54 protein-coding genes and 1 CRISPR repeat array (1 of these 55 cut by a window edge) are annotated in these 57,671 nt (G+C 46.9%); of the genes, 31 read left to right on the top strand and 23 right to left on the bottom strand.

Annotation, left to right across the window (positions count from 1 at the left end; all coding sequences use genetic code 11):
- The first annotated feature begins 11 nt into the window (after positions 1 to 11).
- On the top strand, positions 12 to 218 hold the full coding sequence (locus NO352_RS25150) for a helix-turn-helix domain-containing protein (RefSeq protein WP_081505722.1): 207 nt from the start codon (positions 12 to 14) through the stop codon (positions 216 to 218).
- 100 nt (positions 219 to 318) lie between these two features.
- Here NO352_RS25150 and NO352_RS14280 read toward each other — a convergent pair whose 3' ends face one another.
- Positions 319 to 588 carry a hypothetical protein gene (locus tag NO352_RS14280; RefSeq protein ID WP_005546286.1) on the bottom strand — a complete coding sequence of 90 codons (270 nt, stop codon included), beginning with the start codon at positions 586 to 588 and terminating at the stop codon, positions 319 to 321.
- Between the two features lie 180 nt (positions 589 to 768).
- Between NO352_RS14280 and NO352_RS14275 the strand changes: the two genes are divergently transcribed.
- Positions 769 to 894 carry a hypothetical protein gene (locus tag NO352_RS14275; RefSeq protein ID WP_005546288.1) on the top strand — a complete coding sequence of 42 codons (126 nt, stop codon included), beginning with the start codon at positions 769 to 771 and terminating at the stop codon, positions 892 to 894.
- 752 nt (positions 895 to 1,646) lie between these two features.
- Here NO352_RS14275 and NO352_RS14270 read toward each other — a convergent pair.
- The 5 genes from NO352_RS14270 to NO352_RS14250 form a co-directional block, all read right to left on the bottom strand.
- Positions 1,647 to 1,799 (bottom strand): aspartyl-phosphate phosphatase Spo0E family protein, encoded by a 153-nt coding sequence (locus tag NO352_RS14270; protein ID WP_262866629.1) that lies wholly within the window; start codon positions 1,797 to 1,799, stop codon positions 1,647 to 1,649.
- Between the two features lie 166 nt (positions 1,800 to 1,965).
- Positions 1,966 to 2,241, bottom strand: a complete 276-nt coding sequence (locus NO352_RS14265) for a hypothetical protein (protein ID WP_005546291.1) — start codon at positions 2,239 to 2,241, stop codon at positions 1,966 to 1,968.
- Between the two features lie 26 nt (positions 2,242 to 2,267).
- Positions 2,268 to 2,912: a hypothetical protein gene (locus tag NO352_RS14260; protein WP_289355953.1), complete on the bottom strand. Its 645-nt coding sequence runs from the start codon at positions 2,910 to 2,912 to the stop codon at positions 2,268 to 2,270.
- Positions 2,913 to 3,145: 233 nt separating this feature from the next.
- Entirely contained in the window at positions 3,146 to 4,357 is a 1,212-nt protein-coding gene (locus NO352_RS14255; RefSeq protein WP_268600097.1) for a helix-turn-helix domain-containing protein, read from the bottom strand.
- Positions 4,358 to 5,535: 1,178 nt separating this feature from the next.
- Entirely contained in the window at positions 5,536 to 7,473 is a 1,938-nt protein-coding gene (locus tag NO352_RS14250; RefSeq protein ID WP_289355952.1) for an Ig-like domain-containing protein, read from the bottom strand.
- A gap of 545 nt (positions 7,474 to 8,018) precedes the next feature.
- On the opposite strand from NO352_RS14250, the gene NO352_RS25145 reads away from it, so the two are divergent.
- From NO352_RS25145 to NO352_RS14235, 3 genes are all read left to right on the top strand, one after another.
- On the top strand, positions 8,019 to 8,255 hold the full coding sequence (locus tag NO352_RS25145) for a VOC family protein (RefSeq protein WP_338134877.1): 237 nt from the start codon (positions 8,019 to 8,021) through the stop codon (positions 8,253 to 8,255).
- A gap of 29 nt (positions 8,256 to 8,284) precedes the next feature.
- Positions 8,285 to 8,830 carry a nucleotidyltransferase family protein gene (locus NO352_RS14240; RefSeq protein WP_289355951.1) on the top strand — a complete coding sequence of 182 codons (546 nt, stop codon included), beginning with the start codon at positions 8,285 to 8,287 and terminating at the stop codon, positions 8,828 to 8,830.
- A 120-nt stretch (positions 8,831 to 8,950) separates the two neighbouring features.
- Complete coding sequence (locus NO352_RS14235; RefSeq protein ID WP_289355950.1) at positions 8,951 to 10,276, top strand: family 8 glycosyl hydrolase; 1,326 nt, start codon at positions 8,951 to 8,953, stop codon at positions 10,274 to 10,276.
- Between the two features lie 171 nt (positions 10,277 to 10,447).
- On the opposite strand, the gene NO352_RS14230 is transcribed toward NO352_RS14235, so the two are convergent.
- The gene (locus tag NO352_RS14230; RefSeq protein WP_289355949.1) at positions 10,448 to 11,014 is read right to left on the bottom strand and encodes a GNAT family N-acetyltransferase; all 567 of its coding nucleotides are present in this window, start codon (positions 11,012 to 11,014) and stop codon (positions 10,448 to 10,450) included.
- A gap of 270 nt (positions 11,015 to 11,284) precedes the next feature.
- On the opposite strand from NO352_RS14230, the gene NO352_RS14225 reads away from it, so the two are divergent.
- The 4 genes from NO352_RS14225 (at position 11,285) to NO352_RS14210 (ending at position 15,611) form a co-directional block, all read left to right on the top strand.
- Positions 11,285 to 12,682, top strand: coding sequence for a TraB/GumN family protein (locus tag NO352_RS14225; RefSeq protein WP_289355948.1), 1,398 nt, complete (start codon positions 11,285 to 11,287; stop codon positions 12,680 to 12,682).
- Positions 12,683 to 13,148: 466 nt separating this feature from the next.
- Positions 13,149 to 13,586: a nuclear transport factor 2 family protein gene (locus NO352_RS14220; RefSeq protein WP_005546315.1), complete on the top strand. Its 438-nt coding sequence runs from the start codon at positions 13,149 to 13,151 to the stop codon at positions 13,584 to 13,586.
- Positions 13,587 to 13,615: 29 nt separating this feature from the next.
- Positions 13,616 to 14,833 carry an epoxide hydrolase family protein gene (locus tag NO352_RS14215; RefSeq protein ID WP_268619905.1) on the top strand — a complete coding sequence of 406 codons (1,218 nt, stop codon included), beginning with the start codon at positions 13,616 to 13,618 and terminating at the stop codon, positions 14,831 to 14,833.
- 181 nt (positions 14,834 to 15,014) lie between these two features.
- A complete protein-coding gene (locus NO352_RS14210) occupies positions 15,015 to 15,611 on the top strand; it encodes a TetR/AcrR family transcriptional regulator (protein ID WP_005546318.1) in 597 nt (198 codons plus the stop codon).
- Positions 15,612 to 15,698: 87 nt separating this feature from the next.
- Here NO352_RS14210 and NO352_RS14205 read toward each other — a convergent pair whose 3' ends face one another.
- The gene (locus NO352_RS14205; RefSeq protein ID WP_289355983.1) at positions 15,699 to 15,794 is read right to left on the bottom strand and encodes a hypothetical protein; all 96 of its coding nucleotides are present in this window, start codon (positions 15,792 to 15,794) and stop codon (positions 15,699 to 15,701) included.
- A 77-nt stretch (positions 15,795 to 15,871) separates the two neighbouring features.
- Here NO352_RS14205 and NO352_RS14200 point away from each other — a divergent pair, with 77 nt between their 5' ends.
- Positions 15,872 to 16,276: a PH domain-containing protein gene (locus NO352_RS14200; protein ID WP_289355947.1), complete on the top strand. Its 405-nt coding sequence runs from the start codon at positions 15,872 to 15,874 to the stop codon at positions 16,274 to 16,276.
- A 145-nt stretch (positions 16,277 to 16,421) separates the two neighbouring features.
- On the opposite strand, the gene NO352_RS14195 is transcribed toward NO352_RS14200, so the two are convergent.
- The 5 genes from NO352_RS14195 to NO352_RS14175 all read right to left on the bottom strand — a co-directional run bounded on the left by NO352_RS14195 (position 16,422) and on the right by NO352_RS14175 (position 20,798).
- Positions 16,422 to 17,636 (bottom strand): M24 family metallopeptidase, encoded by a 1,215-nt coding sequence (locus tag NO352_RS14195; RefSeq protein ID WP_289355946.1) that lies wholly within the window; start codon positions 17,634 to 17,636, stop codon positions 16,422 to 16,424.
- 167 nt (positions 17,637 to 17,803) lie between these two features.
- Positions 17,804 to 18,598 (bottom strand): amino acid ABC transporter ATP-binding protein, encoded by a 795-nt coding sequence (locus NO352_RS14190; RefSeq protein ID WP_289355945.1) that lies wholly within the window; start codon positions 18,596 to 18,598, stop codon positions 17,804 to 17,806.
- A 15-nt stretch (positions 18,599 to 18,613) separates the two neighbouring features.
- Positions 18,614 to 19,258, bottom strand: coding sequence for an amino acid ABC transporter permease (locus NO352_RS14185; protein ID WP_163979681.1), 645 nt, complete (start codon positions 19,256 to 19,258; stop codon positions 18,614 to 18,616).
- A gap of 23 nt (positions 19,259 to 19,281) precedes the next feature.
- Positions 19,282 to 20,106: a transporter substrate-binding domain-containing protein gene (locus tag NO352_RS14180; RefSeq protein ID WP_289355944.1), complete on the bottom strand. Its 825-nt coding sequence runs from the start codon at positions 20,104 to 20,106 to the stop codon at positions 19,282 to 19,284.
- A gap of 110 nt (positions 20,107 to 20,216) precedes the next feature.
- Positions 20,217 to 20,798, bottom strand: a complete 582-nt coding sequence (locus NO352_RS14175) for a TetR/AcrR family transcriptional regulator (protein WP_005546334.1) — start codon at positions 20,796 to 20,798, stop codon at positions 20,217 to 20,219.
- Positions 20,799 to 21,098: 300 nt separating this feature from the next.
- Between NO352_RS14175 and NO352_RS14170 the strand changes: the two genes are divergently transcribed.
- Positions 21,099 to 21,506, top strand: a complete 408-nt coding sequence (locus NO352_RS14170; protein WP_268600095.1) for an NUDIX hydrolase — start codon at positions 21,099 to 21,101, stop codon at positions 21,504 to 21,506.
- Between the two features lie 419 nt (positions 21,507 to 21,925).
- Here the strand turns inward: NO352_RS14170 and NO352_RS14165 are convergent, their stop codons facing one another.
- Positions 21,926 to 23,008 (bottom strand): M14 family metallopeptidase, encoded by a 1,083-nt coding sequence (locus NO352_RS14165; protein WP_289355942.1) that lies wholly within the window; start codon positions 23,006 to 23,008, stop codon positions 21,926 to 21,928.
- 31 nt (positions 23,009 to 23,039) lie between these two features.
- Positions 23,040 to 23,336 (bottom strand): hypothetical protein, encoded by a 297-nt coding sequence (locus tag NO352_RS14160; protein WP_163979677.1) that lies wholly within the window; start codon positions 23,334 to 23,336, stop codon positions 23,040 to 23,042.
- 531 nt (positions 23,337 to 23,867) lie between these two features.
- Between NO352_RS14160 and NO352_RS14155 the strand changes: the two genes are divergently transcribed.
- The 4 genes from NO352_RS14155 (at position 23,868) to NO352_RS14140 (ending at position 25,963) form a co-directional block, all read left to right on the top strand.
- Positions 23,868 to 24,092 (top strand): hypothetical protein, encoded by a 225-nt coding sequence (locus NO352_RS14155; RefSeq protein WP_289355941.1) that lies wholly within the window; start codon positions 23,868 to 23,870, stop codon positions 24,090 to 24,092.
- A gap of 194 nt (positions 24,093 to 24,286) precedes the next feature.
- Positions 24,287 to 24,850 carry an AAA family ATPase gene (locus tag NO352_RS14150; RefSeq protein WP_289355940.1) on the top strand — a complete coding sequence of 188 codons (564 nt, stop codon included), beginning with the start codon at positions 24,287 to 24,289 and terminating at the stop codon, positions 24,848 to 24,850.
- A 26-nt stretch (positions 24,851 to 24,876) separates the two neighbouring features.
- Positions 24,877 to 25,524 (top strand): NUDIX hydrolase, encoded by a 648-nt coding sequence (locus NO352_RS14145; protein WP_289355939.1) that lies wholly within the window; start codon positions 24,877 to 24,879, stop codon positions 25,522 to 25,524.
- Between the two features lie 115 nt (positions 25,525 to 25,639).
- The gene (locus NO352_RS14140) at positions 25,640 to 25,963 is read left to right on the top strand and encodes an antibiotic biosynthesis monooxygenase family protein (protein WP_005546350.1); all 324 of its coding nucleotides are present in this window, start codon (positions 25,640 to 25,642) and stop codon (positions 25,961 to 25,963) included.
- 233 nt (positions 25,964 to 26,196) lie between these two features.
- On the opposite strand, the gene NO352_RS14135 is transcribed toward NO352_RS14140, so the two are convergent.
- A complete protein-coding gene (locus NO352_RS14135; RefSeq protein WP_005546354.1) occupies positions 26,197 to 26,619 on the bottom strand; it encodes a hypothetical protein in 423 nt (140 codons plus the stop codon).
- A 220-nt stretch (positions 26,620 to 26,839) separates the two neighbouring features.
- Here NO352_RS14135 and NO352_RS14130 point away from each other — a divergent pair, with 220 nt between their 5' ends.
- From NO352_RS14130 to NO352_RS14110, 5 genes are all read left to right on the top strand, one after another.
- The gene (locus NO352_RS14130; protein ID WP_268600880.1) at positions 26,840 to 28,639 is read left to right on the top strand and encodes a cache domain-containing sensor histidine kinase; all 1,800 of its coding nucleotides are present in this window, start codon (positions 26,840 to 26,842) and stop codon (positions 28,637 to 28,639) included.
- On the top strand, positions 28,617 to 30,134 hold the full coding sequence (locus tag NO352_RS14125; protein ID WP_005546360.1) for a response regulator: 1,518 nt from the start codon (positions 28,617 to 28,619) through the stop codon (positions 30,132 to 30,134). Before NO352_RS14130 ends, NO352_RS14125 begins: the two co-directional genes overlap by 23 nt.
- Before the next feature lie 167 nt (positions 30,135 to 30,301).
- Entirely contained in the window at positions 30,302 to 31,645 is a 1,344-nt protein-coding gene (locus NO352_RS14120) for an extracellular solute-binding protein (RefSeq protein ID WP_289355938.1), read from the top strand.
- Between the two features lie 104 nt (positions 31,646 to 31,749).
- Positions 31,750 to 32,631, top strand: a complete 882-nt coding sequence (locus NO352_RS14115) for a carbohydrate ABC transporter permease (protein ID WP_289355937.1) — start codon at positions 31,750 to 31,752, stop codon at positions 32,629 to 32,631.
- A gap of 122 nt (positions 32,632 to 32,753) precedes the next feature.
- On the top strand, positions 32,754 to 33,647 hold the full coding sequence (locus NO352_RS14110; protein ID WP_289355936.1) for a carbohydrate ABC transporter permease: 894 nt from the start codon (positions 32,754 to 32,756) through the stop codon (positions 33,645 to 33,647).
- Between the two features lie 709 nt (positions 33,648 to 34,356).
- On the opposite strand, the gene NO352_RS14105 is transcribed toward NO352_RS14110, so the two are convergent.
- On the bottom strand, positions 34,357 to 34,575 hold the full coding sequence (locus NO352_RS14105; protein WP_268600877.1) for a DUF3006 domain-containing protein: 219 nt from the start codon (positions 34,573 to 34,575) through the stop codon (positions 34,357 to 34,359).
- Positions 34,576 to 34,580: 5 nt separating this feature from the next.
- Positions 34,581 to 35,462 (bottom strand): ComEC/Rec2 family competence protein, encoded by an 882-nt coding sequence (locus NO352_RS14100; protein ID WP_289355935.1) that lies wholly within the window; start codon positions 35,460 to 35,462, stop codon positions 34,581 to 34,583.
- Between the two features lie 439 nt (positions 35,463 to 35,901).
- Here NO352_RS14100 and NO352_RS14095 point away from each other — a divergent pair, with 439 nt between their 5' ends.
- Entirely contained in the window at positions 35,902 to 36,687 is a 786-nt protein-coding gene (locus NO352_RS14095) for a hypothetical protein (RefSeq protein ID WP_005546368.1), read from the top strand.
- A 32-nt stretch (positions 36,688 to 36,719) separates the two neighbouring features.
- Here the strand turns inward: NO352_RS14095 and NO352_RS25295 are convergent, their stop codons facing one another.
- The 5 genes from NO352_RS25295 to NO352_RS14080 form a co-directional block, all read right to left on the bottom strand.
- Positions 36,720 to 36,896, bottom strand: a complete 177-nt coding sequence (locus tag NO352_RS25295; RefSeq protein ID WP_483311841.1) for an IS3 family transposase — start codon at positions 36,894 to 36,896, stop codon at positions 36,720 to 36,722.
- Positions 36,893 to 37,180 (bottom strand): transposase, encoded by a 288-nt coding sequence (locus NO352_RS25290; protein WP_483311840.1) that lies wholly within the window; start codon positions 37,178 to 37,180, stop codon positions 36,893 to 36,895. The genes NO352_RS25295 and NO352_RS25290 overlap by 4 nt, the downstream gene beginning before the upstream one ends.
- 16 nt (positions 37,181 to 37,196) lie before the next feature.
- Positions 37,197 to 37,529, bottom strand: a complete 333-nt coding sequence (locus tag NO352_RS25285; protein ID WP_483311839.1) for a transposase — start codon at positions 37,527 to 37,529, stop codon at positions 37,197 to 37,199.
- Between the two features lie 150 nt (positions 37,530 to 37,679).
- Positions 37,680 to 37,997 carry a PAS sensor protein gene (locus tag NO352_RS14085; RefSeq protein WP_268600897.1) on the bottom strand — a complete coding sequence of 106 codons (318 nt, stop codon included), beginning with the start codon at positions 37,995 to 37,997 and terminating at the stop codon, positions 37,680 to 37,682.
- Between the two features lie 229 nt (positions 37,998 to 38,226).
- On the bottom strand, positions 38,227 to 38,928 hold the full coding sequence (locus tag NO352_RS14080) for an aspartate/glutamate racemase family protein (RefSeq protein ID WP_005546373.1): 702 nt from the start codon (positions 38,926 to 38,928) through the stop codon (positions 38,227 to 38,229).
- An 826-nt stretch (positions 38,929 to 39,754) separates the two neighbouring features.
- On the opposite strand from NO352_RS14080, the gene NO352_RS14075 reads away from it, so the two are divergent.
- The 10 genes from NO352_RS14075 (at position 39,755) to NO352_RS14030 (ending at position 57,136) form a co-directional block, all read left to right on the top strand.
- The gene (locus NO352_RS14075; protein ID WP_289355934.1) at positions 39,755 to 40,972 is read left to right on the top strand and encodes an AraC family transcriptional regulator; all 1,218 of its coding nucleotides are present in this window, start codon (positions 39,755 to 39,757) and stop codon (positions 40,970 to 40,972) included.
- A gap of 48 nt (positions 40,973 to 41,020) precedes the next feature.
- Positions 41,021 to 42,061 (top strand): ABC transporter substrate-binding protein, encoded by a 1,041-nt coding sequence (locus NO352_RS14070; RefSeq protein ID WP_483311838.1) that lies wholly within the window; start codon positions 41,021 to 41,023, stop codon positions 42,059 to 42,061.
- A gap of 21 nt (positions 42,062 to 42,082) precedes the next feature.
- Positions 42,083 to 42,934, top strand: a complete 852-nt coding sequence (locus NO352_RS14065; RefSeq protein ID WP_289355982.1) for an alpha/beta hydrolase — start codon at positions 42,083 to 42,085, stop codon at positions 42,932 to 42,934.
- Between the two features lie 15 nt (positions 42,935 to 42,949).
- Positions 42,950 to 43,735: a 2,3-dihydro-2,3-dihydroxybenzoate dehydrogenase gene (locus tag NO352_RS14060; RefSeq protein ID WP_289355932.1), complete on the top strand. Its 786-nt coding sequence runs from the start codon at positions 42,950 to 42,952 to the stop codon at positions 43,733 to 43,735.
- 44 nt (positions 43,736 to 43,779) lie between these two features.
- Positions 43,780 to 45,036, top strand: a complete 1,257-nt coding sequence (dhbC, locus tag NO352_RS14055) for an isochorismate synthase DhbC (protein ID WP_005546383.1) — start codon at positions 43,780 to 43,782, stop codon at positions 45,034 to 45,036.
- 3 nt (positions 45,037 to 45,039) lie between these two features.
- Positions 45,040 to 46,668, top strand: a complete 1,629-nt coding sequence (locus NO352_RS14050) for a (2,3-dihydroxybenzoyl)adenylate synthase (RefSeq protein ID WP_289355931.1) — start codon at positions 45,040 to 45,042, stop codon at positions 46,666 to 46,668.
- A 237-nt stretch (positions 46,669 to 46,905) separates the two neighbouring features.
- Entirely contained in the window at positions 46,906 to 47,859 is a 954-nt protein-coding gene (locus NO352_RS14045) for an isochorismatase family protein (protein ID WP_005546386.1), read from the top strand.
- Positions 47,860 to 47,874: 15 nt separating this feature from the next.
- Positions 47,875 to 55,089, top strand: a complete 7,215-nt coding sequence (locus tag NO352_RS14040; protein WP_289355929.1) for an amino acid adenylation domain-containing protein — start codon at positions 47,875 to 47,877, stop codon at positions 55,087 to 55,089.
- Between the two features lie 353 nt (positions 55,090 to 55,442).
- Positions 55,443 to 55,670 (top strand): MbtH family protein, encoded by a 228-nt coding sequence (locus NO352_RS14035; protein WP_197266971.1) that lies wholly within the window; start codon positions 55,443 to 55,445, stop codon positions 55,668 to 55,670.
- On the top strand, positions 55,667 to 57,136 hold the full coding sequence (locus NO352_RS14030) for an MDR family MFS transporter (protein ID WP_289355928.1): 1,470 nt from the start codon (positions 55,667 to 55,669) through the stop codon (positions 57,134 to 57,136). Before NO352_RS14035 ends, NO352_RS14030 begins: the two co-directional genes overlap by 4 nt.
- 258 nt (positions 57,137 to 57,394) lie before the next feature.
- Positions 57,395 to 57,671: direct repeats of the CRISPR family, unit length 30 nt; unit sequence GTTGAACAGTAACATTAGATGTATTGAAAT (it continues 2,994 nt past the right edge of the window).

Below are 57,671 nucleotides of genomic sequence, written 5' to 3'. Positions count from 1 at the left end.
GGGGATTTGGAATCAAGCTATATAGAAGAAGGCGTAGACTATATAACGACGCTAAATATGGATATGCACAAAACCAGTTGTTCCTACTTCAAGATCACGGTGTATGGGTAAATCACAAGAAAGTTTTACGCTTGATGCAGGCCATGAACTTACGATCCAACATCGCCGAAAGTGTCGTTATAACTCCTCATCCGGAGATGGACGAGTTGAGCAGATGAGCTTACATAACGATAATCAACTTGTTCTTCAAACGTTTAAGAAAGCCTTAATGTATATTTGTTGTTTTAAAAATAAAGGATGCCTCGAAAAAGGCATCCTTTATTCTGTATCAGGTTTGAAAATCAAATACAGCACATAAACAATAAGTGTAGCGATACCCAATTCAAATAGTAGCCTCAAATAATCCAATTGATAAGCTACAAAGAATTCATCTACTTGATGTTCTCCTTGCAGTTCCCAAAGAGAAACGTATTTCTTAGAATGATACCTCATTTCTTCTCCCCAAACTACAGTCACTGGAACTTTGAACAGACCCAAAAAGGTAATTACGATCAAATAGATGCTCAGAAAAATTCTCTTGATAAGCAAATACAAAACCTCCTAAAAACAATTGATTGTCAATATTCGACATCTCGAGAACATAAATCCTATAAATATTTTTTACAGGATCAATATTCGACAGACAAGCCCTTGGGCATATGTTAAATTTAGATCGCATTTAGGATTTTTATAAATGCACCATATCCATATTATAGGGGGGATAAGAAGATGAAAAAAGTATCTATTGCATCTTTGACTCTGCTTATGGTTTGCAGTTTGTTCATGTCTGCTGTATCTGCAAGTCCAGACATTACACAGAACATCGAAAAAGTCCCTGGTTCTGAGACGAGATGATTAGATGCTGACATATTTGATTTTTTTTCATAGCCAACTTTGTAATAGCTTACTTCTACATCGAATATGGAGACTATGTTAAAGCTTTTTGGCTGTCTGTTTACTTGGTGACTATGGTTTTTGTTATTGATTTGATTAGGCACTATATAAAAAAAGGGAAAAATAATTAGGGTCAGGATAAACAATGTTCTCACTTTCTTAGTAGATTGCAAGCTGACCACCGTCCTTGATGGAGTTCATTGTGAAGGGTTTTAAACTCTTTAGACCTTGGAATTTCCTACTGGAGGTACCAAGGACTTTGTGTAAATTTCACTGATTAAAAAATGATCACATCTACTGTATCTTGGGGCGTAGGATTAACGGCAGAAGATATTATGTTGTCCTTTATTTAATATCTTAAGTGTAGGAGGTGGTATTTATGGTCGATCAGGATACTAACAAAAAGTTGAAGTTTATTGTTAATACTATTGTAGTTGTTTTAGTTCTTGTCATCATCTTAATTGTTTTTGGCGTTGTTCAATTCATCCTCATGACCTCATGACATGATTTTAGTACAGTTGATGGACATAATGATGGATAATCCAAAGATATTTCCCTTATTCAGAATAAGGTTTTTTTTATTAATAGGGCAACTTTGTGTCAATTGACATCAGAGAGTTGTTAAAATACCTAATTTGTAGTAAAGCTCAAGCCGGTCTTGCTGGGGGAAGAAATCAGCTCGAGTGGTCTATGATCAGGTTATACAATGACAATTATTTGATGGAGTTTTTGCGTTTCCGAAACCTTATAGTTTGTTGCTTTACAATGAGTTCATCTAATTGCTGGCTTATCCGTACAACCTCTTCGTCTGTGAATTTTTGTTTCTCCCTTACGACTTCGATTAATTTGTTCCTTAGATTATTTATTTGGTCATTAATCGACTTATCAATATGGTTTCACCTCACATACACACTACCATGATTGTTTCCATTGGCAAGTATAATGTACGTTTCAATATATTCCATATAATAGAATTAAAGAAACAAAATAACAGCAATCAAAAGAGCACCCGGAGGTGCCCTTTGATTGCTGTTATTTGTTCATTTTCTTCTTGTAGATCAATTGCTGCCTGACAAGCCCAATAAACACAACAGTAAAGAGTATGGATTGAATCCAGTTACTTCCACTCTTGAAGATCGTGTTGTAATACGACACCAGTAGCCCGATTGCCAAAAACCCCAAGTAAATAAAGTTCCTAACTATGAGGTTCTTTCTAAAGATGAAGTGAATGACAAATACGGCTAATAGAACGTATAGAGTAAGAAAAGAAATGGTAGTTAAAAACGTTTCCAATTGACTGAGTTCCATAACTCCCTCCTCTGTGTTAATGCCAACTAGTTGGACGTGACCTCATAATAGATCACTGGCAACCAATGAATGTTGAGCGTTGCACCGTTCCCACGATTGTAATAATCAAAGTCATTCGCGATTGAGTTTGCAGCCCAACCCCAAGCGGCACCAGTTACAGCAGCTAGCCAACCTCCTGGAATAAAAGCAGCAATAGCAGCAAGGAAAGAGGTGGTATTACCTGATTGACGCATTGCAAGAGCGTGTGCTTTTGTTTCCGAGTCGCTAAAAGTGATTGCTACTCCCCACCAGTAAGTGTTGCTGAAAGCATTAGTCGAATATCTTTCTGATACGCTCACTTTCCCGTTTTGGATTACAATTGTCCCTTGACGAACTTCTGCATTAAGGCTATCGATGCCTTTTTTGTAATGCTCATAGATGTCTGCACCTACGACATTCTTCGCGGCAGGATCAATCACGAATTGGTCTTTACTGACCGTGATGTATCGATCCATGACTGATATGGCATTAAGAACCTTTTTGCTGAACTCATCCTTTCCGATTTGAAGCATGTGACCTTGTTTCTGTGACTCAGCCTGCTGTTCTGGCACAGATGCCGCCAATGCCATTGGTGCGAACATCGAGAATGCCATGCTTACACTTAATAGGGATACGATCCATTTCTTCTTCAAGCAACTCGCCTCCTGGAATTTTTTGGCGAAGTTACTCTTATACATGGGCGGACTCAGCATCACGATAAATTGTATGCGCATCACTTATGTAATGATACATCATCTATTTCTAAGGTGATTTAAAGAGTAACCTCACATGGCGAATATATAATACGTTTCAGTTATTCCAGAAAATAGATGAAAAAGAAACGGAAGATAAAAGAAAAAGCACCTTTAAGGTGTTTCTAGCGCGATTATAATATATCACCATGGGTGAATGCCGTTTTGATTATCCGACAAAGCTTTTCTTTAACTCTAGCGTTCACTTTTGAGTAGTAAGAAGCTCCTTCCACCATATAATTAATACATGCTTCATAATCGCCGACAGCTAAATAATATTCTCCTTTGATTTGAAGGTAATCAGCATATCTAGAAAGGATTAAAGGGTTACTCGTGTTTAAAATGGATGGGTTTATTGTGCTACCTTCTAATACATTTTTAGCACCTTCGAGGTTATTTTGCTGTAAGTACAAACGGAGTAGCTGGTTGGTAGCAGAAATTACAGAATCATTACTGCACGACTTCAAAAATAATAGGAGTTGATTTATCGATTGTTCAATATTACCCTTTTTGGAGTTGATAAACGCCTCCATAAGAATAGCATTTTCTCGAATGTACGGATAGTCAAATTGCTTGTACTGCAACGAGTAAAGCTCCGACTCTTCATACTCCCCAAGAGCAAAATGTGCGTCTCTGAGGACGCCAAGTGCATTTACTTTATAGAAGCTTTCGCCATATTCTAATACTTTTTTGCTGTGGTCAATACTTTCTGAATAAAGTCTTAGATTAAGAGAATGGATGCCTAATTTGTAGTACAGCTCGATCCGTTCTTGTTGGGGTAAGAAATCAGCATAATGAAGAATATACTTTCCACTATAGTAGGTTTCCTTCAATTTACTAAAATCATTTCGCTCAATCAGGTATCGTTGATACATTCCTTTGGCGATGTAAGGCATCATTCCATGTGAACGCGAGTGCTCAATGATGAGATTATACAATAATAACTTAATGGAGTTATCTTCAATGGAGTCGATGTTCTGATAAAGCTTTTCGATTAAATCGTAGCTATCTTCATTGCAGGATTCTAGGAACTTGGTGGCGACCTTTTGAATCAGTTCGTTGTTGCTCTTATGTTGGATCGTCGTGTGCAGAATATGCAGCAATGAATCTGATCTTCTCTCGATTTCCACGTAATAATCAATCAGTGTTTCTAAGGGGATATTTAATGCCTTTGCCAACGGGTGTACGGTCGAGAATTGCGGTCGTTTTACATTTCCGTTTTCAATTCGTGATATTGTCCCCTTTGGAATGCCGGATAGCTCTGATATTTGTGTTAATGTTATGTTTGATGCACGTCTGGTGTCTTGGATAAGTTCCCCGATTGTTTTGATGACCGCAACTTCCAATATAATCCCTCTTCCTTTTGGATTTATCACCTATATTTTACTATGTTATGAAGGTCGTGTAAATTGTGGGAGGACATTAGAAGCAAAGATAAGAAACGGAGGGAGATAATCTCACCCTTTTGTTTTGGATGGTGAATAGGCTTGAGCTTCAATTCTCCGATTGATATGCAAAAATATCATACGAGAAGTTAATCGAGGAACTTCATCCAGAAATAAAATTATGGACGTTGGATACGATACAAAAAAGTCTAAGAAATCATTATTTTTACGAACAAAATGGGTACAAGTTGGTTGCTGAAGATAAATATAAAAGACTTATTAATGGATCAAAGCAGCCTATCAAATCTTACTATACAAAATTGTAATGTAAAGGGTGTTACAATTAACGGAATCTTAGTAAGTTAATTGCTGAAATTTACAATAAATAGATTTAGGCGGTTAAATTAAGGCTATGACATCATCCTATAATAGCTGGGATAGGAGACAATTATGGACATCAATCTTGTCCCTGTTACCTTTGAAGAGAAGGAATCATTCGTTAATCTATATCAATTTTATCTATATGACTTCAGTCTGTATACAGATCAAGACGTAAACTAAAGATGGAAGCTTCGAAGAGAACATCGATTACTTTTGGGAAGGCGACAAGCGGTGGAATCCCTATTTCATCGATTTATCTGGAACAATCGTTGGGTTTTTGGTCGTGCTTTTTGAGAATTTAGATACCGATCCGGAACCGACACATGTCATCTATGATTTTAAGAAGTATAGTAAAAATGGAATTGGTCAATGTGCTGCGAAGAAATAGAGACAACCTATTAGACAGGGGAAACATTTAGAATGAATCAACAAGTTGTTTTAGACCATATCACGAATCTCTTGAAATGTGAATTATCGCAATCGCTAGTCGGAATCTATTTACACGGTTCAATGGCGATGGGATGCTTTACCCCTCAACAAAGCATATTGATATATTAGTCATTGTAAAGGAAAAGCTACCTAATTATATGTACAAAATTATTGCTCGGGAAATAATTCGTCTATAAAAGGATGAACGCTAGAGCACGGGCTTCGATATAGGAGTGAATGGAGTAAGGTAGAAAAGTATTTTTTAGTTCCGAACTCTGTGCTCTAGCTAAGCCTTTACTTGAAACAAAGATTATACGAATTACGGCTGATTACAAATCTAGCTCCGGCTGTTCCACTTCTTGCGGAACGGATGCCCGAAGCACCTGAACGTTGGACGTCGCTTGGAGTCCTCTATAGGCAGCATGGATCTTCGTGAATCCCGCCTTACGGCCAATCAGGTTCCCCTCATCATCACATTCGAGAATGTCCGGATTGGCGCTTCGGAAAGTTGCTTCCTTGGTCACGTCTATTTCTTTATGTACGGAATAGTCGTAAAGGATGACCCTTACATCGATCATGGAGCCGGCACTTATTGAGTAGTCGTTCGAATCCAGCCGGAGGTATCCGCGGGCAGGTTCAGGCTCAACCCAATCCTCTGGCAGCACGGTTACTTTCAAGCTGGCATTGAGTCCTCCATAAGAGGCTCCAATATAAGTGACTCCAGGCTCATGACCATTGACTCTACCCGACGCGTCGACGTCGGCAATACGGGAATCATCCGATCTATATACGGCTGCGCCTGATATATCGCTGACCATTCCATTGCCGTACACGGCTTGCAGTACAGTCGGCATGCTGGTGCCTGATTTTACTTGCATCTCTTTCTCCATGAAAGAAATGCTTGCCAATGTCTGTTCTGTAGGAGGGGTGTTCTCGAAAGGTGCCAGCTTCATGAGCTGAAGCTTCCATACCTCTCCTCGTTTCACGGTTCCGGTAAAAATAAACCCGCCGTCGCAAGCTATCGCTGCCTTGCCAACGTCGCTCAGCGGCGGGCCTGGGAGCGCTTCGCGGCTTGTCAACTCGCCGTTTACGTCAAACGTGACTATCGCATATTCCCATTTCCTGTCCGAGCTCTCGCTTAACGTGCCTGTACCGAGCAGGGCATACCCGTCTTTCGTCCGCACCAAGCTTCTGAACGATTCCGGGCTCGGGGCTGTATATGTTTTTTCCCACTCCGGCTGACCGTTTACGTCCGTCTTGGTGAGAATGGTGACTTCACCCTGCTTCGTTTTTTTACGATTGCCTATCAGATAACCTCCGTCATCGGAAGAGATGATCGAAAAGGCACGCCGTTTCGTATTTGGTTCTTGGAACGGCCGTGACCATACGATGTCGCCCTGCTTATTAAGCTTCATCATAAGCATGGCGTCCTCATCGCCAGACTCATAATCCGGATAGCCTATGCCGCCAACTACAATATAACCTCCGTCACTGGCGGGGATCATATCGGCAAAGAATTCGCTGCCGATAAAGCGATAATCTCGATACCATAACTTTTCTCCGTTGCGATCCACCTTCAGGATGTAGCCCTTTTCGTAGGCAATGGCAGAGAACATCCCTCTCCCGGCAATCATAAAGCTGCCGTCATCCGTTTCCATAATAGCTACCGGAGTGTGGTGGAATTGTCCATCATCAACAGCCTTGTGCCACAGTACTTGTCCGGACGCATCCAGCCGAATGAGATATAGCTTGTCTAACGGTTTGCCGTCATATAACTTGTAGGTGCCGACTACTAAATATCCTCCGTCCCTAGTCTCTATCGCCCGGTACGCGGCATTCTCGGACGAATAATGATCTAGCTTCTGCTCCCATAGCGGCTGTCCTTCTACATCCGTTTTAATGATATAAGCCTTAACGACATATGACCAACTATCTTGCCCGATCATTTTCTTCTCCGTAATGCTTCCTACCGTCAAATAACCGCCATCGGAGGTAGGGATGACCGCTTCCCCTCTGGAACTGCTTCCATAATCCCTAAACCATTCCACGGCAGCCCGCGGTTGCGATGGCTCGGCAGATGCTGGACTCATCGTGCCCTGTAACCCGAGTGTTAGCATGATTCCGGCAACGCACGCGGCTATCAAGCGTGTACATGTGTTGAACAAATGACGCACCTCTCTCCATGAATTATTGCATGATGCTTGATGATTGCTGTCGAAGCAAGCGGTGTGGATAGCCTCTATTATGATTATTGATTGGATCATCATTCCTGTGTATCCCACGAATTGCATAATTCTGTATGACGCTTGAACGGTTTTTAATCATGCACGATAGGGACGGCCTACCCATAAGCTCCGGTGAAAAAAATAAATGATATTGTCACATTGATGAAAATTTTGGATAATAATGATGTTCTGTTACGTATGTATGTGATGATGTAGGTATAACGATCCAGCACTAGAGAGTAGGGTGATTCAGTTGACTTCAAGTCTTGAACAGCAATGGAAAGCAACTGAAATTCATGAGAATAAGAGTGATTGCTAGAGTCCATGACCTTGATATGCTATAAACTTGGTTGACGGTGATCATAACGATAACGGATCGTTGAAGTTACAGATAGGCTGTTCACAAATTGTTAGATGACATGGAAGGGAAGAGGAGTGAAATGACAACAACCGCATCATTTGCTTCCTTCCTCCAAATGTTTCCAACACCAGATTTACATCGTACAGATGAGTACTATAATCTAGGATTCCGCTCGGTCTATTAATTAGAATCTGCAGAACCGCATGTATGCTTGTACCGAGATGCGATGGAAATTGTGTTGACAAAGGGCGAGCCAGAAAACTTCAAGCCGAATCGATTGCTCCATGGATATGGATACGATGGATACTTTATTACGACGGATCAGCAGGGAATGCTGGATGAGCTTACCGCAAGAGGCGTTAAGATTGTGCGTCCACTTATAACAACCGACTATAACAATCGAGAATTTGTATTCGAGGATGTAGACGGAAGATGGATCGCGGTTGGAATGAAGCAATCATAGATTCCAATGGAAATGAGGGTTAATAAAGAATGCTAGAACAACAGTTGAAGCAACACTTGCGTGAGCATGAAGCGTTCATGCGTGATTTGCGTATCGTTCAGGAGTTACAACTGCCGCAATGCTATATTGCGGCGGGTTACATTCGCAACTACGTGTGGGACAGGCTCCATGGCTACGATAATCGCAGCAGACATAGTGATATTGATGTTGTCTATTTTGATCGCGATGATGCATCCGAGGAACGTGACATTCGCTTGGAGCAGGCGCTGATTCAGCAGACGGGCAATGAGAAATGGTCAGTCAAAAATCAAGCGAGAATGCACACTCATAATGGGGTAGAGCCCTATACATCCACATGGGATGCACTGTATCACTGGACGGAAACGGCGACAGCCGTCGGCGCTCGATTGGATGAAAACGATCAATTGGATATTTGTGCACCGTATGGATTAGATGATTTATTTCAGCTCGTCGTAAGAAGATGTTCACAGTTCCCGAATCACAGTTATTACGTGGAACGCGTTAGGAGTAAGAAGTGGAAGGATCAGTGGCCGCTTCTTACGATTATAGAATAATGGATTGGATATAGAATGTTAATGTTTCGTAAATTCATCATGAGACAATGGCTTTCCGACATAGCCTAAAGTGAAAACGATGTAATCGTTGGAACGATACCTTTGGAAGGAGCCGTGTCTGTGCGTAATCAAGTAAAATGGCTGTTATGTTTGACTCTTATTATCAGTTCATTGCAGGCTTTATTCGTTCAGCCAACTGCCGCAAGCAATGAGCCGGATGGGGATGCGTCAACGACTGCAGTTGCTGCCGCATCTCCGCTTCGTCCATTTCCACAGCATACTACCTATGTATCAGGTGTCATTAAGCCGAACAATGTGGATCAAGCAATGATGGACAACGAGGTAAGAAGGCTGTATGACGAATGGAAGGGGCGGTATTTAAAGAAGAATCCGTATGTCAGCAACCAATACTTTGTCCACTATAATTTGAATCAGGAATCGGATGATGACCCTCAGGTGGTGACGACAAGCGAAGCGAACGGGTATGGCATGCTCATTACGGCCATTATGGCAGGATACGATAGCAACGCACAAACCTATTTTGACGGTCTCTATCGTTTCTATAAGGCTCATCCGAGCGAAATTAATGCGCAGCTCATGGCTTGGCAGCAGAAGGACAACGGATCTGCGATTGTCAGTAACGAGGATGCGGGAGTCAATGGTGCTACGGACGGGGATATGGATATCGCATATGGATTGCTGCTTGCCGATAAGCAGTGGGGCAGCTCAGGCAGTATTAATTATAAATCTGCCGCCGTTCAAATTATTAATGCCATTATGGCGAGTGAAGTGAACCAATCGGCATGGCACTTGAAGCTGGGGGATTGGGCTTCAGACTCCAGCTCAAAATGGGGCAAGGGCACACGGCCATCCGATTATATGCTGAACCATTTGCGTGCTTTCCGTGCAGCGACAGGAGATGGACGTTGGGATACGGTATTGAATCAGACCTACTCTATCATTCAGCAGCTATATACGGGTTACGCTGGCTCTACAGGTTTATTGCCTGACTTTGCAACGAAGGAATCAAGTGGTTACAAGCCGGCTGTTGGCGAGTATTTGGAAACAGATAAAGACGGCTATTACTACTACAATGCCAGCCGCACACCTTGGCGCATTGCTACGGACTATATACTTACCGGAGATTCAAGGGCAAAAGCACAGCTGACCCAATTGAATAACTGGATAAAGGGAAAGACAGGGAGCGATCCAGCAAAAATCAAGGCAGGCTACCGACTTAACGGGAATCAAATTAACTCCTACTATGATTTGACATTTGCAACTCCATTCGCAGTGAGCGCGATGATCGACAATAGCAACCAAGCTTGGCTGAACGCGTTGTGGTCGAATACGATTTCAAAATCGACGAACAGCAATACGTATTTTTCGAATAGCATCCGACTTCTGAGCTTAATTACAGTGTCCGGAAACTGGTGGAGACCTTAGGGAAAGAATTGCACCAATAAAATAGCGGTAGTCTTTGACTGGAAATAAAGTTTTAGACTGCCGCTATTTTTGAACCTTCGGTCTGCTAGTGTAATGAGTAAGTAGTTAAAACGATTATTAACAGAGTAAAAAGAGTCGGAGGCACTTATTTCAAGTGCTCTATTGACATCGTTACAGCTCGGTAATTGGAATGAACGGTTCGGGCTTGTCTGCGTGATCCCCTAACATTTTCTCCATCCAAATCATATCGTACCACTGGTCAAATTTGTACGCGCATTTGGTGAAATGGGCCACCTTCTTATAGCCCAAATGGCTGTGAAATTTTTCGCTGGCGGTGTCCAAATATTCATTCGGTTTACTTGGATAGGATATACATGCGTTCACATTGATCACATTTTGCCGCTTTAAAGCTTCCTCTAAAGCATAATATAGCGCCTTGCCCAGTCCACCCCCGCGACAATCCTGCCGCAGATACACGCTTGTTTCAACTGACCAGTCATATGCAGCACGGCCTTTAAAGACAGAAGCATATGCATATCCGCAAATTTGCTCGTTTTGAACAATGACGAGATAGGGATATCTTTGCAGAGTATTCTGAATTCGATTGGCAAATTCTTGGACAGTTGGCACGGTGTACTCAAAGGTGATAGCCGTATCCGTCACATACGGGGCGTAGATGTGTAACAGCTCCTGCGCATCAGATTCAACTGCCATGCGAATGTAAAAACTCTGGTTCATACACGCTCCCCTTTCTATTCATGGTGTCAAAGTTATTTTTTCATGATTTTAGCACAACCCAAGGGAGTATGACATGATTCATTTAGGCATCTGTGCTAAGGCACATATGCTGCTTTTGATTCTGAGCATAATTGATAACGATTTTTCTATACAGGAACATATCATCATATATTTACAAATACATAGGATAACCTTGCCTTTCAATAGGTTAAGCGCTATAATCGGTAGGGTTTGAGGATATACATATCTTCTATAGAGAGGGGAATCTTGGTGAAGACTAGCAAATGGAATGTGTTAAAACGTAGTTTGGCCAGCGGTCTCGTTGCTTTAGTCGCCATGCTCGGGTTTGTTATTCCAGCACAAGCGACTCAGGCTCCTGTCGATGCTCCGCAAGTAAGTGTAAGCTCTTGGTCAATTAACGTACTGAATGAGGGGGAAAAGTACGGGATTTTCCCACTGACATGGTATACAGACGGTACTTTTCAACAGCCGATATCAGCAGACAAGTTCCAAGCACTTATGAAAGCAACGTCTGCGAAGCTGGATGCACTGGAATTAAAGAAAAAAAATACGTTCACAGTACCAGCGACTGAAAAAGTCATTACAAGAGAATCGGTAATCAATGCGGTATACGGTGTACTGACTCAATATGACTTGCCGGAATCCATTCAAATTGGAACGGATGAGCCAATTGCTTTCCTCCAGAAAAAAGGGATTGTAAACGGAACGGGCAAAGGACTTGATCTGGACAAGCCAAGTACGGTTGAACAAGCAGTTGTTATGGCAAGCCGTCTTGTAGAATACACCTACGATGCCGTTGACGGTGGAGCGAAGGGGCTTCTCTGGAAGGCAACAAAAGGACAAAATACGCTTTACTTGCTCGGATCGATTCATGTCGGCACTCCTGAAATGTATCCGATAAAGAAGAGTGTACGCGATGCTTTCAAGCAGGCAGATTCCCTGTGGGTTGAAGTCGATCTGCTAGGCAACAAAGATATGGACTACTTCACGCAATCGATGGCGTATACAGACGGTACGACATTGAAGGAGCACGTCTCGAAGGAAACCTATGCGAAGCTGCAAAAGGTGTTGGAGAAAATGCAGATGCCGAAGGAAGTCTTTGACGGCTTCAAGCCATGGGCAATAACGACTAACCTTGCGCTTGCAGGCATGACAGGCTCTCAAGAAGAGATGGCGCAAGCTGCTGCGCTCGGCATTGATTCCTACTTCACGAATTCGGCATTGCTCGCTGGCAAGCCAATTCATGAGCTGGAAGGCTTAAAGCTTCAAGCCGATATCTTCAACAAGGTTCCAGTTGCAACACAAGAGAAGGAATTGAATGAAGCATTGGATCATGTTTTGACGCCAACAGGCAAGCCGGATGAGTCCATGGAGCTGTTAAAATCTTGGCAGCGCCTGTGGGTCAAGGCCGATCTGGACAAGTTCAAGCAATCCTTCACAAGCTCGGAAGAAATGACGCAAACTGATTCGGCAAAGCGCTTGTTCGGCGAACGTGACAAGAACATGGCGAAGAAACTGATGGAGCTGTTAGATAAAGAAGGCTCCTCGACGCACTTTGTCGTTGTAGGTGCAGGCCATTACGTGATCCAAGATATGATCGTTGATCAGTTGAAGGCGAAAGGCTACCAAGTAGAGTTCGTGAAATAGAATAGTTGAAAAAAGAGGCTGATCCTTATGCTGCTGAATGGTGGCGGGGGATCAGTCTTATTTCTTTAATCTATTCGAAAACGGTCTATATTTCCAAATATCGTAATATCACGATCATATTTGGGAGTGACCTATTGACTGGCAGAAAATTCCGATGTATGATTAGAATGAACATTCGATCTATTTCATCGGAAAGGAGATATCTCTTTCTTAAATCAATTGGAATCAATCATGATCTTCATTATTGGAATTCATCGGAATATTGACCGCGAAAGCAAAGTATACTTTAAGATTAGAACGATCATTCAATCTAATTTATTTTTTTATAGTAAAACCAAGCTTGGCTTACTTTATCTTACCGGCGACAGCGGGAACGTTTACGACAGCGAGATTGTTCTGTTTTTAGAATGAATATTCAGTCTAATCAGTTGAATATACTTTTGTGAAGTACAAAGGGAGTGGAAAAATGGACGACATCCAAAAGCTTGTCGCAATTGAAGAGATTAGCAATCTTAAGGCTCGTTATGTTCGGTATGCAGATGAGAAAAAGTGGTCAGAACTTGCAAAATTGTTTACTACAGAAGCTACTTTTGAAGCCTATGATGCAAAAGATAACTTGCTTGTCAGAATGAAAGGTCAACAAGAAATTCAACACGCTATTAATGACAACGTTGGAGCGGCACAACCGATTCATCACATCTTCTCTCGTGAGTTTGACTTTACATCGTCAACTACTGCGAAGGCGGTGTGGTCAATGGAAGACAACATTATGTTTCCAGAGGGCTCGGAGTTTTCATTGATCCGCGGCTATGGCCATTATCACGATACGTACGAGAAGGTCGATGGCAAATGGTTCATTCAGTCCTTAAAAATTACTAGAGTTAAAATGGAATTCATCAAATAGATGAGTAAATTAACGGAGGGATGACTATTATGTCACTTGTACAATATAAAATGAACATTCATGTATCGGACGAACAAATTGCTGATCTCAAAAGACGCTTGAAGGATACTCGATTCATCAGCAATCCAGGAAATGAAGACCGATACTATGGTATCGATGCTAAATATATGAGTGAATTGGTTGACTACTGGGCTAGTCAATTCGACTGGCGCAAAGCAGAAGCGCAGATTAACGCTTTTGATCACTATAAAGTAGAGATAGATGGCGTACCTATTCACTTTATGCATAAGCCTGGTAAGGGACCAAATCCAATTCCGCTAATTATTAGCCATGGCTGGCCTTGGACATTCTGGCACTGGAGCAAAGTCATTGGCCCATTGGCAGATCCTTCTGCATACGGCGGAGATCCTGAAGATGCATTTGATGTTTATATTCCTTCGCTCCCTGGCTTTGGGTTCTCTACGCCGCTTACAAAACCAGATATGAACTTTTGGAAGATTGCAGATCTTTTCCATAAACTCATGACGGAGGTATTAGGCCATAAAAAATATGCAGCCAGTGGTTCCGACTATGGCGCGCTGATTACAGGTCAACTTGGTCACAAATATGCGGATTCTCTTTATGGCATTCATTTGGGTCATGCGATTCTGCTCAATCTCTTCCAAGGCGAACGCCCATGGGATCTAACCGACGGATTTAAAGTGCCGGCTGGCGCACCTGATGACATTCGTGAAGGAATTCTTCACTTCCAACGCACTTATGTATCTCATGTGGCCGTTCACATGCTTGACTCTGCGACTATCTCCTATGGGCTGAACGACTCTCCGGTCGGACTTCTTGCTTGGATCATGACTCGCTGGTTGAAGTGGGGCGACGATACGGGCTACAACATCGAAGCCAAGTACACCAAGGATGAGCTTCTGACTATGGCATCGATTTTCTGGTTCAGCAACAGCATTGAGATGACAATTCGGATGTATACAAATATGAATCGTTATCCATGGACGCCATCCCATGATCGCACACCGATCGTTGAAGCGCCTATGGGTATCACTTTCCTTGGAGGCGAAAATATCCCAGGTACGACTACCGAAACTCGCGTTCAAGCGTTTCTCGACAGCCCAGACGCAAAATGGTATAACCCGATTTACTTGAAAGCCCATGAAAGAGGGGGGCACTTCACGGGATGGGAAAACCCAGATGCCATTATTGAGGATATTCGTGGAACATTTAAAAAACTTAGATAACATCTCAGAAGAAAATTTGGAAGAATGACTAACGAAAAAAACGATAGTTAATGGGATCAGCGACGGCATTTTGAAACTTTGTTTTCTCGGACATTCTGTGATCGCAAAAGAACGTCAAATGGTGTATTATGTTTAGATTGATTGTTCGATTTTTGAGAATGTGCGAAAGGAGGTAGTAAGCATGTTCGAGCAATACAACAATGTGCAGCAGGCCGTCCTTGAGACAACTCTGGATCTGATCATCGACAGGGAACTGCAGGCTACGTCCATGTCGCTGATCGCTAAGAATTCAGGTGTTTCTACTGGAAACATTTATCACTATTTCAGCAGCAAGGAAGATATCATTAATGAACTGTACAAGGCGATCGTGCGATTTAACGGAGAGTTCGTAACGAAGAACATAAACGAGACTGATTCTATTCAGAAGCAGTTTCGTAATGCTTGGCGCAACTTAATCGAGCTGGGCAATAAGTATCCGAAGGGGTTTCGTTTTATTGAGCAGTATTCATTCTCTCCTTATATTTACGAGCAGTCTAAGCTGGAAGCTTACAAGGACGGCTGGTGCGGCCCACTAGAGAAGATGTATCAAAAGGCAGTCGAGGAAGGCCTATTCGTTCAATTGGAGCCTCAAATAATGGTGCAGATGCACTATGGATCCATTGTTTATCTCTTAAAGGCTAATCAGCAAAATTTGATTGAGCTAACAGATGATATTGTGGATAAAGCGATTCTCGCTTGCTGGAACGCAGTGAGCCGCCAGGGGCAAACTTTCATATAATAAAAAACAGACCGATCGTCCCCCCATAGAAGGCGGACATTGGTCTGTTCTCATTTACAGCTATGTGATCGGGATTGTCATCCGTATTTAGAGCTCATTTTCTTGACTAATGCACAATGACTGAAGATGCTCTTCCAGAATACGTTCAACATGCTCGGCTTGTAGGCGCTTCGGATGAAGGATGAGATGGAGGGCAAGCCCATCCAGCAGCGCATATAGCTTCTCGACTCGGGCTAATCAAGAATTCAGGAGTGCTCAGATTGTTTCAAGATTCCCTGCTGAAGGGGATGGTTGCAGAGGAAAAGCGTTCCCAATTTATGAATGTGGTTGATAAGCCAAGCTACTTCGATGCCGTTGCGGAAGAAGCAAAGCTGATTGAAAGCGTGGAAAATGCGGTTCGGGGGCAAAAGCTGGGAGATATGCCGGTAAGAGTGATTCCACGAGGTATTCCGCATCCTTATTCAAGTACGGGCATTTCGGAAGAAGCAGCAAAGAAACTCAAGGAGATTTGGCAGAAAGGTCAGCGGCGAATGTTGAACATTTCATCGAACAGCGAACTGATAGTAGCAGCGAAGAGCGGGCATATGGTAATTGATGATGAACCGCAGCTGGTGGTGGATGTTATTCGTAAGGTGTTGGCTTCAGTGGCATATAGAAACATATAGAATAGAAAATGAAGTCGAGAGTATGTATCAGTTTGAGCGCTAATGAAGACATTGTTAGATAAAGTAAAACAAAGTCAGAAAGCTGGTTTCGGTCATCTTTCTGACTTTTATGTCACATGATAGAGTTCTATTATGAAAAGTAAAGCTAAAGTGAAATCAAATCCCGTGACAACGTATTTAATCGTTCCATTCCGTTGTCAGTAATCAGCACCATATCCTCGATCATAATCGATCCGATGCCGTATCCGTAGTAGGGTGTCTCCAAGCAGATAACCATGCCCGGCTGAAACTCTGTGTCCTCGGATGGACTGAGGAATGGAGCTTCCTCTGCAGCTAAGCTTAATCCTGCACTGTGGCCCAAATGTCCACGATTATAAGTCGGAAGGCCGGAACGGCGGATGACAGACATTGCTTCGTTAAAGGCATGCTTCATTGGCATCCCCGGCTCAATGATCTCGAGCAGATGATCATGTCCAGTCCGCAGCGCGTTGTAGATACGCTGTACCGTATCGGAAGGGGAACCGAGCACAAATGTGCGAGCGATGTCTGAGCCGTATCCGTTGACGTCGACACCGACATCAAACTTGATCACTTCACCAACTTGTCCAGGTCGTGTATCGAAAATATGTGCAGGGGCGAAATAATCCCCAACAGATATCATATGGAAGCGGGAATTTGCTCCATTTGCATGAGTCAGCAGGGCAAGACGGAACGCATCTGCGATATCAGAAGCAGAGCTTCCGACGGAGATTCCTTTTATCGCGTCGGTTATGCCAATTTCGGCGTAGGTGCAGCTCTTGCGGAGCTGTTCCACTTCCCATGGCGTTTTCTGTGCACGCAGTTCGGTCAAAATTGGGCTTGCCTCTGATAGCTCGACATGGGGCAAAGCATCTTGCAAGGCGCGTACAGCTCCGTACTTCATAGCGTTCAGCTCCACGGCAACCTTTCCACTGCTTACTCCATACTCAGCGAGCACCTCATGGAGCAATCCAAACATCTCCTGAACCTGATGATTCACTGGGCGTTTCCCTTCATATTTATCACCACGCAATCCAAGCGGATCATCGACGTCGACCCAGGTTGGGTATGTTCGGAGCTCGCATTGGGGCAAGTCCTCTGGAACGCCTGCGGCTTCAAATTCGTTCATGATGATGACCGTGCGGCGCGACGAATCACGGAACATGACGGCTAGTGCGACTTCGCTCATACGCAAGGTGTACATGAACGTGCTCGGATGGCCGGATAAATAGTAGAAGTTCTCGCAGCCAGATGCCACGATGGCGTCTATCTGTTCACGTTCCATGATTTGTCGTGCACGCTCGGTGACATGCTTCAGATGCTCTGCTTTGTCGTTCATCATGACAGTCTCTCCTTTGATGAAAGTTCGATATTCAATTCCAATCCCATTCGAATTTTAATGGAATAGCATTTCGGTTGCATCTCCATATCCATGTCCATTTCTGTGCCATTGTTGCTGCAAATGGTTTTGCAATTGGTATTCCATTGATATTTTCATTTCTACTGCTCTTACTTTACTTCCGCTTCGGGCGTCGTTATTTCCTGCGTGATCGTGTCTGGATCATTTGCGAGCTGCCGCAAAAACTTGCGGGCGCGCTCTGTCTTAGGTTGATTGAAAAACTGCTCAGGCGCGCTTTCCTCTTGAATTTTGCCGTCACTCATGAAAATGACGCGATTGGCAACTTCTTGGGCGAATTTCATCTCGTGCGTTACGACGATCATAGTCATGCCTTCCGCAGCGAGCTGCTTCATTACCGCAAGCACTTCGCCTGTGAGTTCCGGATCGAGCGCGGATGTCGGTTCATCGAAGAGCATAATTTCAGGCTGCATCGCAAGTGCCCGCGCAATTGCAACACGCTGCTGCTGACCCCCGGACAGCCTAGAAGGATACGCATCCTTTTTATGCAGCAGTCCTACCTTAGCAAGCAACGTTTCCCCAATCTTAATCGCTTCCGCTTTGGACAGCTTTTTGACGATTGTTGGGGCCATGATAACATTGTCCAACACGGTCATATGCGGAAACAGGTTGAACGATTGGAACACCATGCCTGTTAACGTGCGAATTTGCTGAACGGCTTTCTTTTTAGAAGCAGCATCCATTGCGGTATTCCATTCGGCACTACCGACATGTATGGAACCGGAGTCTGGAACCTCCAGTCCGTTCAGGCAGCGCAGCAATGTACTTTTTCCCGAACCGCTAGGCCCGACCAATACGACGATTTCACCAGATCGAACTTGCAGATTGATATCTTCGAACACAAGCAAATCTCCGAACCGTTTCCTTAGTTTGTTTACTTCAATCATGTTGATCACACGTCCTTAATAGGCTTTAGACAAGCGAATTTCAATACGGTTCAAAATCGCTGAGAAGCCAATACTCATTACCCAATACATGAGGGCAATCGCAATGAAAAATGGCATTGCCACATAATATTGTGCAATAAGCAGTTGGGCGGAGCGAAGCAGCTCCGTTACGGTAACGACCGAGACGAGAGATGTCTCCTTCAGCATGCCGATGAAGGTATTGCCCATCGGTGGGATCGCTACGCGCGCCGCCTGCGGAAGCACAACTCTCCACATCGTTTGCCAGGGAGATAAGCCTAATGATAAAGCAGCTTCGGTCTGTCCGTTGGATACGGAAAGGATGGCGCCGCGGAATGTTTCGGACAAGTACGCGCTGATGTTGATACTAAGTGAAATAAAGGCCGCTGTGAGCGGCCCGAGTGTAATCCCAAAGTCGGGTAGTCCATAGTAAATAATGAAAATCTGTACCAATATCGGCGTTCCGCGAATGATAGACACATAAATTCTAGCGACATTGCGGATGAACTTATTTCCCTTCAAGCGAGCTACGGCGACAACCAACCCGATGAGGAGTCCAAAGAACATGGAAACGATCGTAATCAGCAGGGTGTAATATGCGCCTGTAAATAAAAAGTCTAGGTTTTGCATGACGAGTTCCATCTCTTGTACCCTCCCGGAATGGCTTAAATGTTAGGCTCTACATCAAACCATTTTTTGAAAATTTCTTTGAATGTGCCGTCCGATTTCATTTCTTCCAATGCTTTGTTGATGGCGGCAAGCAGCTCCGGATTGTTCTTGCGAATGGCGATACCGGCTACATCTTCTTTGATAGGCTCACCGACAGCCTTCACGTCGAAATGATTTTTCTCAATCAACGGCTTGAGCGCAAATACGTTGTTAATCGTTGCATCGATGCGTCCCACATTCAAATCCTGCAAGGAGGTAATGACATCGTTGTAAGTCGCAATTTCAAACTTTCCAACCTTAGGCATTGCAGCATCGCGCAAATATTTCTCATCATTCGTTCCAAGACCGACACCGATCTTCTTGTCTTTGAAGTCTTCAATTTTCTGGATGGACGTATTGTCACTCTTCACGATGACATTTACGGCATTTTTCACATAAGGAGTGGAGAAATCCATCTTCTGCTTGCGATCGTCTGTAATGGTAACTTGGCTGACTAGCGCATCGTATTTATCCTTTTGCAATCCTTCGATCAATCCGGAGAATTCGCCAGTGATGAACTCGACCTCTACTCCGATATGTTTCGCGACTGCCTTGGCAATATCAGCATCGAAGCCGTCGACCTCACGCTTATCGTTAATGAAGTTGTATGGGGCATAAGTGCCCATAAGCCCGATTTTAATTTTTCCGGATTTTTTAATTTGTTCCAGTGCGTTAGCGGAGCCCGCATCCGTTGTCGATTTGCTTCCGCATCCGACAAGTGCCACCGCGAGAACCGTTAATAGAGTAGTAGCTTTCAGAAGTTTTTTGAAATGGAATGACATGATTGTTGCCTCCTTGTGATGTTGTAGCTGTTTCCATTTGAACTCCAATGAAATGATCATATTCACGTTGAACCGTGCATGTATATGGGCTTCGGCAGCCGTAATCGGAATTATCCGAGAAGTCCCCGAAATTCGAATGTGGCAGTTGCTTCTGCGATTGCTGCTGGCGAATAGGCAGACTGGTAATCGACCTCATGCATAGGGCCGAACAGCCATTTGGACAACACGCCTGTAAGTAAGCAGACCAGAATGTTGGCGCGGAGCGACAAATCATCTTTTTGCGGCAGCATTCCCAATTCGATTGCTCTTTGTATATTCATCTTGAATGCTGCTTCAAAAGCAATCCAGGCTTGCGATACAGCTTCTCGAACGGGAGGATCGGCGCCTTGCCCCTTCATAAGAAGGAGAGCCATCAAATTCCGATTCTGATCAGCGAATGTGAATAGCTCGGTGAGCAGTCGAGTCGAGGAGCTTATCATATCATCGACAGTCCCTGTATGCTTGCGATAGCCTTGAGCAATGACTTTGCTTAGTTTCTCCTTGCCTTCATCAATTAACTCGAGAACGATTTGTTCTTTGCTTTGAAAATACCAATAGAACGTTCCTTGAGAGACACCGGCAGCTTTGACCACATCGGATATCTTCGTACAATGGTATCCTTTGTTTGCAAAAAGGTAGAGAGCAGCATTCATGAGCTGCTGACGTCTATCCGGTTCTTGATTTGATCTGATAGCCAGCGTTCATCGCTCCCTTTTCTTAACTGATTCATCAGTCAGTTTTAATTCCGATGCGATTACTATACTTTTGAATGGGCGCAGTGTCAAGTATTAATTTTGATTGGAATAGTAGGATTTGAAAATGTAGAGTTTTTAAGGAAGAAGAGTTGGAGAAATTGACAGAATTGATCCAGCCTTTGGATAATAGGGGAAGATAAATTTTGTTTATTTCATCTCATTGTATTACATTTTGCAGACAGAAGGGACGCGAGCGTAATGAATCCTCCAAAACATATCGTATCTGCCGGCGCCATCATTTTGAATGAACAGCACGAAATTTTTCTGATTAGAGGGCCGCGTAGAGGATGGGAGATGCCGGGTGGTCAAGTGGAAGAAGGGGAATCGCTCGCTCAAGCGGCCATTCGTGAGACGAGGGAAGAAGCGGGAATCGATATTGAAATTGTTCGCTTCTGTGGGATCTATCAGAATGTATCCGCTGGAATATGCAATACGTTATTTCTAGCCAAGCAGGTAGGCGGTGAGCTGACAACGACAGAAGAGGCGCTAGAAGTGGGGTATTTTCCAATAAAAGACGCTTTGCAGATGGTCACATGGAAGAACTTCCGTGAGCGAATTGAGAAATGCTTGGATGCTTCCCAGCAGCCGTTTTATGTCGAGTTCTAATGCTGTAAATAAATCGAGGATGTGTTCGTATATCGGCTAACGAAAATCATGGCTTTGACTCGTAAAAGGTATACCCCACATACAGCATGCCGTAAAAAAGAGCATACAGGTTGCTCGGCCTTAATCGATTGGTACTATTGATGATCATACACAACTATATACGAATAAGCTTCAAATCTATCGCGCATGTACAGTTATAACATTAATCAAATGTCAACGTCATAAGAAACAATAATGGCTAGTGATTGTAAAAATCGTACAACCTTAGCATATAGTTTAAACTTTTTAGATATGAGTTATTAGATGTATGATTAACGAGATCGATTGGAGCGAGCTATGGCCGCATCTTATGGTTCCACTGCAACGAAGAGAACCCCTCATTTCACTTTGCAAAATGAGGGGTTCATTTACATTTTTCACTAAGGCGTTGCACCACTAGCTGACTCGCTGAATTGAATAATGCCGGCGGACACTTCGCTAACAATTTGCTGCATCTCTGTCCACGGCGGTTGAAATTCCCTGCCCCATTCAATCGTAAAGCCGTAAATTTTCCCTTTGTTCGGATCAGTCATATGACGACTATACGCATAGTCATCAGAGGTGCCGGAAGTAGGATAAAGGTCGAACGCCTGCTGTACCTGATAATTTCGTCCTCGAACGGCTTTAATGCCTTGGTGCATCGCGTTTGCTAGCGCAAGGGTCACCGTTCGATCCTCGTTCGAAATATACTCTTTATAGGCGTTATCTCCTTTTAACCCGCGGACTGTATCAAATGCAGGGTTCATAAAGTTCATATTTTGTTGATTCGACTGGTTTTCATCATCTCCCCAGTTTGTTAAAATTTTCTCTCCGTATGAGTGGATATCCACATACCACTTAATTTGCGGAAAGTTATCGAATATCCAAATAACATTTTGCGTCTCATGTTCGGAAGCGGGAGTGCTGCCATGATACGTCTGGTCTATGCTGCACGGGTCTGTGGACGTGCGAACTGGCGCTAAAGGGGAGAAGTGGTCTGGGAAATTCCATAAAAAATCGAAATTTCGATTTATATCAACTCCAACACAACTGTTATTTCCTCCACTATCAGCTGGATTCCGGTTACGTCTCCACAACGCTTCTATCGTTTGGCTGTATAAACGGCCATCTGGGTTAACATCTGGAAAAATAACAAAATCAATGGACTCGAAGAGCGATTTGATCTCAGTTGAAGTGAAGTTTTTTCCTCCATAGACTAACCCGGTACCTTGGTCATAGGCCTCCAATAAATCTGCCGCCAAAAACACACAAATTTCACAGCTTCCCCATTCGCGTGCATGAACGCCGCCAGTTAAAAAGATTGTATTTCGTTTGCTTTGAAAATGACTTGATAGGTGTAACGCATGAGATGTACGCTGCTCTACACTTTTATGGGGAAGTGTAATTAACTTCGTGAAGTTCGGATATTTGCGGCTTAGAGCAATAATAGCCGACTCCACTTCGTTCACATTTAAGTAAGCCACCTTTTTTCCTCCTGTCAAGCATAGACTTGTGTTATCGCTTAATCCCAGTGCCTTGAGGCGCTACATTGCCACCCTCATAACGATCGGCGTTACCGACTTCTTGCTGTCGTTGTTCTAACATGGACCGACTAATATGTTCAAGAATTTCATAACGGTAGCCTTGCGAACTCAAATCATTCACGTGATCATCCGGTACATAGGCCTCTATAACAAATGTTCCGTCGGGCTGTCGATTTGGCCCGCCACAGCTCATATCAATAGATGCGCTGCGTACAAGCTTATTCATCTCTTCACGAGTGTCCGTCGTTATTGCAATTTTTTTTATCATAGTTCTCCATCCATTGCTCAAGTTTGGTATTATGCTGCTCTTCTTCATATACGTAATAGATGTACATCGTGTATGAATCCAACTTTAAATGACACGATTAGTTGAAGCTTTTTCTACACTGGAACGAGCTTGAATAACAGCACTGGAAGCATTAATTCGTCCTGATCCGAACTTGTCATAATGCCAGAAAGTCAAAATGAATGGCAACAACATCGGGGATTTCTTTAATTAATACTTTTTTCCCCGTGCAAAAAAATGTCGTTGCAATCATGTCAACTCCTAGGCTGATTTTCTTCGCACGTTTAATATTTCCATGTGTTGATGAGTTTATTCTTGTTTGCTAGGAGTGATTGTATAAGGGATACAGGCATTTGTTTGCATGAATGGTTCCCCTCAAATATGCAGCATATAATTATACCTTTAACACAAAAGACAAGAATGGATACGAGCAGAGATACATGTGCTGCACAGCAAATCGCCGTGAATTAGGACTAGGAAGTTAAGCTTACGGATATAAGAGAAGAGGACAAATTGAATAAGAAATTATTCCTCAGAACCGCTGAGGAGAAAGCGAAACGTTCAGCGGAGAGAATATATGTTGACGAGGCAGTCTTTGATTTGGATACCAAAAAGGTGGTCGTGTCTCAGATCCGGACGCTTTATTTGAACGAGGACACTAAGAAGCGTATGTTACTTACGCCAGACGCGACTGACCGCATCGATAATCAAGGAAAGGTACAGTGGGGTGCTTGTTGAACATGCTTCTATTAATGAAACATACATGAACATTCGGAATTGAGCAAAAACGAGAAGGACTGCAGCTCCTTCACGAACGGAGGGACTACGGGCGCTTTGCTGTCATTTTAACTGTCTATCGAAAAATATAGTACATTAGTAATGTGTATATTATTGATTTATATTATTGAATCCAGGGACAGGGAGGGCGCAGGATGAACGGACAGACTGGAGATCATCAGCGTAATGCTTCAAGCTTGTTCGTAATTACCGGTATTATGGCGTCAGGCAAATCCACGGTTGCGCAATTGTTGGCGGAACGCTTTGCGAGAGGCGTCCATGTTCGCGGCGACGTGTTCCGCCGCATGATCGTAAGTGGTCGCGAGGAAATGCTGCCCGATGCTGCGGAGGAAGCGATCAATCAGCTTCACCTTCGATACCGTTTAGCTGCAGGTACAGTGGATGCCTATGTAGAAGCCGGATTTACGACGGTCGTTCAAGATGTCATTATCGGAGAAGTGTTACAGTCTTTCCTACAGTATATTCGGACACGTCCTCTCTATCTCGTTGTACTTTGTCCTAAGCCTGAAATTGTGGCGGAACGTGAAGCGTTGCGAGAGAAGAAAGGGTATGGGCTCTGGAGTGTTCAGGATTTAGACGAAGGTCTCCGTCATGCCACGCCTCGAATCGGCATGTGGCTGGACAGCTCTGACATGACACCGGAAGAAACCGTCGACGAAATCATGCGCAGAGCGTGGACAGAGGCAGAAATACGCTAAGTTTATTTTGAATCGGAGGACAAATAATGGCTGCTAAGGAATATCTCGATACATTTACAAGTGAAATGGAGCCTATCGGTGTTAGGTCACGGGACGAGGCTCATGCTAGGGGATTTTGGCATCAAACCTTCCATTGCTGGTTGTGGAAGATCGAGAATGGAAAGCTGCTTTTGTTGTTCCAACGCAGACATCCGCAGAAGAAAGATTATGCGGGTCTACTGGATATTACGGCTGCGGGCCATCTGGAAGCCGGAGAAACTCCAATGGATGGGATTCGGGAGTTGCGTGAGGAACTGGGGATCGAGGTTGAATTTTCTCAGCTAACGTACAGTGGTGTTATACCAAGCAGTATTGAGCACGAAAATAGGATTGATAATGAATTTTGTCATGTATTTCTTCATGAATACAAAGGAGACATTACAGATTTTCGATTGCAGGAAGATGAAGTGGTATCCATTGTCATGCTGGAAGCAGCACAATTCCGCAAGCTGATTGCAGGCGAAGTACAGCAAATTACTGGCGAGGAATTTATGCCGTCGAACGGTGTGAGCGGGAGCAAGCTGGAATTAAAGATGAAGGACTTTGTCCCATCCAGAACAAGTTATTATGAATATGTACTCGATCAAATTGCAAGCTTGGCTCTTCTTGAATCTCCATGCTTCATCCGGAAATAATCCATGGATTAATAGCATACTGGTTTTGTATGATGAGATGAATGAGAACCTTTTTCAATAATACGAACGAATGATCATGTAGTGGACGCAGCAACCGATAAAAGGAGAGCGAGATATGTTTATCGAAACGAAAACGATCCAAGTGAAGGAAGGAACTTCACAATTGGTGGTTGATAGGTTCAGTGGCGCGGGCGTTATCGAGAAATCAGAGGGCTTTATCGATTTGAGCATTTGCGTAAAGAAAGTCAGCAGAGGTGATGAGGAAGTCGTCATTCTCATTCGCTGGGAGTCTGAAGAGGCATGGAAGAAATGGGAGACAAGCGAAGCTCATATTGAAGGCCATAGACAGAGCCGCGGCAAGCCGAAGCCAGAGCATATATTGGGCTCTCAGCATGCGGTGTATGAAGTGAAGGCCGTCAAGACATTCGTGAAGATTTAATTTGATCAGAATATAGCGTAATCAGAAGAGGGGATCCATACGGATGCTCTCTTTTTGTTAATCAGACATCATGCTTGCTAAGGGTGTCACAGCCACTTCTGTTATTCAAGTAAAAGCCAATCCGGAGCGCAAACGCAACACAAGGAGCCGGTCCTCTGTACGAGAACCGGCCCTGCATCCTTTTACGATTGCGTAGTCTATTTAGATATAGAAGTATATTGGAGATATACGAATTAATTAAGCTCGACCTTCACACTTGTTGTTGAACCGCCATATACGTATGCTTGTGTTATTCCGTCTTTTAATTTCCTATTGTAAGTATCAAATGCACCTACCCAGATTTGATGCTGATGGGGATTTAGTCCAGAAAGAGTAATATTCTTAGTAGCTACACCGTATTGTTGGTGTTCGATCACAATTTGGCCGGTTTCCATGTCTCTGACCGAAACTTTGAAATGGTCGACATTTAAGACGAAACTCCAAGAGATTTGGAGACTCCCTGTTGCAAGCGGGGCTACGCTTTGTTCGGATCCTTTCGTTGCTTGGGACTCCGTTGTATGAAATGGAACTTGCGAATCTTTAGCCAGCGCAGAACCCGTACCTAATGTTAGCATTACCGTCGCTGAAAGCAAAAGAGTTGAATACCGCTTTAACATAAAAAACCTCCTACTTAAAAATAAAACATACGATCTTAAAATATGATAATTAACCATAATTTAGAACAAAAAACTCTGAATGATAAAAAATATTATATGTTTTCTTCATTTGATTCTTGATCAGGTGAACACAAGTGCCCTTTAGGTTGTTTCATTTTTAAATAGAGTCTGTATAATTTTACCTAGTTATCATGTTCGATAATAGGAGGAATGCTTCTGTATGCAGCGATGGGTGGGCAAATCATTGAAGCGCAAGCTATCCATTATCTTGTTAGGTGCCATTCTTGTACCGCTATTGTCCCTGGGGTACGTATTGTACAGCATTGCAGCGATGGAAGCCGAAGAGCGAACGAAGCAGTCCAGCCTTGGGCTGCTGGATCAGATCAAGACGAATCTGGAGTTCATCGTGCAGGATGTTGAGAATATGTCCATTTTCCTCATCGGACAGGAAGACATTCAGCGTTATCTAGCTTCAACCAATCAAGGCAGTGGGCTGCAAATTAAGCTTATGGGGTTTCTATCTAACTTTGCCTTTTCAAAATCCTACATTTCCAACATCTCCATTTACCCAAACAACGGCAATCACACGCTATCCAACACGACTATCTTCAATAATGGGCTTTTCAAAGACAGAAACAACACGATCATCCAGCAACTACATGATAAATGGTGGAGCTCGCTTTATACCAATGAGACAACGAACGGAGAAGAAAAGGTGATTTCCTTCGTTAGGCCGATAGGGAGCATGACTACTTATCAGCCTAAGGGGGTGTTGTCTATCAGCATTAGCGAGGCCGCTATCGCTGAATTTATGATGAAGCCGGCCCTCATAAGCGGAGAAAGCTTGCTGCTTGTAGATCGTGATCAACGGATGATATCAGGAACGATGAGGGATGGATTGACGCAAGCAGTGACCCATCTGCTGCCCGGCTTGGACGTGCTGAACATGCAGGAAGGGCAGGGCTTTGTCACATATGGGGAGGGGGAAAACAAGAAGACGATTGTGTACGCAAAGGTACCTCATGTTGATTGGCTCCTGTTGGCCGTAATTCCGTATGCGCAGTATCAGGCTCAGAACCAATATGTAGTTACAGTGACTGCGATTACGGTAGGTCTAGCCATGATGATCATTGCAGGAATCGTACTGTTCCTTATTATTCGAGTGACAAGACCGCTGCAGACGGTTGCTGCATCCTTGAAGGGCTTTCGTCCAGACGGAGAAGTCATCGCTCTGCCGATTACATCCTCGGATGAGATCGGCATGCTCGTGCACAGCTATAACAAGCTTGGAGAACGCGTTCATGTCCTCATGCAGGAGGTGAAACGCCAAGAATCGATGAAAAAAGAGGCGGATATGCAGGCACTGCAGGCGCAGATTAACCCGCACTTTTTATATAATACGCTTGCGTCCATACATTGGATGGCGCTCATGAACAAGGATGCCAAAATCGCGCAGATGGTAGGATCGTTAAGCGACTTCTTGCGCTTTAGTTTAAATAAGGGAAGCGAGTATTGTCAGGTCAAGCAGGAAGTGCTCCATGTGCAGCATTATGCATCCATACAGCAGATTCGCTACCCGGAGAAATTCGAGATTGCTTTTCATATCAGCTCCGAGCTTGAATCCGAGCACATGCTGAAGCTGCTGCTTCAGCCGTTGATCGAAAATGCGATCATTCATGGCATCCTTGGCAAGCAATCGAAGGGCTGCATTACCGTAAGTGCACAGCTGACCCAAATGGGCCATATGCAATTCACCATTGAAGATTCCGGACAGGGGATGTCACAGGAACAATTGCAGACGCTCCTTCAACAAATAGAGGTACCGCTTGATCATACCATTAAGCCAGCAAGCAGCTATGGGCTGCGCAATGTGCACCAGCGGCTCCTGCTGCATTATGGAGAAGAGTCCGGGTTAGTGTTACATAGTGTTGAGGGACGAGGAACAACCATATCCTTCACGATTTCGTCCATAGAAAAAGAGGAGGAGGGAGAAGGCGATGAAGCTGCTTATCGTCGATGATGAAGTTATTATTCGAACAGGCATACATCAAGTGATCGACTGGCTGGCGATAGGAATTGCCCCCTTGCAGCCTGCCGCTTCGGGAGAAGAGGCATGGCAGCGAATTCAAGAAGAACAGCCGCACATTGTAATGACAGACATTCGAATGGGAGCGATGAGCGGTTTGGAGCTGGCAGCTCTCGTGAGAAACCATTATCCATCTACAGAAGTCATTATGCTGTCCGGTTATGATGATTTTGCCTATGCACAACAGGCGATGCGGGCAGGAGCTCAGGATTACATCTTGAAGACAGGCCGTCCAGAGGAAATTATGGAGGCGGTATTGAGGGCTAAGCAGAGATTAGAAGTAAAGCGGCAGGAAGCTAGTGCAGGACGAATGAGCATGCGCATGTTGAAAACACAGCTTTTGGACAAGGTATTGACGGAGGGAATGCCGGAAGAAGAATCCGCACGTCGACAAATACTTGAATTGCTTCATCTCGAACCAATCTCCACAGCTTATCAAGTCATCATGCTTACTGTATCTGGCTGGAAGGATGAACAGCTGCTGCAGTTCGCGGCTGCCAATTTCATTGAGGAGACGCTGCAATGCGATACTCTGCTGCATTCGAGTCATATGGTGCTGTTGTGGCGGCTGAAGACAGCCTTTGAGTCCTCTAGACTCTTAACCGATACACTCTCTTCATGTGAGAGGCTTCTAAAATGCTCGATATTTGCAGCTTGTGGTTCCGTGGTCGCTCATTTCACAGAGACAAAGCAGTCTTACGGGGAAGCAGAGCAGGCATTTGCCTATGCTCAGATCGCGAACTGGAAAGGAGTCATTTCATATGCGGACATCCAGCATCGAACGGGAGGAAGGATAGTATGCACACGTGAGGAAGAGGCTGAGCTATTCAGTCTTTTAACGCAAGGAAATCGAGCGGCATTGGCGCATTGGATTCAAAGCGTGGTCACGGTTCACATGCAGGATGAACAGACGACACCTGACTCGCTGTTGGCATACACCCAGTCCATTCTTGTGTCCGCGTGCCGCTGGCTGGAGCGAATGATTCCGGAAGAAAGAGCACTTCGCGATATCCGTCATCGTCTTTTGTCCGATCAGCGTGTGGAAGAGGCGCTGTATCACGCATGTTGTGCGATTATGGAACGCTATCAGCAGTACGATGATCGGAACCGTACCAGCTCCTATATTCAGCGTGCGATGTTCTATATCAGGGAGCACTTGCATGACAGCTTGTCTTTGCAGCAAGTTGCCGCCTATGTGCATGTGAATCCGAACCACTTTAGCGAGGTATTCAAGCGTGAAGCGGGAATGAACTATATTGACTTCGTGACTGCGGAGCGCATGAGACTAGCGAAGGAGCTGTTAACGGGTTCGGAGCGCAAAATAAGCCATGTGGCTAGTGATTGCGGGTATGAGGACGTGAAATATTTTTGCAAGCTGTTCAAAAAGCATACGGGATTATCCCCGTCTCAGTATCGGCTTCACAACTGAAAAAAGTCCCCCTTTCACCGAAGATTATCTCCTTTTGCTTGAGGAGTCTTCAATTTATAGTGGTAGCAAGTGGATAAACGTTCAAAAATATGTCGGCAAACAAGCAATGCGGTGCTGGACGGAGATGCTTTTTGAACTTGTTTCTAAGTCATAAGGAGGGGCTGTGAATGTTGAAGGACAAAATGCGTTGGAGTCAAATGCTTATGCTCGTTATGATGTTGGCATTGGTACTGGCAGGGTGTGGAGGCGGTTCAGCATCGTCAACAGAGTCTAATTCGGGGGCAAAAACAGATTCAAAAAATAGGATTCAACTTACACTGTGGCACAACTTCACCGGGGAAGACCTGCGCGCCAAGGCAATGCGGGGAATTATTGAGCAGTTCAAGCAGAATCACGCAAATGTAGATTTGCAGATTCAAGCGATACCGCCGGATGCGTATCGCCAACGGTTGAAAGCGGTTGCGGCTGCAAATGAGATGCCGGACGTATTCATTATGCATCCCGGAACGATTGCCAAGGAGTTCTCGGCCGCAGGCTTGATTCAGCCGCTGGATGAGCTGCTGAATTCGAATCAGGCGTGGAAGGACGGCTATATGCCGAATTCCTTTGATGACTTTACTTTTGACGGTAAAATCTACAGTGCTCCGATGGGATTGTCGCCTACATCCATTTTGTATTACAACGAGAAAATGTTAGCGGACAATGGCTTAACCGTACCAAAGACGTGGGATGAGCTGCTGCATGCAGTTAAAACGCTTAAATCCAAAAACATCATTCCAATTGCGCTTGGCAACAAGGCTCCGTGGCTTGCACAATCCAGTATCCTCAGTTCACTTGCGGATCGGGTGACGGGAACGGATTGGTTCCTGAAAGCAGTTGCCCAGGATGGAGTGAAGTTTACGGACCCTGAATTTGTGAAGGCGCTTGGGCATTTGCAGGAGCTTGCGACGGTTGGCGCGTTCCAGGATGGCTTCAATGCGATCGACACGACACAAATGGAACAATTGTATTCACAGGGCAAGGCTGCGATGTTCATCGAAGGCGGATGGGCGGTTACGAATCTGGCTGCATCTGCTCCACAAGAGATACTAGATTCAACAGGTATCGCTGTTCTACCATCTATTCCGGGCGGCAAGGGAGATCCGAACTCTGTTTCTGGTGCCATTGGTGTCGGACCTGCGTTAAGCAGCAAGATTGAGGGTGAGAAGAAAAAGGTTGCAGAAGAGCTTGTTCTCGCGTTGGCTGGCCCTGACGCCCAGAAGACGACATTAGAGGCTAATCAACTCGTTAGCTTCAAGGTGGAGCTTGATAAGAGCAAAGTAAATCCATTGTTCGCCAAGCTGTATGAGCTTGTTAACGAAGTGAAGCGAACGCCTGTTTATGATTCAAAATTAACGTCTGGCGCTACAGAGGCTGTTAATAATGGCTTGCAGGAGCTACTGCTCGGCGGGAAGGCCGAAGATATCGCGAAGAAGATACAGGATGCGCAGGAGCAGGGACTGAAGGAGTAGGATGGATTCAGTTCACACTTAGCATCTGCATCTCGGTCATATAGGCAAAAGTACTGAGATCATGGAATATTATGCAGCCTAACAAAAGAAAAGGATAGATGTCTATGACTGCTGCATCGCGTGCGCGGATGTTTATCGTGCTTGGCTTGTTGCCCGCGCTTCTTATTTATGCTGTATTCGTCATTATTCCGGTTATCTGGTCGTCGTATTATGGGCTTTTTAGTTGGAAGGGCATGGGCGCCATGAAGTTCATTGGACTGCAAAATTATAGGGAAGTCGTTAGCGATCCGATCTTCTGGAGCTCATTCCGCAATAATCTGTATATCGTTGCTTATTCCGTGGTCGGGCAAGTTCCAATTGCCCTGCTGCTGGCGCTGCTGCTTGTCCGCAACCGTTGGTACGAGAAGTTCATTCGGGCTTCGGTGTTCATGCCGATGGTGCTGTCTTCCGTCGTTATTGGATTAGTATGGGGATACATTTATCATCCGCAGATCGGTATATTAAACTATCTTCTTGATTCGCTTGGGCTATCTTCCTGGAAGCTCGGATGGCTGTCAGATCCGAAGGTAGCCATGCTGTCTATTGGGCCGCCGATAATATGGAGCAATATTGGGCCGTATCTAATTTTGTTCATTGCGGCTTTGCAAAATATACCGAGTGAAGTGAACGATGCTGCCAAGCTGGATGGCGCCGTAGGCTGGAAGAAGCTGTCCCGCATTACGCTGCCGATGATTTGGGGCATGATCAAGGTGGCTGTAATCCTATGCATTTCGGGGAGCTTGAAGGCGTTTGATCTGATTTTTATCATGACACATGGCGGTCCGGCACATTCAACCGAGCTGCTTGCCACGTACATGTACAATAACACGTTCAATATTTTCCGATATGGGTATGGCAGTGCAGTTTCAACATCTATCGTCATTCTTAGCTTAATTCTTATTGTCGTCAGTCAATTGTTGATGAATCGGAAAAAGGACGCGCTCTAAGTAGAGGAAGGTCTCGAACATGATGAGTAACATGGATGACATCGATGTGGATCTATTATGGTTATGTGGATGTAGATTGTGTGTTGCGTCATCCAAGTCCAAGAAGACAGGAGGAGTGGATCATGGGGAACCAACCCGTTCAACAGCTTGGCCGCATGCCTTCCTCTCGCAAGAGCCGTTATTCTCATTTGGCATGGAAACCGTGTATTGCCGGCATCACATGGGTATTGCTTGTGCTGTACGCTTTGTTGACTCTGTATCCATTAATTTGGCTATTTATAAGCAGCTTTAAAAGCAATGAAGAATTCTTTTCCTCTCCATTCGGCATGCCGATTGAGTGGAGATGGGAGAACTTCGTTCGGGCATGGGATGTTGCAAGTATGAATGTCGCCTTCGGCAATTCTCTGGCTGTGACGGTAATCTCGTTGCTTGCTACATTGCTGATCGGAGCGCTGGCAGCCTTCGTGTTGTCTCGGTTCAGCTTCAAGTGGAAGCCGTATATCATGGGCTTGTTCTTGCTCGGCATGCTCATTCCGATACACAGCACGCTTGTCCCGCTATTCATTATGATGAAGCAAATGTCTATTCTCGATACCTATGCGGCGCTTGTACTGCCTTATACGGCATTTGAGCTGCCGGTCGCGATATTTGTTCTGTCCGCATACATGACCTCCTTCCCGAAAGAGCTGGAGGAAGCGGCCTTGATCGATGGAGCGGGTTATACCGGAATCTTCTTGCGGGTCATTCTTCCGCTGTCGCTGCCTGCGCTTGCAACTGTAGCCGTACTCGGCTTCCTGCGTTTCTGGAATGACTTCGCATTCCCGCTCGTCTTCATCAGCAATCCGCTGCTAAAGACACTGCCGCTAAGTCTTTCCATCTTCGCGGATGGATACGGCACGGATTACAGTCTGACGCTCGCCGCGCTGAGCCTGTCGGTTGTTCCGACGATCATTATGTACTTGCTCTTCCAGGAGCAGATTATGAAGGGGATGCTGGCAGGAGCAGTGAAGGGATAACGTTCGAAGATGATACAGCAGAGTTACCGCCAACGAAAGGAGTTGGCGGTATTTTTGCTTTTTTTGTTGTTGCTGAGGAAAAATAGCCTGGAGTTTTGCGTCTTGCAGCAGGGGATAAATGCTGCTTGTGGAATGCCTAATTCTTTCCGTATTGGCAACGCGCCGTGTCTAACCTTTCTCAGCATCATAAAATGAATATGTACCTAGAGAAAGGAGGTCATCTCAATGGGTGAATTCGTTGGCAATGCGGGTTGTGGAGTTGGAGGCTTTACTTCCACAGGCGTAATCTTAGTTCTGTTCATTTTATTGGTCATCATTTTATGCTCATGCTTTATATAATACGATAGGAATGAACACTGTTACTGCCTTCAATAAAACACATGCACGTGTGTTAGGCCTTGCTGATGAAGCAGGGCTTTTTTCTATAGGGAGTTCGTCTAGTTTCTTTGTACCTAACTTCCAGTTCAATTGCTCACATGTCATTATCGGTATCGTCATTGCAAATATGGCACACATACTACAGGGCTTGTTTTTTACAGCGGTTTAAAAGTTCCCTTTCACACTTATATGTTTACAATATGCTGAACGACTTGAACCCGACTGAGTAAAATGTAGAAGTTAGCAGCATCTATTTTATTCGGTGAGGGAAAAGAAAAAGCACCCTGTGCTGGGAAAGTCCAGACGAAGGGTGCTAAAGGGTAGGTCGAGCCTAATCCTCAAATAACTCATCCATCAATTGGTCGACTTCTTTTCTGCGTTCTGCCGTCGCTTGTTTGTCTACAGTAATTACATTCCCACGAATATGAACCACATCTCCAACCTCAGCTTCACCGGGCAGCAGGTGTTTCGGATACTCGATGGTATGCCCGTCTTCAACTTCTATGGTTGCGATATCGCATTCAATTTGGTCGATTACACCTTGAATCAATGCTTTTACCTCGCCTTCTCAAATGTTATTGAATTCCCGTCACTTATTGAAGTGACAGTACCCTCTTTATCGGTTCGGTACACTTTAACGTTGGCTGTTTTGAGACGCTTCATGATAATGTCTTTCGGATGCCCGTATTTGTTATCCTTGCCAGCGCTAATGACCGCATACGCTGGATTGATTGCCTGTAGGAATTCAGTGGATGAGGACGTATCCGAGCCGTGATGCCCTACTTTGTATACATCTGCTTTGAGGTTGGCTCCGCTTTTCACCATGTCGGCTTCACTTTTGCGTTCAGCGTCTCCAGAGAATAAGTATGATGTATTTTGGTATGTAAGCTTGAGAACCGCACTCCAGGCGTTCAAATCCTTTCCATAGTCCCCAACAGGGCCGAGAAACTCAGCGCGGACCCCATTTAGCGGGAGCTCGACACCCGCTTTGGCGGATTTAATCTTGAGCTTCTGATTTTTGACGGCGAATAGAAAATCTTCGTATGTCTTTGTAGTGTGCGATACTCTAGGCGCATATACGGATTTAGCTGGAATCGCATTCAGCACAGTATCCAGACCGCCGATATGATCGGCGTCAGGGTGAGTGGCAATGACTGCGTCCAGTTCTTTTACGCCGTACTGCTTCAAATATTTCACGACATTCTCGCCTTGACTGTTGTCCCCGCCGTCGATTAACACATGCTGACCTTTGGGCGTGCGGATAAGTGTTGAATCGCCTTGCCCTACGTCAAGATAGTAGACCTTCAATACTTCTGATGAGTGTGTTGTGGACTTGTCTTGATGGATGTTTCCTTGGGTTTCCCTACTTGCAGTCACTGGCGAGCAGGCTGTCAGAAATACAGCCAAAAGTACGAATAGTAAGTATAGTTTCTTCATAGATGCCTCCCTCTCCTACTAATCTATTTTATCATAATGAATAAAGGATGAAGATAGTTGATATTGGTCTCATTTCTATATAAGAAAAAACTCATGCTCAGCAAAAAACACCTTCAAATTTGTGCTATATCCTGCGATATAAGAACACTCATGGGAAGGTGCTTTCATGCCACTCACTATCTGGGTGAGTTGGGTAACTTTGTTGTTTTATAATCCCGTGTTTAAAGATATGCTTACAGCTTCAACAGCATGTATGTAGGTTGTGTTAAATCTTGAAAATGCTTATATGTAAAAAACATATATTAAGATTCGATAGGATAGGACAAAACGTATAGCTAAGCAATCGAAATTAACCAAATTTAAGAGCTTATGTGAATATGGACACATACTCATTAACAATGTAATATGAATGTGAATAAACAACATGGGGAGTGTCATCATGAAGAAGTATTTTGTAATATTTTTAATGGCTGCATTAGCTGTAGTGACTGTAGTATCTATGCCAATGCAGACATCTGCAGCTACTGATTACAGAGGGGGAATATTGGACGGAGTCGGTCTTTATTTAGCCTCAGATGCAACAAAGCCAGGAACACTAGTAACAGAGGTCACTGATAACAATGAATCTACAACAGTAACAATGTCGGGTTGGAATGTTGGGACTAATCAAGATCATATTGTTAAATCGTTCTCGGAGCCGGTTACAGTAACTTCGTTAAGAGTTAGTGCAACTAAAGCTATTAGTGTAGGATTTTACGATAAAAGTGGCACTTACATTAAAGTGAATGGTCAAGATCTGTTAGAAATTCCTGCTGAACAAGCAGATGGAAGACTAATCGAAATTCCTGAAACAAGCGGAATTTATAAGGTGTTTCTATTTAATGGATTGAAAGAATCTTTAGATGTCAGGGAATTTAATCTCTATAACAATTCTCAAGAACCAGAACCCACACCGGATCCTAAGCCAGAACCTACGCCTGAATCAGGGGATAGAGCAATCTTAGTGGTCACTATGATCACAGGTTTAGAAAAAGAATTTGATCTGAGCATGGATGAGGTAAATGCATTCATCACATGGTACGAAAACAAACAAGCTGGATCGGGAACTGCATCCTATGCTATTGACAAGCACAACAATAACAAAGGACCATTCAGCGCACGTAAAGACTACGTTATCTTTGATAAGATCTTAACGTTCGAAGTAAATGAATATAAGACTAAATAATTTTAAAGCCGCTCCTAGTGGTCATAACTCTGTCAAGTAGACAAGAATAAAAAATATGCTGCGACCGTTTCTCGGTATTCCACCGGGGAACGGTCGCTTAGTTTCTTCTGAAAGCGTTCATGGTTGTAGAACGAAACGTATTCATGGATAACTTGTTCCAAGTCAGAGATCGATCGTAGATTGGTTAGATATATTTCTTCGGTTTTCAGATGTGAAAAAACGATTCGATGCAGGCATTGTCAAAGCAGTTTCCACGTCGAGAATGGCTACCAACGATCCCAAGCTTTGTGAGTATACGGTTAAACGGCTTTGAGGTGTACTGGAACCCTTGGTCAGAATGCAGAAGAGCACCGGTAAGATTTGTTTTCTCGCTGAGGATGTCCACTGTCTTCGTAACAAGTGAGAGATCGTTTCGTTCGGACAGATGCCAAGCCACAACCTCGTTGTTGTATAGATCCTGGATTACGGAGAGATATACAAAACGATCTCCCACACGAATGTATGTAATATCAGTGACCAGCTTGCGCAGCGGCGCTTCTGCATGGAACTTGCGACCCAGCCGATTGGAATGAACAACAGACGCCTGCTTGCCGAAATAGCGCCGCCATTTCTTCTTCTACAGTTGTGAACTTGATCTTCGGTCGTCCTTTACGAAAGGCTTTTTGTTTAAATGGTTGGCCTTCCTGATACCGCTTCAACCATACTTCTACCTGTGTCTTATTTCGAATCCTAAGTTGTTTGGCCACCTCTCGGTACGACATATTCCCCTCGGTTACCAGTTTAACTGCTTGCATTTTTAACTCTTCAGGATAACTGTTATTCGTACGGCCCCGTTCTCCCATGAAAAAATCCCCTCCGGTCGATAACGATTTAAGTCCATCTTAACAGATGTCTTTTTTACGTTGTCTACCATGAGGGGATATTACCACTATGGGCGGCTTTTTATTTTAACCTTACTCTATAGCCACTCTAAGGGGCGGCATTATCAGATCTTAGTGAATTGGATAAACAGGACCCTCGTAAGTTACACCCCACCAATCACCGGCTCCATCTTTATACGAGATGACAACCGTAATTTTGAGGTTACCAGCGTACTTACCATCATCGTAGTGATATGTCGATGGGATGGATGCTCTCGTAGGGTAATATTTCTTGTTATATGCCCATACGACTCGTTCGGTACGTTGGGCTGCATAATCTTCTTTTGCAGAGTTTGGCGCTGTGGGGGGCGGGGCTGCACCTACTGTTGGTGTGAGCGAGCCGACTAACAAAACACCTGACAACACGAATGACCATAATTTGTAATTCACGACTATCTCCTTCCTTATTTGGTATATTAAATCATATAATATCCATATGTATCGGAATGAAATATATGCTGATACGGCGGTGTTTTGAATGCTCGGGGATTTTATAAGAACAGATGGGCAAAGGGAGAAAGGAATTTCTTCAAAAGAACCTCAACAAACCGTTCCCCAGTGGAATACCGAGAAACGGCCTGCAGCGTAAGATTTCTTTTCATACTTGATAGGGGGATGGTCATTTTAGTTTTTCATTTAAAGATAAATTTACAGCTTCAACAGCATGTATATAGGTTGTGTCAAATACAGGAACCTTGGAATCCTCCGGTTTTACCAGCAATCCAATTTCTGTACATCCTAGAATGATTCCTTCAGCGCCCATTTTAATTAATCCATGGATCACTCGTTTATAATAATCCCTTGATTCCTGGTGAATCTTGCCCAAACATAATTCCTCGTAAATAATCTTATTGATATGTTCTCTCTCCGTGGCATGGGGTACAATAACCTTTATTCCATTCAGCTCCAAGCGGGCTTTATAAAAATCCTGCTCCATCGTGTATTTGGTGCCAAGTAGCCCGACAGTTCGAAGCCCGTTTTCTTTAATTCTGCTTGCCGTTGCGTCTGCTATATGTACAATGGGGATATTGATTTTGGATTGGATATTATCGATAACTTTGTGCATCGTATTCGTACAAATAATGATAAAATCAGCCCCTCCTTTTTCTAAAGAACGAGCAGCGTTAGCTAGTACAGCCCCGGCTTTTTCCCAATTTCCTTCTGACTGGTACTGTTCAATCTCCTCAAAGTCGACACTATACAAAAGGCATTTTGCTGAATGCAGTCCTCCTCGTTTTCTTTTTACCTCTTCATTAATGACCCGATAATATTCAACCGAGGATTCCCAACTCATTCCGCCAAGCAAACCAATTACTTTCATGTTGCCCCTCCATTCATATAGTTGCCTGATTATTCTACTCCGTTCATAACCGCATTTAATTTCTGATTTGACGGTAAGCTGAACAAGCGGCTAGTAACAGTGAAATAAAAGTTATTTTATGTGTAGATTCTATGTTTCTTTTTATATGCCTCCTTCTCCAATGGTACTATATTATAATATTGGAAAGACTAATGATGGTCAGGTTAAATCGAAATGTACGTAAAAATTTTGTCGTCGACCTCCAACAGCGTAAAAAGTCTTGAGGATCGACGACAAATTATAAATAGGAGATATAAAGGGGAAATCGTTGATAGTAAAAGGAATCTATAAGTTTTTGTCTGTTTAGTGTTAAGAAAATATGGCTTGTTTGCTCAAGTGGCTGTTTGGTAGAATGGGCGTATTGGCGGTATTTTCTTGGGTTTTGAAAGTACCTATTAAAAATTGAAATCGATTCGAACTAACACGAACAAATACGCGGAAGGCTCCGTTTTGAAAGTACCTATTAAAAATTGAAATTGTACACTTGCCTGGCAGTCTCCATCGCCTAAGGTGATCGTTTTGAGCGTACCTAAAGGTGTGCCGACGTTTCTAAGGAATCAAATGGAACCACCGCTTACGTTCAGAATAGGTTCAAATTAAAAATAAAATTGTAACGTAAAAGGATCTCAACAGATGTTGGGGTCTTTTTTTGTATTTCCATATTTTCATTGACTTCCCTATAATGGTATGTTAGTTTAATTTTGAAAATGAGAATCATTATCACTATATAAATTTTTGGATTACTCATCAAATTGCTGCACCGCGAATTCAAGAGGGAGGGATATTTATGCGTACGATAGAAACAGCGCATACAGATAACGGCTCGAACGCGATGGGCCACATGCAGAAGACGGATTTGCAGGAGATTAAATTATTCATGGAGCGGCATTACAACGAGCAGCTCACCATCGGACAATTGGCGGAAATGGCGAATATCAGTCCCAAATATTTCGTGGATTTATTTAAACGTACGTTCGGTCAGAGCGCGATGGAATTTTTGACGGGTGTGCGCATTATGCATGCAAAGCGCCTGCTGGCGGGATCGGGTGAAAGGCTGCGGGAGATTGCCCAGAAGGTAGGTTACAAGGATGAGTTTTATTTTAGCAGAAAGTTCAAAAAGGAGGTCGGCGTGTCGCCATCTGATTTCGCTAAAAATTCGAAGAGGCAAGTCGCCGTTTGCCAGTCCTCGGCCATTGGCCTTTTGCTCCCGTTAGGCATTATCCCAGAGGCCGCACCTCTCGATACCAAGTGGTCTCCTTATTATTACAACCTACTTAGCGGCAAAATTAAAACGCATTTGCTGTTAACGGATCCTTATCATAAATTCACGTTTGAAATTAATCTGGATAAGCTGTGCCGGGCACGACCGGACGTCATCATTGCCTCGGATCAGCTAAAAATGCGCGAGAGCAGCAAATTGAATTCGATTGCCCCTATTCACATCGTCCCGGGTAAAGCAGGCTGGCGGGAGCAGCTTATGGGAATTGCCCGTTTTTTGAACAAGGAAGAGCTTGCACAGCAATGGATCGATCGCTATGAAAAAAATGTGAAATCCGGGCGCGCGCAAACGACACGGACTCTTGGGGGAGATCGCGTTATAGCGCTGCGAATCTACCAGTCGCAAATATTTGTGTATCGCAATCGGGGTTTGGAGGAAGTGTTGTACGATGACTTGCAAATCAGGTCTGCATTTGAAAGAGAGCAGCACAGCCTCTCGACGATTTCGATGGAGGAGCTACAGGAGCTCAATCCCGAACGAATTTTGCTTGCCGTGTGTCCGGAGGCGTCTTCCCGCAAATATTGGCTGTCACTGCAGCATTCTTTGGAGTGGAAGCAGCTTCAAGCAGTCCGGAACGGTCATGTACATCCGATAACCGCTGATCCCTGGTTTGAATATTCGGCTGTTGCGATTGCCCGAATGCTGGATGAGGCTTTGCTTCTCTTTACTGGAAATTGTCCAAACACAGTTCTGGATAACAGCTATGGTGAATCTTTCGCAACGTGAGTATACTCAAAGTCGATTGAGAATCATTATCAATGAAGGGGAGATATTGTGTTGAGTCGGCGGAATGCACGTAAAAAAAGTTGGAAGATTCGAATAATAGCACTGTTATGCTGTGTGCTTATCGGAAGCTTGCTTGCAGGTTGCAGCAGCGCTAAGAAGGAGGACGGATCCGCTGCATCCGAACCTCAGGGTGCAAAAGGAGCCGCGTCCAATGTGGCGGCGGCTGCTGCCGGAGCAAAAAATGAAGCAGCAACCGAAGAACGGATCGTAACGGACGAGCTAGGGCATGAACTTAAGCTGTCATCCGCACCAAAGCGGATATTCGCCCCTAACATGGAGGACTCATTGCTGAAGCTAGGCGTGAAACCTGTAGCGCAATGGTCTAACGGGAAGAAAGGGCATGAGTACCTGCAAGAGGAGCTGAAGGATGTGCCGAAACTGGACTTGTCAGCAGGGCTGCCTTCGCCGGAGGTGTTAATGTCCTACAACCCGGATTTAATCATCCTACATACGGAAACGTACGCTAAGGACGCAACAACCTATGAAAGCTATGCAAAAATCGCACCGACGTATGTTTTTAAAAATGCGTCTGGAAATATTGAAAAATCACTTGCTACAATTGGAGACTTGCTCGGCAAGTCCACTGAGGCTGATGCGGCATTGCAGGCCTATCGGCAAAAGGTAACGGACGGTAAGGAGAAGCTGAGCAAGGTTGCGGAGAACAAAAAGGTCGCTATTATTCGATTTGCGCCGAGAGGAATTAGTCTGATGGGCGGCAAGTATTTGTGCGGATATGTGCTGCATCAGGATTTGGGACTTGGCATTACGAAGCTGGTTGGAAATGAGAACAGCGCGAATCTCTCGCTAGAAGTCCTTCCTGAACTGGATGCTGATTATATTTTCGTCATCAACGCTTACGATCAAGGAAGCGACCGCATGAAGGAGATGATGGACAGTCCAATTTGGAAGAGCATGCCTGCGGCCAAGCAGGGTCATGTCTATGAAGTGAACAACCAGTACTGGCTCGGGAGCGGCTTGATTGCGTACGAAAAAATCGTTGACGACACAGTTCGATTGTTGACGGAATAGGGGGCAATCCGGTTGGGACAAATGAATTCAACGCCAACGCTTACCAAGTTTTCACGCCATAGGATTGAGCTGCCTCTTGCGGAACAATGGGTACTTCGTTCACGCGCGGAGCGGCGCACGTATCGGATTATGGTGGCTCAGCCCATGGGATCGCCTCCACCCAGCGGATTTCCGGTCATTTACTTGCTGGATGGCAATTCCGTATTCAGCATGATGGTGGAGGCGCTGCGGCTGCAATGCCGCAGGCCGGATAAGACAGGGGTATTGCCCGCGATTGTTGTAGGCATTGGGTATGAGACGAATGGGCCGTATGCCCCGGATCGCTTCTACGATTTTACGCCGCTGCCAGCTGAGGACTTCAAGCAGCGTTCTGACGGTACGCCACTTCCTGAGCAAGGCGGGGCGGGGGCTTTTCTGCAATTCATTGAGGAAGAGCTGAAGCCGCAGATCGAGAGTGAGTTCCAGATTGACCGCGATCGTCAGGCGCTGTTTGGTCATTCGCTAGGCGGTTTGTTTACGATCTATACGCTGTTCAGCCAGCCGGAGGCATTCCGATATTACATCGCGGGCAGTCCATCGCTCCATTGGAATCCGGATTACATGCAAGAGCTGGAACAGAACTTTATCGAGCAAGCAAGAACGGGAGATCGCTCATATCCTGCACAGGTGCTTCTTGGTGTAGGAGAGCTTGAAAAAACGCATGTATGCCGTAACTGCAAGCGTGCCAGCGAATTGGCGAATCGTTTGTCGGCCATATCGGAAGACATCGGAGTAGAGGCAGAATACAAGGAGTTTGAGCAGGAAGGCCATGTGTCGGTGCTTCCGATATTGGTGAGCAGGGCGCTGCGATTCGTACTTAACCCGGACAAATAAAGAGAGGTTGGCAGGATGAAATATTCAGGGATTGAAGGCAAGGTGGCCGTTGTTACAGGCGCGGCCCAGGGGATAGGGAAGGCGGTGTCGCGCGCGCTTGCCGTTCAAGGTGCAATCGTGGCTGCCGTCGATCGGAATAAGGCTGGCTGCGTCAGCCTTGCAGCCGAGCTTGGTACAGACGGATATCGTGCAGCCGCTTATCCAGTTGATGTAGGCGACAGTTCCGCCGTGGATGTGACGGTGGAGCGGATTGAGAAGGAACTTGGCCCAATCGGCGTACTTGTCAATGTGGCAGGCATACTGCGGCCTGGCCCGATTGAGACGCTGAGCGATGAAGATTGGCAGGCGACCTTCCGGGTCAATGTCAACGGCGTATTCTACATGTCGCGCGCTGTCGTAACGCGGATGGCCAAGCGCAGATCGGGAGCGATTGTGACCGTAGGTTCCAATGCCTCCGGTGTACCGCGTACGTATATGTCCGCCTATGCGGCATCGAAAGCAGCCACAACGATGTTCACGAAGTGTTTAGGCTTGGAATACGCTCGGCATCATATTCGCTGCAATATTGTGTCGCCGGGCTCTACGGATACCGAAATGCAGCGCTCACTGTGGAATGGACAGAACGGAGCCGAAGCAATGATTGCCGGTTCGCCGGAATCATTCCGCCTCGGGATACCGCTGGGCAGAATCGCACAGCCATCGGATATTGCCGATGCTGTCGTTTTTCTCGCATCCGAACAGGCAAGACACATCACGATGCACGATATGTGCATTGATGGCGGCGCGACATTGGGATGTTGATGCAAACGTCAGAAGAGCAGAAATTGCGGAAGGAGTCGATTGACATGTTAAAGTACGATGCCGTTCCCACAGCTGAGGGAATACGGCTTTTGGAACAATATCAGGCGGGTTCATCCTTCTTGTTCTCGTCGCCTCAAGGAGCATTGCTGACACACGGGGAATGGGCGCGGCTGGTGGAGTGGCAGGCTGTAGATGAGGATAGTTTGCCTCAGGCTGTAGCGAAGCTGTTAGATGCGGCTCGGCAGGGCGACCGCGATTGCCCGGTCGTTGTAGGGGCAATTCCGTTTCACGCGGAGGAGCCTGTTCGCCTATATGTACCGAAGGAAGTGCATCGGTACGAGCCGTTGCGCATTGATACGCATGATTTGCAACAGGAAACGGAACGAGACAGCTATAGCGTACGAGCAGTTCCGGAGCCAGAACAGTATAAGCAGGGCGTCAACCAGGTTCTTGAGCGGCTGCAATCGGGCGAGCTCCAGAAGGTGGTGTTGTCCCGATCCTTGGAAGTGACATTGTCGCATGACGTTGATGTGCAGCGTCTGTTGCATCGGTTGCTCTGCCAAAATACCCGTGGATATACGTTTGCAGTGCCACTAACGATGGAGCAGCAGCATGTAAGTAAAGACAATGGCGTGTCTGCTGCGGCAGGAACGGCCCAAACGTTAATTGGAGCAAGCCCCGAGCTGCTCGTAACGAAGCGGGGAATGCAAATCAAGGTGAATCCGCTGGCTGGTTCAGCGGCACGCAGTGATGATCCGATCGAGGATGAGCGGCGTGCCGCCCAGCTTCTGAGGTCGGAGAAGGATCTGCATGAGCACGCGGTCGTCATTGAGGCGGTCGTATCTGCTCTCCGTCCATATTGCAGCAAGCTTCATGTGCCGGAAGGCCCGTCGCTCGTGTCTACGAAGACAATGTGGCATTTGTCTACGGAAATAAACGGCGAGCTTGCGGATCATGCCATATCTTCCTTAGAGCTCGCTCTAGCGCTGCATCCGACGCCTGCCATTTGCGGGACGCCTACGGAGGCGGCTCGGGACGTGATCCGGGAGATCGAACCGTTCGAGCGAGGATTCTTCACGGGGGCAGTCGGCTGGTGCGATGCGAATGGAGACGGAGAATGGGCCGTTACGATTCGCTGCGCGGAGGTGGAGGGACGCTCGCTGCGTCTTTATGCGGGAGCGGGAATCGTGGTTGGCTCGTCCGCGGAAGCGGAGCTAGCCGAGACGTCCGCCAAGCTTCGCACGCTGCTGCAAGCGATCGGGCTGAATGAACAACAACCGATGATGATGCAGGAGGGATGAACGATGCTGGCAGGATGCCCGACATGGCCGGAAGAGTTTGCTGCACGTTATAGACAGGAAGGATGCTGGCAGGGAGAGACATTTGGCACGATGCTGCGCCGCCGTGCAGCCCAATATGGAGATCGCATTGCAATTGTGAGCGGCGATCGGCGAGTCAGCTATGCAGAACTGGATGAACAGGCAGATCGCCTGGTAGCTGGATTCTATCGTTTGGGCATTAGGGCGCAGGATCGAGTTATTGTCCAGCTTCCTAATATTCCACAGTTTTTTGAAGTCATATTTGCGCTGTTTCGCATCGGAGCACTGCCTGTCTTTTCCTTGCCGGTGCACCGCAAGAACGAGATCGGCTACTTATGCGAGTTCACACAGGCAGCCGCGTATGTCATCCCCGACAAGGATGCGGGGTTCGATTATCGCGAGCTTGCCGCGCAGGTGAAGGATACGCTGCCGGATGCGCGCCGCATTATTGTTGCGGGTGAGCCAGGGGAGTATACAGCGCTGAATGATCTGTATGTCGAGCCGAGCATTGGCGAGATCAAGGGGCCGAGCTCCGGGGACGTTGCTTTCCTTCAATTATCTGGCGGGACAACCGGCTTGCCGAAGCTCATTCCGCGGACGCACGACGATTACATATATAGCCTGCGCATAAGCGCAGAAGTTTGCGCATTGAATGAGCACAGCGTATATCTGGCGGTACTGCCGATTGCGCATAATTATCCGCTCAGCTCTCCTGGCGTGCTTGGCACGCTATATGCAGGAGGGCGGATCGTGCTTGCCCGCGGAGCAAGTCCTGATGAAGCCTTCCCGCTTATTGCCAAGGAACGCGTCACTATTGCAGCCGTCGTGCCGCCGATTGCCTTAATTTGGATGGATGCCGCGGAATCACGCCGCTGCGACCTCTCCCATTTGCAAGTGCTGCAGGTTGGCGGCGCCAAGTTCAGCGCAGAAGCTGCCAAGCGGGTGAGAACGACGATTGGCTGCACACTGCAGCAGGTGTACGGGATGGCAGAGGGCTTGGTGAATTATACGAGGTTCGATGACCCCGAGGAGACGATAATCAACACGCAGGGCCGTCCGATGTCACCATATGATGAAATCCGCATCGTCGATGATGAGGATGACGAAGTGGCTCCGGGCGAGGTGGGACATTTGCTGACGCGCGGGCCGTATACCATTCGCGGATATTACAAAGCCGAGCAGCACAACGCAAGATCCTTTACATCTGACGGCTTTTATCGCACAGGCGATATGGCCAGAATGACTCCGGCTGGATATTTGGTGATTGAAGGGCGGGCGAAGGATCAGATTAATCGAGGCGGAGATAAGGTGGCGGCTGAGGAAATCGAGAATCATTTGCTTGCCCATCCTGGTGTGCATGATGCGGCTGTTGTGTCTATGCCGGATGAATTCCTTGGCGAGCGCACATGTGCATTCGTCATTCGATATGAAGCTGCCATAACGGGCAGCGAGTTGAAGGCTTTTCTAAGAGATAGAGGGCTTGCGTCATATAAAATTCCCGACCGCGTAGAGTTCGTCGAATCCTTTCCACAGACGGGAGTCGGCAAGGTGAGCAAGAAGATGCTGCGGGAACTGATCGCTGCGAAGCAGGAGGCGGCATTGAGCAAGAAGTAAGTGATAAGCGAAGATGCATTTATGGATGTAACGAAGCATTAGCAGTAGTTACTGAAGAACAACAGAAGAAGTGCTTGAATAAGCGCCCAAAGAATTGTCTAAAAGTGTCTGAGATTATCTGGAAGGAATTTCCTATAGGAGTATGTGAAAAGTAAATGATGAGGTTTCCTATTCATGAAAATGTCTCGTGTTGTTGCAGCGTTTATCCTATAAAAATTAGAGAAAAGAGGAAAAATGATGGGTCTTCCTACTATCCTTCCATATCGAATGCCAAGTGAGGCAGAGCTACCAGAGAACAGAGTCGACTGGAGTCCGGATCCAAGCCGTGCCGTACTGCTTATCCATGACATGCAGCAGTATTTCGTCGATGCCTATCAGGCGGGCGAATCGCCGCTGGTCGAATTGATTGCGAATATTAAGGAGTTGCGCGAACGTTGTACGGAGCTAGGCATCCCTGTCGTGTACTCGGCGCAGCCAGGGGGGCAGACCCCTGAGCAGCGCGGATTGCTGCAGGACTTCTGGGGGGCAGGCATTAATGACGGACCGTACCAGAAAAAGTTCATAGACGAGCTGGCGCCGCGGGTAAACGATATTCTTATGACGAAATGGCGCTACAGTGCCTTTCAGAAAACGAATTTACTTGAGATATTACGGGAACGCGGACGGGATCAACTGCTCGTATGTGGGATTTACGCGCATATTGGCTGCCTGATGACCTCGTGCGAGGCATTTATGCAGGATGTCCAGCCCTTCCTCATTGCAGATGCGGTAGCTGATTTTTCGCTAGACAAGCATCACATGGCGTTAACCTATGCGGCAGAGCGTTGTGCAGTAGTGGCAACGACGGAACGGGTTCTGAACGCTCTTAACCGTCATGCTGCCGAGCAAGAATCGGAAGAAACAGCCGGAGCAGAAGCGGGTTGTTCGGTAACACTGCAATCTGTGCGCGAAACGGTTGCAGAGCTGCTGCAGGAGGAGCCGTCTGCGATTGGCGATCAAGATAATCTAATCACGCAATGGGGGATGGACTCGATTCGTATTATGAGCTTAGTGGAACGTTGGCGGCGCAGCAGCATTGCAGTGAGCTTCGTAGAATTGGCGGAACGGCCGACGGTAGCAAGCTGGTGGGAGCTCTTGTCCGCCAAGCTCAGCAGTAACTCGGTGCCTAATTATGATTATTACTCGATATAAAAGGAGGTCATCATCATGCACGATCAGGAGAAGGAACGATGGCCGCTATCGGGAGCGCAGGCTGGAATCTGGTTCGCGCAGCAGCTCGATCCTGACAACCCTATATTCAACACCGCTGAATGTGTGGACATCCGCGGGCCGATAGATCCTGCTCGCTTCGAAGCGGCCCTGCGTCAGGCGGTGACAGAGGCCGATGCGCTGCATATCCGCTTCGGAGAGGATGCAGACGGTCCATGGCAGAAGATCGTTCCCACAGATGACTGGATGCTGCACATGATTGACCTGAGCAGAGAGGCTGACCCGGAAGGCGCAGCCCGAGCGTGGATGAACCGCGATATGGAGAAGCCCGTTGATTTGCACACAGGGCCTCTCTTCACGGAGGCGCTGTTTAAGATCGAGAGCGAGCGTTATCTCTGGTATCAGCGCATTCATCATATTGTCATTGACGGATTCGGCGCAGCATTGCTGATGCAGCGCGTGGCGCAAAACTATACAGCATTAACCTATGCTCTTCCGAATGGAGCAGGAACGTTCGGTTCCTTGCAATCCATTTTGGAGGAGGATGAGGCATATCGTTCATCGGAACAGATGAACCGCGACCGGGAATTCTGGCTGGAGCGCTTCTCCGACAGGCCGGAAGCAGTTAGCCTAGGAGGACATGCGCAGCGAACGGCCCGTCGCTTCGTGCGCCGCACTGCGCATATTCCAGCCGCCACGGTGAGTGGATGGCAGTCGATTGCAGCTGAATCGGGAACAAGCTGGCCGGATGTTCTTGCAGCAGCGACCGCAATTTATGTGCATCGGATGACACAGGAAGAGGAGGTCATTCTCGGTCTTCCTGTAATGTGCCGACTAGGATCAGCCGCACTGCGCGTTCCCGGCATGGTTATGAATTTGCTTCCGCTTCGTGTGGAGGTGAGTTCGGAGAAAAGCCTTGGCGATCTGCTGCGGGAGGTGTCGCGTGAGATTCGCATGATTCGGCGCCATCAAGGGTATCGCCATCAGGATTTGCGCAGAGACTTGAAACTGCTTGGCGACAACCGAAGGTTATTCGGCCCGCTCATTAACGTCATGCCTTTTGTCGAGGATGTCAGCTTCGCAGGCTATCGCGGCAAAGTCAGCAACCTGTCCGCAGGGCCTGTCGATGATTTGACGATTAACGTATACAGCCATGCGGATGGCAGCGGGCTGCGTCTCGACTTCGACGCGAATCCCGAAATCTACAGCTTGGACGAGCTGTATGCCCATCAGAAGCGCTTCCTGCATCTATTGGATGGAATTGCGCATGCCGAATCGAATCGGCCTCTTGGACAGCTTCCGGTGATTACGCCTGAAGAACGCCGACAGGTGCTTGAGGAGTGGAACGATACTGCATATGATGTGCCGAGCATAAGTGTGCCAGAGTTGTTCGAGGAACAGGTGGAGCGCGCTCCCGAGGCAGTTGCGGTCGTGTGCGAGGACGACCTGCTTCGATATGGAGAGTTGAATGCGAAGGCAAATCGGCTTGCCCATTACCTTATTTCTTACGGCGTCGGGCCCGATCGTATTGTGGCGCTTTCTCTCCCACGCTCGCTGGATGCGGTCATTGCCATATTGGCTATCCATAAGACAGGAGCCGCTTATTTGCCGCTTGATCCGGACTATCCGTTCGAACGGCTTGCCTATATGCTGGAGGACGCCGATCCAATCTGTCTGATTGCGACGAAGGAGACGTCCGCGAGCTTGCCCCCTTGCAACAGGAAGACCATCGTGCTGGATGAATCGGCAACCGTAGACGCCCTGGTGCAATCACCTGCTCACAATCCTACAGATGAGGATAGGATCAGGGCAATCTCAGCATCGCACATTTCATATGTCATTTACACTTCCGGCTCTACTGGGAAGCCGAAGGGGGTCATGCTTACATTTGGCGGCTTGGCGAATCTGCTGCATGACATGAAGGTTCGGTTGGCGCTGAGCGAACAGGATCGAATGCTGTCCGTCACTACGATATCATTTGATATATCCGTAATGGAACTGCTGCTGCCGCTTATATCCGGATCCGCACTCGACATTGCCCGCAAGGAAACGATTCTGGATCCGTCCGCACTGGCAAGCCGCATTGCGGCAACAGGCGCGACGATCATGCAGGCGACGCCGACGCTGTGGCAGGCGCTTGCCGACAGCAAGCCGGAACGATTCGCCGGGCTCAAGATGATTTCGGGCGGAGAGGCGATACCGCTCGCGCTGAAGCTGGCGCTGCAGGAGTTGAACGGCGAGGTCAACAATCAATATGGCCCGACGGAGACGACGATTTATTCGACCGCGGGGCTGCTTGATCATAGTCCAACGAACAAGCCGTCTATCGGACGGCCAATTCGGAATACAAGGCTGTATGTGCTCGACAGTTCGTTGGAGCCAGTGCCTCCTGGGGTAGCGGGAGAACTGTATATTGCAGGCGCCGGGCTTGCGCGCGGATACTTGGGACGTGCGGATTTGACTGCTGAGCGCTTCATTGCCGATCCATTCGGACCTCCTGGTACTCGAATGTATCGAACAGGAGATATGGTGCGTTGGTTGGCAGACGGCACGATCGATTATTTGGGACGCACGGATCAGCAAGTGAAGCTGCGCGGATTCCGGATCGAAACCGGTGAAATAGAGGCGCTGCTGGATGCCCATCCTGACATATCGCAAGCAGCGGTTACGCTTTACGAGGATTATGCGGGTGAACGACGGTTGGCAGCTTATGTGGTTCCATCATCATCGTCAGGACTTGAACCTGAGGAACTGCGTCAATATGCAGCACGGAAGCTTCCGGATTACATGGTTCCGTTTGCTTTCGTTGTTCTTGATGCTATGCCGCTTACGCCGAATCGCAAAATTGACCGCAAAGCTCTGCCTGCGCCAGAGCGCGCTGCCGCAGCAGCGGGTCGCGAACCGCGTACACCGCAAGAGGAAATCATATGCGCCCTGTTCGCAGAAGTGCTGGGTCTTGCCCGCGTAAGCATCGATGATGATTTCTTCGCTCTAGGCGGTCATTCCTTGCTCGCGGGACGGGTTATGGTGCGTGTGCGAGAGGCATTCGGCGTTGAGATGAATATCGGAAGCCTGTTCGAAGCGCCTACCGCAGCGTCTCTTGTGCGGCGTCTCGAACCTGCACAGGAGCAAAGACCAGCCATTCGCGCGAGCTTAGGCAAGCGGCCTGAGCGGCTGCCGCTTTCTTTTGCCCAACAGCGACTATGGTTTCTGTACCGGCTAGAGGGGGCAACGCCTACTTACAATATTCCGCTCGTTGCCCGAATGTCGGGCGAGTTGAATGTCGAGGCGCTGCAGGCAGCTGTTTTTGATGTGGTGGATCGCCATGAGACACTGCGCACGATTTTTCCGGATGAGAATGGCACTTCAAGTCAAGTGATACAACATTCCAAGGATGTACAAATACCGTTCCATGTGCTGGACGTAAGTGAGCAGGATCTGCACGACAAGCTAGAGGAAGCAGCACGATATAGCTTCCGTCTTTCGGAGGAGCCGTCGCTGCGGGTTCACTTGTTCCGGACGGGGGCGAAGGAGCAGGTGCTCTTGTTGTTGCTGCATCATATTGCAGGCGATGGTTGGTCGCTCACGCCGTTGACTCGTGATTTGTCGATTGCTTACGAGGCGCGTTGCCGGGGCGAGGCGCCTGCGTGGACACGACTTCCCGTCCAATATGCTGATTATGCGCTGTGGCAGGAACGGCTGCTTGGAAGCGCTGATCAAGCGGACAGTCTTATCGCGCGCCAGCTCGATTACTGGACGGAAGCTCTGAAGGGATTGCCAGAGGAGCTGGAGTTGCCTACGGATTATCCGAGACCTCCGGCCGCCAGTCATAAGGGAGGCACCGTCGGGCTGCAAATTGATTCTGTTCTGCATGGTCGGCTGACAGAGCTTGCACGAGGCAATCGGGCCAGCTTGTTCATGGTGCTGCAGGCTGCGTTGGCCGTGTTGTTCACCCGACTTGGAGCGGGCAATGATATTCCGCTTGGAAGCCCGATCTCAGGCCGTAACGATGATGCGCTTGACGGTTTGATCGGTCTGTTCATTAATACACTTGTCATTCGCACCGACACGTCGGGCAATCCAGGCTTCGAAGAGCTGCTGTCCAGGGTGCGCAAGGTCAGTTTGGAGGCGTATGAGCATCAGGATGTGCCTTTCGAGCGCCTTGTTGAAATACTGAATCCGATTCGTTCGCGTGCGAGGCATCCGCTTTTCCAAATCATGCTGGTGCTGCAAAATACGCCGGAGGCGTCGCTGCAATTCCCAGGATTATCGTCAAGCCTGCAGATTAAGAGCGTGGATACGGCGAAGTTCGATTTGACTTGGGAACTGAACGAGCGCCGCAATGCAGATGGAGCGCCAGATGGTCTGGATGGGATTGTAGAGTTCAGCGCAGACCTGTTCAAGCGTGATACGGTTGAGATGCTCGCAGCGCGTTATGTGCGCATATTGGAAAGCATCGCCTTAGAACCAAGCAAGCCGATTGGAGAAATTGATATATTATTGCCTGAGGAGCGGAACGATCTAGCGAAGGATTGGCTGGCATGGAGTTCAACTGTCCCCCATGCTGAGCAGGCCACGATTCCGCAATTGTTTAAAGCGCAGGCAGTTCGTTCGCCGCAGGCCATTGCTGTCGTCCATGAAGGCGCGGCAATAACATATGAACAATTAAATAAGCGGGCAAATCGCTTGGCACATCTGTTGATGGAGCACAGGGTTGGGCCTGAGCATATTGTGGCGCTCGCATTGCCAAGGTCGATGGAAATGATCGTCGGCGTATTGGCTGTATTAAAGGCAGGAGCAGCCTACTTGCCGCTTGATCCTGATTATCCCGCGGAGCGGCTTGCCTATATGCTGGAGGATGCAGGCCCTGTATGTATTGTCACGGATCGTCGTACGATTGAAAAGCTCCCGGATGGGGGGATGGGGGCTGTGCCGCGCATCTTACTGGATGATCCAGAAGTGATGCGCCAGTTAGCAAGCTGTTCCGAATCTGATCCTATAGAGCAGATGTGCAGGCGCAAGCTCTCTCCTTACAGTCCGGCTTATATCATTTATACGTCCGGCTCGACGGGCAAGCCGAAGGGTGTGCTTGTTCCGCACCAAAACGTGGTAAGGCTATTCTCCGCAACCGAGCATTGGTTCCATTTCGGCGCCGATGATGTCTGGACATTGTTCCATTCTTATGCTTTCGACTTCTCGGTATGGGAAATATGGGGCGCGCTGCTGCATGGCGGCCGACTCGTCATTGTCCCTCACGCTGTCAGCAGATCGCCAGAGGAGTTCCTGGGTCTGCTTGTGCAAGAAGGGGTAACGGTTCTGAATCAGACGCCGTCTGCTTTCTATCAACTCATGCAGGCGGACAGGGAGCATCCGAACCTCGGGCAAGCACTGTCTCTGCGCTATATCGTCTTCGGAGGAGAAGCGCTGGAGCTAGGCCGTCTGAGAGACTGGTACGAACGGCATGCGGATGATGCGCCGCGGCTTATTAATATGTACGGGATTACGGAGACGACAGTTCATGTCAGCTTCAATGAGCTGAATCGCAATAGCGACGTTCCGGGAGCATCCAGCCTTATCGGCGGATCGATTCCGGATTTGAGGGTGTATGTGCTGGATGATGCACTGCAGCCTGTACCGTATGGCGTAACAGGAGAAATGTACGTATCCGGAGCAGGTTTGGCGCGCGGCTATTGGGGCCGGCCGGGCTTGACGGCGGAGCGGTTCGTGGCCGATCCATTTGGCCCGCCTGGAAGCAGAATGTACCGCACTGGAGACCTGGCGAAGCATGTGATTGGTGGAGGACTGGATTATTTGGGCCGTGCCGATCATCAGGTGAAAATTCGCGGCTTCCGCATCGAGCTGGGCGAGATTCAAGTCGTGCTTGCCAAACATCCAAGCGTAGCGCAGGCGGCGGTCATTGTGCGGGAGGACAACCCAGGTGACAAGCGGCTTGCGGCTTATGTGGTTCCTGCTGCAAATGCTCCTTGGGACGCGGTGGAGCTGCGCCGACATGCGGCTTCTATGCTTCCCGATTATATGGTGCCATCAGCCATTATTGGGCTGGATGCGCTGCCGCTCACGCCGAATGGCAAGCTGGATCGCAAGGCGCTTCCGGCGCCTGATATTGTCCTTGATGCAGATGGACGCAACCCGAGAACGCCGCATGAAGAGGTGCTCTGCGATTTGTTCGCCGAAGTGCTGGGCCTTCGCCGCGTCGGGATCGATGACAGCTTTTTCGAGCTTGGAGGACATTCACTGCTTGCGGTTCGGCTTATCAGCCGCATCCGCGAAGCGCTTGGGCGAGAGCTTAGCATTGCGGTATTGTTTGAGGCGCCAACCGTGTCTGGACTCGCCGAGCGAATGGAGCTGGATCGGGACAGCGGGAACAGTGCACTCCAAGTGCTTCTGCCGCTGCGGACGCATGGCGAAGAGATTCCGCTGTTCTGCGTCCATCCGGCAGGTGGCTTAAGCTGGTGCTATGCCGGATTAATGAAGCATCTTGGCGTGAATTATCCAATTTACGGCTTGCAGGCACGCGGAATTGCGCAGGCTGAGAAGCTTCCGCAGACACTAGACGAGATGACGGCTGATTATATTCGCCACATTCGCCTGATTCAACCGCAGGGACCGTACCGCTTGCTGGGCTGGTCGCTGGGCGGCAATGTTGCGCATGCGATGGCCGTGCAGTTGCAAGAGGAAGGGGAAGAGATTGCGTTTCTGGCGATGCTGGACGCCTATCCGAGCCACTACTTGCCGATTCGGGGGGAACCGGATGAGGAGGAGGCGCTGACCGCCCTGCTTGCCTTGGGAGGCTATGACCGCGACAGTATCGGCGATGAGCCGCTGACGATTGCAAGCGCAATCCGCATTTTGCGCAGCGACAGCAGTGCCTTGGCTACACTGGATGAAGCGACGATTATGAATTTGAAGGTTACGTATGAGAATTCGGTTCGCCTGTTAGGTGCTTATGTGCCAAGAAGGTACGAGGGAGATCTGTTGTTTTTCCGCTCGACGATCATTCCAGATTGGTTCGATCCGATTGAGCCGGAGATGTGGATTCCTTATGTGGGCGGCCGTATCGAACGCCATGATATTGCATGCCGGCATAAGGATTTATGCCAGCCAGGGCCTCTAGCTGAAATTGGGGCGAGCATCCTAGAGAAGCTTCGAAATGCGAGCAGCAGGAAGGACGTTTCTGAAATGCATGTGTAGGTATCCTTTGTATCCTCAATTCTTAGGAGACCATCCTTCTTTTGCAGTGATTAGTCGAGCAAGTTAAGGGGAGAAGGGGAACAAGGGATCAATAGTTGCAACAAAATGCGAACTAAATATTTTCAATGAGCAGTATCTGCATATGGCCAGGGTAGTCGGCTTGGCAATGAAGATCTTACCCGAACTGACTTGCAAGCCGACAGGCCAACTGAAATTAATCAGAAATCCATTTTTCAGATTCAAATTTAAAAATTCGAAATCTGAGTCTGAAAAATGGGAAACCAGAATCCGAAATCTAAAATCCAAATCTGAAATTCACATGAAACCTACATATGAAGGGGAGAGGTTGCAGAATGGCAAATCCTTTTGAACAAGCAGACGGCTCGTTTTTGGTTCTTCGAAATGATGAGGAGCAATATTCGCTTTGGCCGGCTTTCGCAGCCGTACCTGAGGGCTGGAGCAGGGTTCTTGGCCCCGTTTCTCGGGAAGAGAGCATCGAATATATTAATTTGCATTGGATAGATATGAGGCCTCGAAGCTTGGTGGCGTCAGTGGCATCCGTGCCGGTAGAGGCTCAATGAGCAGGCGCTTGGATCCGAAAAAAGCAGTGTGCATCGTGTACGTGGCAGCCATGTTCGTGGTTGCCATGGATGCGACCATCCTCAACGTTGCGCTGAAGACGATAAGCGACGAGTTTCACATTCCGCCAGCCGCATCGGGAGCGCTTAACGTGGGATATTTGGTAAGCATTGCGATAGTACTTCCGCTGGCAGGCTGGCTGGGAGACAGATGGGGCACCAAGCGCATCTTCTTGCTTGCACTTGCGATATTTACTGGTGCGTCGGTGCTGTGTGGAACGGCTGCAGATGTACACTCCCTGATCTTCTACCGCATTCTGCAGGGGATTGGGGGAGGTTTAATTACTCCACTCGGAATGGCTATGCTGTTTCGGACATTCCCTCCCCAGGAGCGGGCGAAAATCTCGCGGTCGCTCGTGCTTCCAATCGCAATTGCACCCGCAGTGGGGCCAATCCTGAGCGGTGTTATGGTCGAACACCTTTCATGGCGCTGGATTTTTTATGTGAATTTGCCGCTTGGAATTGCTGCTTTGCTGCTTGGCCTTTTGTACTTGCAGGAGCACAAAGAGCCGGAGGCGGGCCGTCTGGATGTTCCGGGCGTCCTGTTGTCGGCACCGGGGCTCGGACTGGTGATGTATGCGCTTAGCCAAGGTCCGCTGCAGGGCTGGAATTCACTTGTAATAACCGTTGCGGGCAGTGTGGGAACGGTGCTGCTGGCAGGACTGGTTTTCGTTGAATTGCGAGTACAGCAGCCGTTGCTGGATCTAAGGCTCTTGCAAGACCGCTTGTTCCGGACGGCAGGACTTGTCGCCATGTGTTCCGCTGCGGGATTGCTCGGCATGCTGTATGTATTTCCGCTCATGTATCAGCATGCGCTGCAAGCATCGGCCTTAGATGCCGGCTTGACGACTTTCCCCGAGGCATTGGGACTTATGGTGTCCTCGCAGCTTGTACCACGCTTCTATCCAAGGTACGGACCCAAGCGAATTATTATTGTCGGACTGCTCTGCACATCGGCGATCTTCGTGCTGCTAAGCATGGTTGGGGCAGGAACAAGCCCGTGGCTCATACGGGGCATGCTGTTCGCGGTCGGCCTCTGCTTAGGACATACAGTCGGAGCCGTTCAGATCGCGGCCTTCTCCAACGTACCTCCAGCCTCGATAGGGCGCGCTACCACTTGGTTCGCGGTTCAAAACAGGCTAGGACCGGCCATAGGAATGGCCGTGTTGTCCGCCATCATGGCTGCAATGGCAAGCGGGCAAGTGATGAACGGAGCTGTAGATGCTGCCCATGCTGGACAGCTTGAAATGAATCTTCTCGCTTACCGTACCGCCCTGATCGGTGCGGCTGCATTTCTGCTTCTTGGCTTATGTGCCGCCTTCCGAATTAAGGACAGCGACGCCGCCACGACCATGAAATCTCGGCAATCTTCCATTCCTGCGACGAAGCCTGTAAAGGCTGAAGGATAGGGGATAAAAGATCACGTATCTATGCCCAAATATTAGAATTTAATGCTTCAATATTCTATCTTTATTACAGAGATAGTCTGTTTTTCCCAACCGTCGTGGATAAGTGATAGAGGCAATATCCAAGTACAGTAAAGGTTTAGAACAATTTTGACGAGTTTTCAGAAAATTCCGTTTTAGGTTGGGAAAATTATAGTGAAACCCGCGTGGTTGTAGTAAAATTGCTATATTAGTGTTTTGAAAAAGCCTGATTTATCTAGGGTTGAACAGTAACATTAGATGTATTGAAATCGCAAATCCGTCGATATTCGTTCAAATCGCAAATAGGTTGAACAGTAACATTAGATGTATTGAAATGTAGTTCCGATACCTTTTTCTTTTTTTTATCGAACTGTTGAACAGTAACATTAGATGTATTGAAATACTCGCATACATCCGGCTCACGGGGTTGACTCCGGATAGTTGAACAGTAACATTAGATGTATTGAAATACGATTATTTGCGCCTGGATGAAGTAAGATAAATTGTTGAACAGTAA

This window comes from Paenibacillus sp. S-12, assembly GCF_030363895.1.
Lineage (GTDB): Bacteria > Bacillota > Bacilli > Paenibacillales > Paenibacillaceae > Paenibacillus_B > Paenibacillus_B alvei.
This window is presented reverse-complemented; position numbering and strand designations above follow the sequence as displayed.

Excerpts from the sequence above, each read along its gene's own strand:
- NO352_RS14170 (WP_268600095.1), top strand. The coding sequence starts at position 21,099 with ATGAATCCTCCAAAACATATCGTATCTGCCGGCGCCATCATTTTGAAT.
- NO352_RS14115 (WP_289355937.1), top strand. The coding sequence starts at position 31,750 with ATGACTGCTGCATCGCGTGCGCGGATGTTTATCGTGCTTGGCTTGTTG.
- NO352_RS14275 (WP_005546288.1), top strand. The coding sequence starts at position 769 with ATGAAAAAAGTATCTATTGCATCTTTGACTCTGCTTATGGTTTGCAGT.
- NO352_RS14045 (WP_005546386.1), top strand. The coding sequence starts at position 46,906 with ATGGGTCTTCCTACTATCCTTCCATATCGAATGCCAAGTGAGGCAGAG.
- NO352_RS14075 (WP_289355934.1), top strand. The coding sequence starts at position 39,755 with ATGCGTACGATAGAAACAGCGCATACAGATAACGGCTCGAACGCGATG.
- dhbC (WP_005546383.1), top strand. The coding sequence starts at position 43,780 with ATGTTAAAGTACGATGCCGTTCCCACAGCTGAGGGAATACGGCTTTTG.
- NO352_RS14160 (WP_163979677.1), bottom strand. The coding sequence starts at position 23,336 with ATGATAAAAAAAATTGCAATAACGACGGACACTCGTGAAGAGATGAAT.
- NO352_RS14150 (WP_289355940.1), top strand. The coding sequence starts at position 24,287 with ATGAACGGACAGACTGGAGATCATCAGCGTAATGCTTCAAGCTTGTTC.
- NO352_RS14030 (WP_289355928.1), top strand. The coding sequence starts at position 55,667 with ATGAGCAGGCGCTTGGATCCGAAAAAAGCAGTGTGCATCGTGTACGTG.
- NO352_RS14135 (WP_005546354.1), bottom strand. The coding sequence starts at position 26,619 with ATGTTAAAGCGGTATTCAACTCTTTTGCTTTCAGCGACGGTAATGCTA.
- NO352_RS14100 (WP_289355935.1), bottom strand. The coding sequence starts at position 35,462 with ATGAAGAAACTATACTTACTATTCGTACTTTTGGCTGTATTTCTGACA.
- NO352_RS14125 (WP_005546360.1), top strand. The coding sequence starts at position 28,617 with ATGAAGCTGCTTATCGTCGATGATGAAGTTATTATTCGAACAGGCATA.
- NO352_RS14180 (WP_289355944.1), bottom strand. The coding sequence starts at position 20,106 with ATGTCATTCCATTTCAAAAAACTTCTGAAAGCTACTACTCTATTAACG.
- NO352_RS14080 (WP_005546373.1), bottom strand. The coding sequence starts at position 38,928 with ATGAAAGTAATTGGTTTGCTTGGCGGAATGAGTTGGGAATCCTCGGTT.
- NO352_RS14195 (WP_289355946.1), bottom strand. The coding sequence starts at position 17,636 with ATGATGAACGACAAAGCAGAGCATCTGAAGCATGTCACCGAGCGTGCA.
- NO352_RS14220 (WP_005546315.1), top strand. The coding sequence starts at position 13,149 with ATGGACGACATCCAAAAGCTTGTCGCAATTGAAGAGATTAGCAATCTT.
- NO352_RS14110 (WP_289355936.1), top strand. The coding sequence starts at position 32,754 with ATGGGGAACCAACCCGTTCAACAGCTTGGCCGCATGCCTTCCTCTCGC.
- NO352_RS14250 (WP_289355952.1), bottom strand. The coding sequence starts at position 7,473 with ATGATGATCCAATCAATAATCATAATAGAGGCTATCCACACCGCTTGC.
- NO352_RS14130 (WP_268600880.1), top strand. The coding sequence starts at position 26,840 with ATGCAGCGATGGGTGGGCAAATCATTGAAGCGCAAGCTATCCATTATC.
- NO352_RS14040 (WP_289355929.1), top strand. The coding sequence starts at position 47,875 with ATGCACGATCAGGAGAAGGAACGATGGCCGCTATCGGGAGCGCAGGCT.
- NO352_RS14120 (WP_289355938.1), top strand. The coding sequence starts at position 30,302 with ATGTTGAAGGACAAAATGCGTTGGAGTCAAATGCTTATGCTCGTTATG.
- NO352_RS14175 (WP_005546334.1), bottom strand. The coding sequence starts at position 20,798 with ATGAATGCTGCTCTCTACCTTTTTGCAAACAAAGGATACCATTGTACG.
- NO352_RS14065 (WP_289355982.1), top strand. The coding sequence starts at position 42,083 with ATGAATTCAACGCCAACGCTTACCAAGTTTTCACGCCATAGGATTGAG.
- NO352_RS14060 (WP_289355932.1), top strand. The coding sequence starts at position 42,950 with ATGAAATATTCAGGGATTGAAGGCAAGGTGGCCGTTGTTACAGGCGCG.
- NO352_RS14185 (WP_163979681.1), bottom strand. The coding sequence starts at position 19,258 with ATGGAACTCGTCATGCAAAACCTAGACTTTTTATTTACAGGCGCATAT.
- NO352_RS14140 (WP_005546350.1), top strand. The coding sequence starts at position 25,640 with ATGTTTATCGAAACGAAAACGATCCAAGTGAAGGAAGGAACTTCACAA.
- NO352_RS14145 (WP_289355939.1), top strand. The coding sequence starts at position 24,877 with ATGGCTGCTAAGGAATATCTCGATACATTTACAAGTGAAATGGAGCCT.
- NO352_RS14095 (WP_005546368.1), top strand. The coding sequence starts at position 35,902 with ATGAAGAAGTATTTTGTAATATTTTTAATGGCTGCATTAGCTGTAGTG.
- NO352_RS14050 (WP_289355931.1), top strand. The coding sequence starts at position 45,040 with ATGCTGGCAGGATGCCCGACATGGCCGGAAGAGTTTGCTGCACGTTAT.
- NO352_RS25285 (WP_483311839.1), bottom strand. The coding sequence starts at position 37,529 with ATGGGAGAACGGGGCCGTACGAATAACAGTTATCCTGAAGAGTTAAAA.
- NO352_RS14190 (WP_289355945.1), bottom strand. The coding sequence starts at position 18,598 with ATGATTGAAGTAAACAAACTAAGGAAACGGTTCGGAGATTTGCTTGTG.
- NO352_RS14265 (WP_005546291.1), bottom strand. The coding sequence starts at position 2,241 with ATGGAACTCAGTCAATTGGAAACGTTTTTAACTACCATTTCTTTTCTT.
- NO352_RS14215 (WP_268619905.1), top strand. The coding sequence starts at position 13,616 with ATGTCACTTGTACAATATAAAATGAACATTCATGTATCGGACGAACAA.
- NO352_RS14210 (WP_005546318.1), top strand. The coding sequence starts at position 15,015 with ATGTTCGAGCAATACAACAATGTGCAGCAGGCCGTCCTTGAGACAACT.
- NO352_RS14230 (WP_289355949.1), bottom strand. The coding sequence starts at position 11,014 with ATGAACCAGAGTTTTTACATTCGCATGGCAGTTGAATCTGATGCGCAG.
- NO352_RS14240 (WP_289355951.1), top strand. The coding sequence starts at position 8,285 with ATGCTAGAACAACAGTTGAAGCAACACTTGCGTGAGCATGAAGCGTTC.
- NO352_RS25145 (WP_338134877.1), top strand. The coding sequence starts at position 8,019 with ATGGAAATTGTGTTGACAAAGGGCGAGCCAGAAAACTTCAAGCCGAAT.
- NO352_RS14035 (WP_197266971.1), top strand. The coding sequence starts at position 55,443 with ATGGCAAATCCTTTTGAACAAGCAGACGGCTCGTTTTTGGTTCTTCGA.